The organism is Spirosoma humi, assembly GCF_054776575.1.
In genome coordinates this window covers 115,343-173,013 of record NZ_BAAHBR010000017.1, presented here as the reverse complement: position 1 = coordinate 173,013, position 57,671 = coordinate 115,343, and the positions used below count along the sequence as shown (strand labels likewise).

Annotated in this window: 40 protein-coding genes and 2 tRNA genes (2 of these 42 running past the window's edge); 20 read left to right on the top strand and 22 right to left on the bottom strand. The window is 51.1% G+C overall.

Annotated features, from left to right (window positions below; translation table 11 throughout):
• The 3 genes from ACYU8Y_RS22910 to ACYU8Y_RS22900 all read right to left on the bottom strand — a co-directional run.
• Positions 1-1,337 carry the 5' portion of a bifunctional UDP-3-O-[3-hydroxymyristoyl] N-acetylglucosamine deacetylase/3-hydroxyacyl-ACP dehydratase gene (locus ACYU8Y_RS22910; RefSeq protein WP_460940467.1) on the bottom strand. 58 nt of this gene lie to the left of the window's left edge, so 1,337 of the gene's 1,395 nt are visible here — the first part of the coding sequence; the start codon lies at positions 1,335-1,337; its stop codon lies off the left edge, out of view.
• A gap of 78 nt (positions 1,338-1,415) precedes the next feature.
• A complete protein-coding gene (gene lpxD, locus ACYU8Y_RS22905; RefSeq protein WP_460940466.1) occupies positions 1,416-2,444 on the bottom strand; it encodes a UDP-3-O-(3-hydroxymyristoyl)glucosamine N-acyltransferase in 1,029 nt (342 codons plus the stop codon).
• A 163-nt stretch (positions 2,445-2,607) separates the two neighbouring features.
• Positions 2,608-3,867: an HD domain-containing protein gene (locus ACYU8Y_RS22900; protein WP_460940465.1), complete on the bottom strand. Its 1,260-nt coding sequence runs from the start codon at positions 3,865-3,867 to the stop codon at positions 2,608-2,610.
• 125 nt (positions 3,868-3,992) lie between these two features.
• Between ACYU8Y_RS22900 and ACYU8Y_RS22895 the strand changes: the two genes are divergently transcribed.
• Positions 3,993-4,069: transfer RNA gene (locus tag ACYU8Y_RS22895), tRNA-Ile, on the top strand.
• Positions 4,070-4,471: 402 nt separating this feature from the next.
• Here ACYU8Y_RS22895 and ACYU8Y_RS22890 read toward each other — a convergent pair.
• The 3 genes from ACYU8Y_RS22890 to ACYU8Y_RS22880 all read right to left on the bottom strand — a co-directional run bounded on the left by ACYU8Y_RS22890 (position 4,472) and on the right by ACYU8Y_RS22880 (position 8,656).
• A complete protein-coding gene (locus ACYU8Y_RS22890) occupies positions 4,472-5,296 on the bottom strand; it encodes an IS982 family transposase (RefSeq protein WP_460940464.1) in 825 nt (274 codons plus the stop codon).
• A 149-nt stretch (positions 5,297-5,445) separates the two neighbouring features.
• On the bottom strand, positions 5,446-6,441 hold the full coding sequence (locus ACYU8Y_RS22885; RefSeq protein WP_460940462.1) for an acyltransferase family protein: 996 nt from the start codon (positions 6,439-6,441) through the stop codon (positions 5,446-5,448).
• Positions 6,442-7,354: 913 nt separating this feature from the next.
• Positions 7,355-8,656 (bottom strand): PKD domain-containing protein, encoded by a 1,302-nt coding sequence (locus ACYU8Y_RS22880; protein ID WP_460940461.1) that lies wholly within the window; start codon positions 8,654-8,656, stop codon positions 7,355-7,357.
• 307 nt (positions 8,657-8,963) lie between these two features.
• On the opposite strand from ACYU8Y_RS22880, the gene ACYU8Y_RS22875 reads away from it, so the two are divergent.
• Positions 8,964-9,104, top strand: coding sequence for a hypothetical protein (locus tag ACYU8Y_RS22875; RefSeq protein WP_460940460.1), 141 nt, complete (start codon positions 8,964-8,966; stop codon positions 9,102-9,104).
• A gap of 698 nt (positions 9,105-9,802) precedes the next feature.
• Here the strand turns inward: ACYU8Y_RS22875 and ACYU8Y_RS22870 are convergent.
• Positions 9,803-10,720, bottom strand: coding sequence for a helix-turn-helix domain-containing protein (locus tag ACYU8Y_RS22870; RefSeq protein ID WP_460940459.1), 918 nt, complete (start codon positions 10,718-10,720; stop codon positions 9,803-9,805).
• Between the two features lie 191 nt (positions 10,721-10,911).
• Here ACYU8Y_RS22870 and ACYU8Y_RS22865 point away from each other — a divergent pair, with 191 nt between their 5' ends.
• From ACYU8Y_RS22865 to ACYU8Y_RS22840, 6 genes are all read left to right on the top strand, one after another.
• Positions 10,912-12,351, top strand: a complete 1,440-nt coding sequence (locus tag ACYU8Y_RS22865; protein ID WP_460940458.1) for an arabinose isomerase — start codon at positions 10,912-10,914, stop codon at positions 12,349-12,351.
• A 95-nt stretch (positions 12,352-12,446) separates the two neighbouring features.
• Positions 12,447-15,626, top strand: a complete 3,180-nt coding sequence (locus tag ACYU8Y_RS22860; protein WP_460940457.1) for a SusC/RagA family TonB-linked outer membrane protein — start codon at positions 12,447-12,449, stop codon at positions 15,624-15,626.
• 21 nt (positions 15,627-15,647) lie between these two features.
• Positions 15,648-17,183, top strand: coding sequence for a RagB/SusD family nutrient uptake outer membrane protein (locus tag ACYU8Y_RS22855; protein ID WP_460940456.1), 1,536 nt, complete (start codon positions 15,648-15,650; stop codon positions 17,181-17,183).
• A gap of 76 nt (positions 17,184-17,259) precedes the next feature.
• Positions 17,260-20,421: a glycosyl hydrolase gene (locus ACYU8Y_RS22850; RefSeq protein ID WP_460940455.1), complete on the top strand. Its 3,162-nt coding sequence runs from the start codon at positions 17,260-17,262 to the stop codon at positions 20,419-20,421.
• A 374-nt stretch (positions 20,422-20,795) separates the two neighbouring features.
• Positions 20,796-23,081 (top strand): hypothetical protein, encoded by a 2,286-nt coding sequence (locus ACYU8Y_RS22845; protein WP_460940454.1) that lies wholly within the window; start codon positions 20,796-20,798, stop codon positions 23,079-23,081.
• 322 nt (positions 23,082-23,403) lie between these two features.
• Positions 23,404-24,495 (top strand): lactonase family protein, encoded by a 1,092-nt coding sequence (locus ACYU8Y_RS22840; protein WP_460940453.1) that lies wholly within the window; start codon positions 23,404-23,406, stop codon positions 24,493-24,495.
• Between the two features lie 47 nt (positions 24,496-24,542).
• On the opposite strand, the gene ACYU8Y_RS22835 is transcribed toward ACYU8Y_RS22840, so the two are convergent.
• Together ACYU8Y_RS22835 and ACYU8Y_RS22830 are read right to left on the bottom strand one after the other, a co-directional pair.
• A complete protein-coding gene (locus ACYU8Y_RS22835) occupies positions 24,543-25,814 on the bottom strand; it encodes an erythromycin esterase family protein (RefSeq protein ID WP_460940452.1) in 1,272 nt (423 codons plus the stop codon).
• A 54-nt stretch (positions 25,815-25,868) separates the two neighbouring features.
• Positions 25,869-26,270 (bottom strand): hypothetical protein, encoded by a 402-nt coding sequence (locus tag ACYU8Y_RS22830; RefSeq protein WP_460940451.1) that lies wholly within the window; start codon positions 26,268-26,270, stop codon positions 25,869-25,871.
• 323 nt (positions 26,271-26,593) lie between these two features.
• On the opposite strand from ACYU8Y_RS22830, the gene ACYU8Y_RS22825 reads away from it, so the two are divergent.
• Both ACYU8Y_RS22825 and ACYU8Y_RS22820 read left to right on the top strand, forming a co-directional pair.
• On the top strand, positions 26,594-27,418 hold the full coding sequence (locus ACYU8Y_RS22825; protein WP_460940450.1) for an oxidoreductase: 825 nt from the start codon (positions 26,594-26,596) through the stop codon (positions 27,416-27,418).
• 84 nt (positions 27,419-27,502) lie between these two features.
• On the top strand, positions 27,503-28,393 hold the full coding sequence (locus ACYU8Y_RS22820) for a helix-turn-helix domain-containing protein (protein WP_460940449.1): 891 nt from the start codon (positions 27,503-27,505) through the stop codon (positions 28,391-28,393).
• Positions 28,394-28,540: 147 nt separating this feature from the next.
• On the opposite strand, the gene ACYU8Y_RS22815 is transcribed toward ACYU8Y_RS22820, so the two are convergent.
• From ACYU8Y_RS22815 to ACYU8Y_RS22800, 4 genes are all read right to left on the bottom strand, one after another.
• Complete coding sequence (locus ACYU8Y_RS22815; protein WP_460940448.1) at positions 28,541-29,689, bottom strand: energy transducer TonB; 1,149 nt, start codon at positions 29,687-29,689, stop codon at positions 28,541-28,543.
• 374 nt (positions 29,690-30,063) lie between these two features.
• Positions 30,064-30,384: a DUF3817 domain-containing protein gene (locus ACYU8Y_RS22810; RefSeq protein WP_460940447.1), complete on the bottom strand. Its 321-nt coding sequence runs from the start codon at positions 30,382-30,384 to the stop codon at positions 30,064-30,066.
• Positions 30,385-30,389: 5 nt separating this feature from the next.
• Entirely contained in the window at positions 30,390-30,845 is a 456-nt protein-coding gene (locus ACYU8Y_RS22805) for a hypothetical protein (protein WP_460940446.1), read from the bottom strand.
• 57 nt (positions 30,846-30,902) lie between these two features.
• Positions 30,903-31,493, bottom strand: a complete 591-nt coding sequence (locus tag ACYU8Y_RS22800) for a TetR family transcriptional regulator (RefSeq protein ID WP_460940444.1) — start codon at positions 31,491-31,493, stop codon at positions 30,903-30,905.
• Between the two features lie 338 nt (positions 31,494-31,831).
• Between ACYU8Y_RS22800 and ACYU8Y_RS22795 the strand changes: the two genes are divergently transcribed.
• Complete coding sequence (locus ACYU8Y_RS22795) at positions 31,832-32,368, top strand: CAP domain-containing protein (RefSeq protein WP_460940442.1); 537 nt, start codon at positions 31,832-31,834, stop codon at positions 32,366-32,368.
• A 122-nt stretch (positions 32,369-32,490) separates the two neighbouring features.
• Here the strand turns inward: ACYU8Y_RS22795 and ACYU8Y_RS22790 are convergent, their stop codons facing one another.
• From ACYU8Y_RS22790 to ACYU8Y_RS22775, 4 genes are all read right to left on the bottom strand, one after another.
• Positions 32,491-33,798, bottom strand: a complete 1,308-nt coding sequence (locus ACYU8Y_RS22790; RefSeq protein WP_460940441.1) for a Gfo/Idh/MocA family protein — start codon at positions 33,796-33,798, stop codon at positions 32,491-32,493.
• 88 nt (positions 33,799-33,886) lie between these two features.
• Positions 33,887-34,663, bottom strand: a complete 777-nt coding sequence (locus ACYU8Y_RS22785) for a hypothetical protein (RefSeq protein ID WP_460940440.1) — start codon at positions 34,661-34,663, stop codon at positions 33,887-33,889.
• Positions 34,664-34,691: 28 nt separating this feature from the next.
• Positions 34,692-35,126, bottom strand: a complete 435-nt coding sequence (locus tag ACYU8Y_RS22780; protein ID WP_460940439.1) for an ABA4-like family protein — start codon at positions 35,124-35,126, stop codon at positions 34,692-34,694.
• 22 nt (positions 35,127-35,148) lie between these two features.
• Positions 35,149-36,357 (bottom strand): dipeptidase, encoded by a 1,209-nt coding sequence (locus tag ACYU8Y_RS22775; protein ID WP_460940438.1) that lies wholly within the window; start codon positions 36,355-36,357, stop codon positions 35,149-35,151.
• A 201-nt stretch (positions 36,358-36,558) separates the two neighbouring features.
• Here ACYU8Y_RS22775 and ubiE point away from each other — a divergent pair, with 201 nt between their 5' ends.
• From ubiE to ACYU8Y_RS22760, 3 genes are all read left to right on the top strand, one after another.
• Entirely contained in the window at positions 36,559-37,296 is a 738-nt protein-coding gene (gene ubiE / locus ACYU8Y_RS22770) for a bifunctional demethylmenaquinone methyltransferase/2-methoxy-6-polyprenyl-1,4-benzoquinol methylase UbiE (protein WP_460940437.1), read from the top strand.
• A gap of 32 nt (positions 37,297-37,328) precedes the next feature.
• Positions 37,329-38,051 (top strand): type IX secretion/gliding motility protein PorT/SprT, encoded by a 723-nt coding sequence (gene porT, locus ACYU8Y_RS22765; protein ID WP_460940436.1) that lies wholly within the window; start codon positions 37,329-37,331, stop codon positions 38,049-38,051.
• A gap of 134 nt (positions 38,052-38,185) precedes the next feature.
• Positions 38,186-38,260: transfer RNA gene (locus tag ACYU8Y_RS22760), tRNA-Val, on the top strand.
• 160 nt (positions 38,261-38,420) lie between these two features.
• On the opposite strand, the gene ACYU8Y_RS22755 is transcribed toward ACYU8Y_RS22760, so the two are convergent.
• Positions 38,421-40,190 carry an arylsulfatase gene (locus ACYU8Y_RS22755; protein ID WP_460940435.1) on the bottom strand — a complete coding sequence of 590 codons (1,770 nt, stop codon included), beginning with the start codon at positions 40,188-40,190 and terminating at the stop codon, positions 38,421-38,423.
• Positions 40,191-40,754: 564 nt separating this feature from the next.
• On the opposite strand from ACYU8Y_RS22755, the gene ACYU8Y_RS22750 reads away from it, so the two are divergent.
• Complete coding sequence (locus ACYU8Y_RS22750) at positions 40,755-41,450, top strand: hypothetical protein (protein WP_460940434.1); 696 nt, start codon at positions 40,755-40,757, stop codon at positions 41,448-41,450.
• A gap of 159 nt (positions 41,451-41,609) precedes the next feature.
• Here the strand turns inward: ACYU8Y_RS22750 and ACYU8Y_RS22745 are convergent, their stop codons facing one another.
• Entirely contained in the window at positions 41,610-42,905 is a 1,296-nt protein-coding gene (locus tag ACYU8Y_RS22745) for a hypothetical protein (protein WP_460940433.1), read from the bottom strand.
• A 266-nt stretch (positions 42,906-43,171) separates the two neighbouring features.
• On the opposite strand from ACYU8Y_RS22745, the gene ACYU8Y_RS22740 reads away from it, so the two are divergent.
• Both ACYU8Y_RS22740 and ACYU8Y_RS22735 read left to right on the top strand, forming a co-directional pair.
• Positions 43,172-43,474, top strand: coding sequence for a hypothetical protein (locus ACYU8Y_RS22740; protein WP_460940432.1), 303 nt, complete (start codon positions 43,172-43,174; stop codon positions 43,472-43,474).
• A 426-nt stretch (positions 43,475-43,900) separates the two neighbouring features.
• Positions 43,901-45,100: an alpha/beta fold hydrolase gene (locus tag ACYU8Y_RS22735; RefSeq protein ID WP_460940431.1), complete on the top strand. Its 1,200-nt coding sequence runs from the start codon at positions 43,901-43,903 to the stop codon at positions 45,098-45,100.
• A gap of 112 nt (positions 45,101-45,212) precedes the next feature.
• Here ACYU8Y_RS22735 and ACYU8Y_RS22730 read toward each other — a convergent pair whose 3' ends face one another.
• Together ACYU8Y_RS22730 and ACYU8Y_RS22725 are read right to left on the bottom strand one after the other, a co-directional pair.
• Positions 45,213-46,652 carry a RagB/SusD family nutrient uptake outer membrane protein gene (locus ACYU8Y_RS22730; RefSeq protein ID WP_460940430.1) on the bottom strand — a complete coding sequence of 480 codons (1,440 nt, stop codon included), beginning with the start codon at positions 46,650-46,652 and terminating at the stop codon, positions 45,213-45,215.
• Between the two features lie 21 nt (positions 46,653-46,673).
• Complete coding sequence (locus ACYU8Y_RS22725) at positions 46,674-49,718, bottom strand: SusC/RagA family TonB-linked outer membrane protein (protein ID WP_460940429.1); 3,045 nt, start codon at positions 49,716-49,718, stop codon at positions 46,674-46,676.
• 424 nt (positions 49,719-50,142) lie between these two features.
• Between ACYU8Y_RS22725 and ACYU8Y_RS22720 the strand changes: the two genes are divergently transcribed.
• Both ACYU8Y_RS22720 and ACYU8Y_RS22715 read left to right on the top strand, forming a co-directional pair.
• Positions 50,143-51,327 carry an alginate lyase family protein gene (locus ACYU8Y_RS22720; RefSeq protein WP_460940427.1) on the top strand — a complete coding sequence of 395 codons (1,185 nt, stop codon included), beginning with the start codon at positions 50,143-50,145 and terminating at the stop codon, positions 51,325-51,327.
• Positions 51,328-51,345: 18 nt separating this feature from the next.
• Complete coding sequence (locus tag ACYU8Y_RS22715) at positions 51,346-52,548, top strand: glycoside hydrolase family 88 protein (RefSeq protein ID WP_460940426.1); 1,203 nt, start codon at positions 51,346-51,348, stop codon at positions 52,546-52,548.
• Between the two features lie 70 nt (positions 52,549-52,618).
• Here ACYU8Y_RS22715 and ACYU8Y_RS22710 read toward each other — a convergent pair whose 3' ends face one another.
• Entirely contained in the window at positions 52,619-56,797 is a 4,179-nt protein-coding gene (locus ACYU8Y_RS22710) for a hybrid sensor histidine kinase/response regulator transcription factor (protein ID WP_460940425.1), read from the bottom strand.
• A gap of 231 nt (positions 56,798-57,028) precedes the next feature.
• On the opposite strand from ACYU8Y_RS22710, the gene ACYU8Y_RS22705 reads away from it, so the two are divergent.
• Positions 57,029-57,671, top strand: the 5' portion of a protein-coding gene (locus ACYU8Y_RS22705) for a DUF2278 family protein (protein WP_460940424.1). Its footprint extends 395 nt past the window's final position; the window shows 643 of its 1,038 coding nt (coding positions 1-643); its start codon is at positions 57,029-57,031; its stop codon lies off the right edge, out of view.

Below are 57,671 nucleotides of genomic sequence, written 5' to 3'. Positions count from 1 at the left end.
ACGTAGCCACGGCCCTGCATTTTCACAATACCACGCTTCATGGGCGATGTGAACTCACACCGAAAAATGACAGTATCGCCCGGTAAAACGTTGCGCCGGAAACGACAATTCTCAATACCCACCAAAAATGGCCAGTAATTTTCGGGATCGGGTACGGTACTCAATACCAGAATGCCACCCGTCTGCGCCATCGCTTCAAGCTGCATAACGCCCGGCATAACCGGATTTCCTGGAAAGTGGCCCGGAAAATAGGGTTCGTTCATCGTTACGTTCTTGATACCGACTACGCTGTTTTCGTCCAGAGCGATGATTTTGTCAATCATCTGAAATGGATAGCGGTGAGGCAACAACTGCGAGATGCGGTTAATATCCAGAACGGGCGGTTGCGTCGAATCGTATTTGGGTACCTGATTTGCCGCGTTTTTCTGAATCAGTTTCTTGATCTTTTTGGCAAAGGCCACGTTAGCCGCATGTCCCGGACGGGCAGCCAGGATCTGCGCCTTAATGGGTCGGCCAATCAAGGCCAGATCGCCCACCATGTCGAGCAGTTTGTGGCGCGCCATTTCGTTGGGGTAATGCAACTCCAGGTTATTCAGAATGCCTTCCTGCTTATTTACGCTCACTTTGGGTTTGTGCAACAGGTCGGCCAGGTAATCGAGTTCGCCATCTTTTACTTCGCGATCCACGATCACGATCGCATTGGTGAGATCACCCCCTTTAATGAGATTTTGTTTGTAGAGAGCCTCCAGTTCGTGTAAAAAGACAAACGTACGGCAGTTGGCAATCTGCTCCGGAAACTGGCTTATGTCATTCAGGTAAGCGTGCTGGCTGCTGATTACCCGCGAGTTATAGTCGACCATCACCGTCAGCCGATAATCGTCCAGGGGCAAAGCCGCCAGTTCGATATCTTTTTCGGCATTGCGGTAATGAACATACTCGCTCACCTCGAAATAGTTTCGGGTAGCATTCTGTTCTTCGATACCGGCATCGCGCAGAGCGTCGATAAACTGGATAGACGAACCATCCATGATGGGCGGTTCGGGGCCGTCCAGTTGAATCAGGATATTGTCCAGTTGCAAGCCAACCAGGGCAGCCAGCGTGTGCTCAACCGTATGAATTCGGGCGCCACTTTGCTCAATTGTAGTGCCCCGCGAGAGGTCCACAACGTTATCGACATCGGCATCCACGATGGGTTGCCCCGGCAAGTCGATGCGCTGGAATTTATAGCCGTGATTCGTCGGCGCGGGCAAAAATGTCATCGTTGCCGAGACGCCTGTATGCAGGCCCACTCCCGATACCGATACGGCTTTCTGAATCGTCTGTTGTTTGGTATTCATTCGTTGTCGGTTTACAGTTTAGGTTTGTGGGATTCACCGTTGTAAACACCGGTGAATCCCACAAACCTAAACCGCACACTAGTTTTCTTTTTTCTTTTCCAGATTCGACAGCCGCTGTTCCAGGGCTGGCAACTTCCGGAAAATGGCCAGTGAACGCATGCTCTCTTTAAGGCCAAAAGCAGGCGAACTATTAATCGATGTCCCTTCTTCAACTACATTTTTACCGACTCCCGACTGGGCACCAACTTTGGTACCATTGGCAATGGTCAGGTGACCGGAAAAACCAACTTGGCCGGCAATAACACAGTTCTTACCTAACTTAGTAGAGCCCGAAACGCCCGTTTGTGCCGCAATGACGGTGTTCTCGCCAATATCGACATTATGGCCGATCTGAATCAGATTATCGAGCTTAACACCTTTCCGGATAATGGTGGAGCCCATGGTGGCGCAGTCAATAGTTGTGCCAGAGCCAACGTTCACGAAGTCTTCCAGAATAACGTTGCCAAGTTGCGGAATGGTTTTATAGGTTCCATCCGGTTGTGGCGCAAAGCCAAACCCCTCGCTGCCAATAACCGCATTGGGATGAACAACACAATGCTGGCCGATAATACAGTTGTCCAGAATACGGGCACCCGGATGGATGATGGTATTATCGCCAATACGAACGTTGTTGCCAATATAGGCGTGCGGGTAGATTTTGACATTCTCGCCGATGGTGCAATTCAAACCAATGTACGAAAAGGCACCCCGATAAATTCGCTCGCCAATTTTCGTCCCATCACCAACATAGGAGGGCTGTTCGATACCATTGCGGGCGAAACTTAATTGTTTGTAGTACTCTTCCAGCAGTTGGGTAAAGGCCGAGTAGGAGTTTTCTACAAAAATAAGGGCAGGCAGAACCGGTTTTTTGGGCTGAAAAGACTGGTCGACGATGACCGCCGATGCCTGGGTTGTGTACAGAAACGGCTCATACTTGAGGTTCGACAGAAACGAAATATCGCCTGGCTTACCTTCTTCTATTTTGGCTAATCCGGTGATTGGCAATGAATCATTTCCGGCAATTTCGCCCCCCAGCAGTGTAGCAATCTGCTTGACTGTAAACTTCATATGTGTGTAACGACCGTCGCAAAACACTCGATTTTTGCGTTCGATTGGGCCGCTAAGGTAGGCAACAAATTGCATTTTTCGGATAGAACTAGCCGGAAATGTTCGGAAACTAGTGACTTATTCGGAGTCCTAAACGCGTTTAGACCGTAACCTTAATCACTTATTAATTGGCGGATTGCGGAACACCCCGCAGGTCTTTAGCCCAACAGACGTAATATCGGCGGACAATGTTGGTCAGCACCTGAATATTCGACAGGTCCGATGCATCGGCAATATCGATTACGTTACCACCCTTCAGCTTGATACTGATCCGATCCTCGGAAGGCAGGTAAGCGGCATTGGTGGCCTGTCCCTCTACCAGAAAGTAAGAACGCATATCAGCCGGTAGGCCATCCCGATGCAACTGCTTTTCGAGCTCAGTCAATAATTCCCCGGCAAAGGGTTCCGTCGATAGCATGATCTTGAACAGCTTGCGGTCGAGCAGCATCTGGCAAAGAGTCGCAAGCACGAAGTCGGTGTGTAGCGCCCACTCCTTTATGCAGGCCCACACATCAAAATCATCGAGCCGCGTAAACGCATCGAGGTAAACCCGGTTCGTTTGAAAATCAGTCGCCGTAACACTCTCCTGCATAAACAACCGAAAGGCCGCCGATGCAAAAACGGTTTCAGTTCCTGCCTGCTGCATCAGAAACCGGGCCCGGCGCAACACCTGAATGAGCATCGACTCCGCACAGATGGACGTTTTATGCAGATACACCTGCCAATACATCAGCCGGCGTGCGTTCAGAAAATTTTCGACGCTCAGAATCCCTTTCGCTTCGACCACCAACTGATCACCCACCAAATCGAGCATCTTGATAATTCGTTCGGCCCCAATGGCCCCTTCCGCCACGCCAGTATAATAGCCATCGCGGTTGAGATAGTCCATCCGGTCCATATCCAGCTGACTGGAAATAAGCTGATGAAAAAAGGTTCGCTCGTACGTCCCGTCGAACATGCGGATCGCCAGCGATAAGGCCCCATCGAACTGCCGGTTCAGTTCATGCATGAGAAGCAGCGAAATCTGCTCATGTGACACGCCCTCCAGCAGGCAACACTCCAATACGTGGGAAAACGGCCCGTGGCCAATATCATGCAGCAGAATAGCCACCTGGGCAGCTTCACACTCGTCACTGCTGATGGAATGCCCTTTGCTCTGCAGCGTACTCATGGCCTGCCCCATCAGGTGCATAGCGCCCAGCGCGTGGTGGAAGCGTGTGTGCAAAGCGCCGGGGTAAACATATTCCGATAAGCCTAATTGTTTGATACGCCGAAGTCGCTGAAAGTAAGGATGCTCAACCAAATCGAAAAGTAACTCGGTTGGAATGGTAATAAACCCGTACACGGGATCATTAAGAATTTTTTTCTTATTAGGCGCTGACATTCAGCAAAGATACCGGACAGGATTGCAGGATTAACAGGATTGTCGATTGAAAATCACGTTAATCCTGCAATCCTGTTGAAAAATTCGTAAATTTGCCCGTTGGCTTTGAGCAATTAGTCAACAACGGGCTTGTAACTCAGTTGGTTAGAGTGCCTGACTCATAATCAGTAAGTCCCTGGTTCGAGTCCAGGCTGGCCCACCAGATAATCAGCCGCTTAGCAGGAATGCTAGGCGGCTTTTTTTATTTAGTTGCAATACATTTTTTCGAATCACGAAAAAATAAAGAGAGATCAATTCCAAAACTCGTAGGGCGTATTATGGTCATCCGAGCTTATGCCTTCGATCAGCCTTGCTTCAGAGTGTTTCTTACATATCATTCTGTCAATGAATGCTACACGAGTCCAGTCAATATAGACCGCAATCAGCCTCACTACTACAGTCCTGCAACTAATACACATCCGCCACCTGCCTTGTGCTCATGGTTGAATTTACCGTTTTATGGTATACAGCCACAGTCGGGCAGATGGGTGTTTTCCATCCCCAATAGCCTCTAAGCTACAGGGCACTATCACTGTTAATAATTTTAATTCAAGTTGCGAGATAGTCATTCCTCCAAACATCCATTGATGGTGAAGGCCAGCAGAAACAAAAATAATTTTAGTAAAAAGCCTTCGGCAGTGACGGCATGAATCTTACGCGGAAATAGGTTGGTGATCTGACCAAAAACGTTCTCAATAGGCTTGCGAAAGTGCTTCTTTAGAAACACTTCCCAAGCTTGATCAGGCCGTAAGCTGTTCTTTTTTCGGTGAATCTTGAGGTAGATTTGGTCGCATTCGGCATAGAGATCCTCCTGCTCGTAGTCGGTGTAGCCACTATCGCCATAGAGTTCACTACCAGCGGGTAGATCGACCAGTACCGCCTTACAGGCAGTGCTGTCGTGAAAACTGCCAGCGGTGATAAAGTAATCCACTGGCTGCTTGTCAGCAGTAATAATGACCTGAACTTTGAAGCCATAGAAATACTCTTTTTTAGCCTCGTTGTAGCCGTGATAAGCTTTACCGTTCAAGAGTTTACTGACGGGGATACGGCAGTTTCGACAGACAGCAACCGGAAACGAATCGATCATGTAACGCGTACTGGTGTTGAGGTCTTTAAGGCTGGCACCCAGTGCCCGGAAGATGGCGATGAGCAGGGGCTGGAGCCGATGCAGTCGGCGATTGAAGCCCGACTTGTCGAGTAGTTTCATACCATAGTGCTTTTGCATGTAGCCACAGGCAGCGGCCTGATTGCCATAGAAGGCGATGGCGGCCATATTGGCAATAGTGGCCACTTCAGCATCATTGAGTTTACAATGTGGGTCATTTTTTGGTCCCATTACTTTGAAGAGCTCATCAAAGAAGCAGTAAATTGCAATGGTTTTGTCAGCCATCTTGTGAGTGATTTAGAGCGTGAGATACTCCAAAATTACCTAAGTGGCTAGCAAAGCCTGTATCTCGCAACTTGAATTATTTCTAGTGAAAACTTGGGGTTTATCAGCCCTGACCCGGTTATGGGTAGTCGTTGACGTTGGGAGTCGACTTACACCTTGAGGACTTTATAGAGCCTTAATAAAAGGCCATGGACATAAATGGCCAGCAAATAATTACCCCAAAAGACGATAACCACCAGCAGCCAAGTAAATTCCAGCCGGAATCGGGCCGTTATATAGGTAGCCATCTGCAAAAAGAGCATATGGAATAAGTACAGCGCAAACGAAATCTTACCCGTATAGGTGAAAAATCGGTTCAGGAAAGGGAAATGGGTAGTATACACCAATAGGGCCAAGCTCATATACCCTACTAGCGCTGGAATGTCGTTCAAGACCTTTCCCACTGAACCAAATGTGGAGGGAAAGACAGCATATAAAAATAGGGCAACGATTGATATAATTAGCAGCGTGACCGATGGCTGGTTCCAGAATCCGATCTGTTTCGTTTTGTAAACATCAGCCAGGTAGATACCCAAACAAAATTCCCATAAATACTGTAAAAAAAAACTGTTCCAGACCCGGACGCTTTCCTTGCCAATACTGATAATCAACGCACTCCAGACGAGACTAATCCCAACCGACAAGCCAATAAATAGCCGAGTCGGTAGGCGGTCTTTGGCCTCAAGAATGGGCAAAAAAACCAAGTATAAACTCAGGATGAGCGAAATAAACCAGAAGTGGTAGCCATAACTGCCCACAATGCGCTCATCAAACAGTTTATAGAGCAACAGATGGCCCAAGTAGGCGTACAGGGAAGAGTGGTAAAGTGGAAGGCCCAGACTGATTAAGGCAATCACCGTAACACTTAAACTAACGGGCAGATAGATCTTCAGGAACCGTTTTTTAATAAACGGCCAGAAGGCTAAGGGGTTGGATAGATGAGACAGGTAGAGGCCAAATCCGGAGACAAAAATAAATCCATGAATGCCCGTTCCTCCGAATTGAATCAGCTTTTTGCCTAGGGGTGGTAGAGCCACTAGTTGAAAACTGTGCAATAGAATGATCGACACGATGGACACTCCTTTCAGATAGTCCAGTACGTCCACTCTTCTGGCTGAGGATACTCGTAAATTCTTTCGTGATGGGCTTAAAACAGGTACAGTGAAGGTAGTCATAGGAGTTGATAACATATAGAACGGTAGGTATACTGCTTATGCAGCAGTAGGCAACAGCCTCCCTGGTCTATGTTGAAACAAATCAGTATATAGGCCTGAGTAGGTGGGCTATATGTTCTGGACTATACCGAAAAAGTCAAGTCACAAGTTTGTTAATAATTATTCCCAACACGATAAAGTCACAAAAATGTCATCATTGACTAGTAACGGTAACATACTACACAACCCAGAGGCTTACTTCCGAGGTTGCTTCAACAAACAACGGATGGTGGACCCTGCCAAGTTTGCTAGTCAAGAAGGGCAGGCTGGTTTCGGGAAAGCCAAGGCGGTTGAAGCCAACGGTGAGCTTCTAGTAAGCTACCAAATCTTGTTTTCTTACCACACGACAAACCTAAAGGCCGGAGCCATAGTGATAAACGGCCTGCCAATTGGGGTACTCGCCAGGTAAATTTCGCCACCGCGCGGGCAGCCCCGTGGCAACCGGTACGGATGGCATTCATTACATGACATACATCGAGCTTTCGCTTGCGTTTAAGGGGTAGAAAAGGCAATAATGTGGCCCACCGGTAGTCGCTTGGCCGCCGGAGCCGTCGCTATAAAGGTGACACTATTACCAGCCTTTTTCAATTCCCCAATACGTTCTGAAGCTTTATAGTCTGGCTACTAGTTAACCCGTTAAGGGGAGCGATATAGTTCGAGTGTCTACCTGTAGCATAAATTAACTTATATTTGGTTATTTATCCTTTTAGCTTATTTGGGAGCTATATACACCATTTCCAAACGTTTATCCCTACTTAACAATCCCCAAAATTTGCTGATCATCAGAACTTTTAATTGCAGCCCCTCATTTAGGAGAGTAAGGACAGTAAATTGGCTGGCCGACCGGCGAAGCAGCTAGCCGACCGGGCGGCCGACTCTGGTTATAATCCAGGCCCGTAATCAGCCGGGGGGCTAGTTCATAATTGTACTGCATAACCAGGGCATCAGAAAGGGTCTGCATCATACTGATGCCTGGCCTATAATAGGGAGTAGTAGCTGGCGACACATGGCTGAATTGGCTAACCAGCAGATCCTGTGGAAACTGATCGCGCCAGTATTCGGGAACCACATACTGATAGCCCCGATTGGGCTGCGTTTCCAACCTAACTAGTTGATTCACGTAGCCTTTGACCTGGAACTCACGATACTGATTCCAATAGCTACCACAGGTGCCAAGAACCTTCAAAGGCCCACTACCAACCATAAGTGGAAATGTCTGACAATCCCGGAGTGTATCGTGTGCTAGCCCAAACGAATGGCCTAATTCATGAGCAGCCAATTCAGCATTGGCATTCAAACACACCAGGTAGGGGCCTTCATAGGTTGCGTAACCCGCATAGGGGTATTTGGGGTAACCGGTTGGCAGGCTTGGATCTTTCATGAAAAAGACGATCCGGGTAGCTGCTTTAGCTTGTTTGAGTGCTATCAGCTTCTTTGTGAGTGGATCGGTCAGGTCCGCAAATAACTTATTCATTAAGCCTTCAGGGTCTCCACTATCCTTAAACCGAGCCATTTCATCGGCCGACAATGGGTAGATAATATGCTGAAAGACAAGTTTGTTCAATTCCTGCGGATGTTCTGGTTGTGTACGGTTTAGAAAATCGACAAAAACTCGGTTCTGATACGGATCATAATGATTGCCATTTGTTGTCGGAAACGCGCTGACAAACGATGGATCAGTGAGTACATAGAGCAATCGGATGGTATCCCTCTTGGTGGAAGGTAAGTCTGCAAACGTGCGTGCCAGTCGGGTGCCCACCAGCACCGATTGAATGCTGGAGACCTGGCGGGGATTTCTGTCGATAGTCAGTTTTACCTGATAGGTGGCGTTGCGGGTGAATTGATGACTAATTTGTGGTGACTGGGTACTTGTCTGCGCGGTACTATCGCCGAAATTCCAGTGATAGGTTGCTCCTTGCTGACTGGAATCAGCTCTAAAAACAACTAGTCCATCTTGCTGAGGAATTACTTGAAACGTAAAAAGCGCGGTATCTGGGGTTTCTGGGGGTAACTCTCTTGAGCAAAAGAGTAACCCAAAACTCATGACTATCAAGTAAAGGGGTAACCATTTTCCGACGGGTGCGGTGGTGCAGATTTCAGATTTCATCGACGAAGGATTTAACGGAGGGGGCATAAATAGACTCCAACATAAGTTAACTGCTTTAGCGCATTCCCTCAAAAGGCGATTAGGTAATATCCTGGGAATTAGTGGCTAGTGATAGTCTAGTAACTGAACGCCAGCTTATAACTAGCGGTTGTGCCCGGCTTTCGGTAAAGCTAGCCGTCCGAGTGATGGTCACACTGTTGTTCTTAAACTCACCTGAACCCATGAATTTAGGCGTGTAACTCACCCCATTGACTAGAAGCGATTCGATTTGAGTCGGAAGCTCAAAACGAGTATCAACTAAACGGACTTGGTAAGAACGTCCGGTATTGTCGTTGGGTCGCTTCTCCATGAAGGTAACGTTCCGTCAGGATTCTTAACAACGGTCAAACTACCCTTGATTGTGGTCGTTGTGGGCACGGGTGTCGAATCAAAATTAGTCTGGGGCTAAACCTGTAGCTGATAGTGCCCTTCGTAGTTTGAGACGAAGTCCGGAGTTAATTTTTGATAAGCTGTTGAGAGAATAGCTAGAAGTGGTAGGCTCCAAAGAGGACGTTTCATAAACAAGGCGGCAAAGGATTTGGAATAAATAGTACCAGCTAGAGTCAGGTATGCTCTACCCTAGTTCCTGCAAGAGTTCTCCTGTTGTCTTTTTATATGAAGACACAGAATCCACTTTTTGTGTTGCATTTTCTGGTGTAGAAAGCCAAAGCAGAAAACTTCAGGCTAACTATTTGTGGCCATTGTAAACGACGGCTATCAGTCTGGTATTCGTCGTTTGCATTTTACCTGGTTGGGCCTGATTCTCTTTTATGCCCGAATTGTAGATACTTCCTCGTCTCGGTTGGGAGGGTTAGTTGACATACTGGTCATTCATTTTTTGTCTACTTCAATGAGCCGCTTAGAAGCCAGCTAGGGATGCGTACTAAAAATAAAAATGCCTGTCGAGCCTTATTAATGACACCAACCCCAATTTGACCCTCTTGAATGCTAAGCGTCATTTCCTTATAGTCCTCAATATCAGCTTCTTTAAGAAGTTTAGTACTCAATCTGATCCAAGAGGACAAACCACTCAATCAAGTAGCTGAAATGGAAGCGGTTGCAGATAATTTCCAGGGGCTTATTCAGTGGGCAAGAATCAAAAAACTTTTATAAGAAAGCCTGCCGTAGCATACGACTATGTTGTTTTCTGAAGGTAGAAGGGTTTACGCCAAACTTCTTCTTGAACAGTTTCGAAAAATAGAACTCTGACTCAAAACCAGTTCGGCTGGCGATTTCGGAAAGCAACAGGTTGGTATCGGTCAATAGTTGGCGGGCTTTCTCCATTTTGAGGGCAAGATGGTAGCGGGCGGGTGGGGTACCCGTTATTTCATTAAATGCCTTTCTGAACCAAACATATCCAACGCCGTTGGCCTGGGCGAACGATTCCATGTTGAGGTTTTCGTCCCAGCGCTCATGCAGTTGAAAGCGCAGGCCGTTAATTTTCTTTTCCTTCTCGGACTGGCTGGGCGCTTTCATCAGGGCAGACGCGTAAATCAGGCCGAGGAGTTGAATGACCAGACAGGAAGACAGTTGCTTATAGCCGGTCCGTTCGGTGCGCAGGGTTTCGATGAGCTTCACAAAAACATTCAGTAACTCCGTATCGAAGCCCGTCCGGATCAGCGGGCGATCCGGGGCGAAACAGGCCTGCTGCATCAGATAATCGGGATAAAGCCCTTTGAACCCGACCCAGAATTCTTCCCAACCCGTGTCTTTAGAGGGACGAAATCGGTGCCATACGCCGGGAAATAGCAGAAAAGCGGTCCCGGCCTCGACCACAGACGGAGGTAGCTCCCGTGTTTCGAACGTACCGCTTCCCCGGGAAATATAAACCAGTTGAAATTCTTCCAGTATCCGCCCTTCTTCCCAATTGAAGAGGTAGAAATTGGGGTGCTCATGATCCGGGTACGGTTTATCAGCCGGGTGGAGGTTATGCCCCACGTTCAGTATGGACACGCCCCAATTTGGCTCCGAGTCGTCATCGGGCAGGGCTTGTTGGCCATTAAAATACCTCCTATAAGTATTCATATCAAAAAGTGTAAAAATTAGATCAATTTAGCCATTGGCTTGCCATAAAAGGAGCCTTTAATTTGTTGAAAACATCAATTTAAAATTGAATTAACAGAGTATTTCGCATTTAATAAAATGTAAGCTTAGATTTCTCCAAATTTTTATTGGCTGCATTTTTTGATATATGCACCCCTAGCCCACCGATGAAAATGACCCGTAACAGTAAATATCCATTAAGAATAGGCCTGTTCGGGATAGGACTTGCGGCTTATTGGGAACAGTTCGAAGGCCTGGAAGACCGGCTGCGGTCGTATGTCGATGTGGTTGACGAAAAGCTGGGCTCTTACGGGGCCGAAATTGTCAACCTGGGCCTGATTGACACTCCGGAAAAGGCCCTGGACGCGGGTCATGCGTTCCGGAAAGCGGACGTCGATATCATTTTTTTGTACGTAACGACCTATGCCTTGTCGGCAACGGTGCTGCCGGTTGTCCGACGCGCAAAGGTATTGGTCGTGGTGCTCAATTTATCGCCTGCACCAGCTATTGATTACGCCACCTTCAACAAGATGGGGGATCGCACAAAGATGACGGGCGAATGGCTGGCGTTCTGTTCGGCCTGCCCCGTGCCTGAGATCGCCAACGTGTTCCGGCGGGCCGGTATTCCTTTTTATCAGATAACCGGTATGCTGCACGATGACCCGCTTGTGTGGACAGAGGTCAGGGAGTGGATCGAAGCCGCGCACGTCGCGAATATCATGTATCACAACCGGCTGGGGGTCATGGGAAATTATTACGGAGGGATGCTGGATATCTACACCGATCTGACCCGGCAAGCCGCCACGTTCGGTGGGCACATCGAAGTCGTGGAGGTGGACGAGCTTTCAGCCTTCCGACAGGACGTAACGGGGCAGGAAATCGACGCGATGCTGAACGAATTTCAGGACGTGTTCGACATTCAGGCCGATTGCGACGCCGACGAACTGGAACGGGCCGCCCGAACAGCGGTGGCGCTACGGCGGCTGGTGCATCACCACGACCTGGGTTCGATGGCCTACTACCACAAAGGGTCCGGCAACGCCTGGAACGAGGACACCATGAGTTCGGTCATTCTCGGCAATTCGCTGCTGACGGCCAACGGGATTCCGGTAGCGGGCGAATACGAAGTGAAGAATGCGCAGGCCATGAAGATTCTGGACAGCTTCGGCGCGGGCGGCTCCTTCACCGAATACTACGCAATGGATTTTCGGGACGACGTGGTGCTGATGGGCCACGATGGTCCGGGGCACATTGCCATCGCGGAAGGCAAAACAAAAGTGAAACCCCTGCAAGTCTATCACGGAAAAGTGGGCAAAGGGCTTTCGGTCGAAATGAGCGTTCGGCATGGAGCCGTCACCCTGCTTTCGGTGGTCGAAACGGTACGCGGTGACCTGATGCTGCTGGTGGCCGAGGGCGAATCGGTTCCCGGACCGGTTCTGGAGATTGGCAATACAAACAGCCGATATCGGTTCAAGCCGGGTGCCCGGCGATTTGTCGAGACCTGGAACAGTCATGGCCCGGCACACCATTGCGCGGTTGGCGTGGGACACATCGCGTCCAAGATTCAGAAGCTGGGTCAACTGCTCGGAATACAAACTGTAGTGGTCTGTTAACTAGTGCTTTATGCCCTAAAACCCTACCCTTAACCGCTCTTTTTACCGAAAAAGCACCCGTTCTAAAGTAAGCTGAAACCAAAACAACCAGATCTATGACTTGTCCTATACGAAGCCCATTTGATTGGTTAAAAGTCGCAAAGCGAACCCACGTGCAACTCCTGATGGTGCTGGCCGTGAGCGGTATAGCGTACGCCAACGAAGGATCTCCTCAAAATGCACCGATGCGTTCTTCCAACACTATACGTCCGATGGCACCCGGCCAGGAGAAACCTCAACGAACGATTTCGGGAACGGTGACGGACGCCGAAACCGGCGAAGGGCTACCCGGCGTGACGATTGTGTTGAAGGGAACCGCAACCGGAACCACCACCGACGGCAACGGTACTTTTCGGTTTTCGGTCCCCGATAGCAATCCTACCGGCACGCTGGTGTTTTCGTTCATTGGGTATGTTTCGCAGGAAGTACCCATCAGCAACAAAACCACGCTGGCGGTTAAGCTGTCGAAAGACATGAAAGAGTTGCAGGAAGTGGTCGTCAGCTACGGCGTTCAGAAGCAGCGCGAAGTAACCGGCTCCATTGCGCAGTTAAATGCCGTTGAGTTGCAGGATATGCCGGTTGGGCAGTTTGCGCAAAAGCTTCAGGGGAAGTTTGCCGGGGTACAGATCAACCAGACCACGGGGCAGCCGGGTCAGGGGATGAACTTTCGGATTCGGGGGGCTGCCTCGCTCAACGCCGGTAACTCCCCGCTCATTGTCGTGGATGGTCAGCCAATTACGGGCAATATCAACAACATCAACCCCGACGAAATCGAGAATTTTACGGTCCTGAAAGATGCCTCGGCTACCTCGCTGTATGGTTCGCGCGCGGCCAACGGCGTTATTCTGATTACGACCAAACAGGCCAAAGCAGGCGAAACGCGTATTGATGTCAACGCTTACTACGGGGTTCAGAGCGTGCCTGAGCGGGGCCGCCCACCGATGATGAACGGACGCGAATTCGCCACATACATGAACGAGTTTTTTGCCGATAAAATCAAGTACGAGAACTGGAAAGACCCAAGCACAGGGCTGGCCGAAATTCCCGCAGAATACCGCAATCCAGCCCAATACGGTGACGAAACCAACTGGCTGAACGTGCTGCTACGGACGGCGCCGATTCAGAATTATAGCCTGGGTTTGTCGTCTGCCGGAGAGAAATATTCGTCCAGCGTTGTGGCCGGGTATTTCAATCAGCAGGGCGTGGTGGTCAATACGGGTTATCAGCGCTATTCGTTTCGGGCCAACAACGAATTTCGTCCCAACAAGCGGCTTCGGCTGGGCTTCAACGTAGCGCCTTCGCTGCAAATGAATCACAACGTCCAGACCAATACCGACGGCCAGCGGAATGTTCTCGAAGGGTCCATGCTGTTTTCGCCCCTGCAAAAGCCGATCAACCCGGACGGTTCACTGCCCACGTCGATCAAGGGATATAATATGTTTGGCAGCCCGAACTGGTACCGCCGACTCCTGGAAATGCAGGACGATTATAAAACCATTCGCCTGCTGGCCAACGCGTATGTGGAAGTCGATCTACTCAAAAATCTAAAGTTCAAAACGCGCGGTGACGTGGATATGGGCGGTGAAACCCGCAATTACTTTATGCCTTCCACCTCAGCGGGGGGCTTCAATTCACCCCCTCCGAACCGCGCAACGGGGATTTATTCGACCAGCAATTACTATTCGTGGCTCAACGAAAATACGCTGAATTACCACACTACGCTGAATAACAACCACAGCATCGACGCGCTGGTTGGCTATACGGCCCAACGCTACCGGACCGAAAGCAATTCGTCGACTGGAACGGATTTTCCCGACGATGCCATATCCTGGATTAGTGCTGCGGCTACAACAACCGGAACCAGCAGCACGCAGGCTTGGTCGCTGCTGTCGATGCTGGGGCGGGTCAACTACAATTTCAGGGAAAAATACATGCTTTCGGCGGCCATTCGGCAGGATGGATCGTCCCGCTTCGGTGAGGATCGGCGATGGGGCGTATTTCCTTCCGTATCCGTTGGCTGGGTGGTCAGCGACGAGCCGTTTTTTAAGAATATTTCCGCGATCAACTACCTGAAACTACGAAGCAGCTACGGCGTTACCGGAAACAACAACATCGGAAACTATACGTCCATTTCGCTGATCGGTCAGGCCAACTACATCTTTGGCAATACGCTCGCTTCCGGGAAAGCACCGGCCTCGCTGGGCAACGGGTTGCTGAGTTGGGAGAAAAACAAACAGTTCGACTTGGGCGTGGACCTAACGCTGCTCAACGGTCGGGTATCGCTCACCTACGATTATTACAACAAACTGACGGACGGGCTGCTTTACCAGATCAACATTCCGCAGGCATCGGGTTTCAGCGTTATATTTTCCAACATTGGAGCCATCAAGTTCTGGGGGCACGAGTTCACGCTTAGCTCCCGTAACCTGACGGGCGCGTTGAAATGGGATATGGACGCCAACATCTCGTTCAACCGAAACCTGGTTCAGAAACTGGGCACGACCGATACGCCCATCGGACCCGCCAACGAATATAACGACCCCTGGCGAACTGCTGTAGGCCAGCCACTCGGCCAGTTTTATGGCTATGTATACGATGGCGTATTCATGAATCAGGGTGAACTGGACGCCGGACCGAAACACACTACCTCGGCGATTGGTACCGTGCGGATGAAAGATCTGAACGGGGATGGTCTAATTGATGCGACCAATGACCGTACGTTTCTGGGCGACCCGAATCCGAAGTTCCTGATCGGGATGACCCACAATTTTACGTACAAAAACTTCGACCTCAATTTTGTCTTTTCGGGCGCCGTTGGCGGCAAAATCCGGGATGGCATGGCCGAGAGTGCCCTCAACCTGGATGGCGTCTTCAACGTCTATCGGGATGTCGCGAACCGTTGGCGCTCACCGGAAAACCCTGGCAATGGTGTTATCCCGCGTACATCAGTGGGTACAACGCTCTTTCGCACAGTCAACTCCTATCTCATTCACGACGGGAGCTTCCTGACCGCCAAGAATATCGCGCTGGGATATACGTTCAAACTGCCCCGCACGAATTACCTGAAGCGCCTGAGTTTGTACGCCAGCGTGCAGCAGGCCTTTATCCTGACGAACTACAAGGGCATGAACCCCGAAGTCAACTCCAACGCACTCGATGGCGCCCGGCTCGGCAACGACAACACGGCCTATCCGGTGCCCAGAACGGTTTCATTCGGCATTAGCGCTGGTTTCTAAGTCCCTAAATTGGAACAAGACATGAACAAGAAAGCACTATATCTATTAATCGGTTTGTCATTCGGTACGGTTTCCTGCTCGGATAATTTTCTCAGTCTGGCCCCGGAAACGCAGCTCAATGCCGTTAATTTTTACAAGACCGAAACGGATTTTCAGCAGGCCCTGACGGGCGTTTACCAGGCGTTGCGGAATCACGCGGGTACGAGTGGCTGGATTATGGGCGAGATGCGCTCCGACAATACGCACTACGATTATTACGCCAAAGATCGGGGCGTGACCAATCTCTATAGGGAAGCGGTCAGCAACTTTCTGGACGACGCGCAGAATACGCAGACGAGTCCAAAATATACGGGCGATTTTCTGGGCATTTCCCGCGCCAACAACATTCTGGACCGCATCGGTAGTGCTGCCATTCCCGAAACCGTCAAGAATCAGATTACGGGCGAAGCCAAACTCTTGCGGGCCTTTTTTTACTTCGACCTGGTTCAGTTCTACGGTGGGGTGCCGCTCCACCTGAGCGCCGTCACCAATGAAGAGGGGGCTTTCTTCCCGCGTTCTACTACCGATCAGGTCTATACGGCCCTTGTTGCCGATGCGCAGGATGCGATTCAGCGGCTGGCCGTTCCCACCTTTCCGCAAACGGGCCGGGCGACCCTCGGAACGGCGAAAATGCTGTTGGCGAAGGTCTACATGGTTCAGAAAAAATATCCCGAAGCCGAAACGTTGCTGAAAGATATTACAAAAATGGGCTACAGTCTCCAGTCGGATTACGCGGCAATTTTCGATACCAAAAACAAGAACAATGCCGAGTCGATTTTTGAGGTGCAGTACCAGCAGGGCAACCAGAGCCAGCAGAGTAGTTACATTTATAGCTTTATTCCCAGAATGGGGAACACAACCGTGATTACGGGTGTAAACTCCAATAATCTGACTTTGGGCGGCTGGAATATCCCGTCGCAGGACTTGATGGAAGCGTACGAAACGGGCGACAAACGCCTGGACGCTTCGGTCGGAATTGCCGAGGGGGTCCTGGATTCGGGGGGCGATTTTGTGCCGCAGGCCGTGAAAAGTGTGGTTGATTATCGCGTACCGACGGGAAAAACGGCCCGGCGCTTCGTAAAAAAATACCTCCACGCGCATTCGTTACCGCTCAATACCGACGACAACTGGCCGATCTACCGCTATGCCGATGCCTTGCTGTTGCTGGCCGAAAGCCTGAACGAACAGAACAAACCCGGTGAGGCACTGCCTTACCTGAACCAGGTCCGAAGCCGGGCCGGGCTGCCCGCATCGACCGCCAGCGCGCAGGCCACCTTACGGGATGCGATTGCCAAAGAACGCCGAGTCGAACTGGCTTTCGAAAATCAGCGCTGGCTGGATTTGCTCAGAACCGGAAAGGCGGTGTCGGTGATGACGGCTTTTGGCACCCGAATCAAACAGGAAGATTCAAGTGTACCGGCCAACGCCTACCAGATCACTGCCGAACGGCTGTTGTTCCCGATTCCGTTCACCGAAATACAGCGAAATACCTTGCTGGTGCAGAATCAGGGCTATTGAATCAACCCTATCTTTCCCGCTCAGACGCTCTTTCGGGCGTCTGAGCTTTTTAGCGGCCTCCTAAACCCGTTCATTCATGTCCGCCCGTTTTTCTCTGGTTTCTCTCCGTTTTTTTGTCCGGTATCTGCCTTGCTTCGGGCTGCTCTTCCTGGCGCTGACCAGTTCCCGGTCGGTTCAGACCAGCGATCAGGTTCCGCCCCCACGTAACTGGACGCAGCTTCGGGCGCAATTTGCGAAGCCTTCGGCGGCTTACGGTTCCGGTCCGCTGTTCGTCTGGAACGATCAGATGCGAAAAGGCCAGCTCGATACCTTGCTGAACGAGTTGCATGGGGCCGGTTTTGGGGGCGTATTTGTCCATCCGCGTCCGGGACTCGTTACCGAATACCTGTCTGACCAGTGGTTTGACCTGTACGCCCATACCCTCAAACGCTGTCAGGAACTGGGCATGGAAGTCTGGATTTATGACGAAAATTCGTACCCCAGTGGCTTCGCGGGTGGGCATGTGCCGGACCAGTTTCCCGAATCGTACAACGAAGGACAGGGGTTGTATTTTGTAAAAGCCAACCTACTCCCTGACTCCGTGGCCAAAGCCGCTGCGATTTTGAAACAGGCGCAGAACGGCTGGACCGACATCACCACGCAATGGCAGCAGGCACAGGGTAAGCAGGGATCGTACGCCATTTTCTGGAAAACAGTGTATGACAAATCGCCCTGGTACGGCGGCTTCTCGTACGTCGATCTACTGAAACCGGGCGTAACCGAGAAGTTTATCGACGTCACCATGACCCGGGGTTACGAGAAACGATTCAGGAACGAGTTGGGTAAACGCATTCGGGGGATCTTCACCGATGAACCGCATATCGGTGCCCCCCGCGGTAATCAGGTCCGCTGGACGCCCGATCTGTTCCAGCAGTTCAGACAGCGCTGGGGGTACGACTTACAACCCCACCTGCCTGCCCTTTGGGAAGAGGTCGGCGACTGGCGAAAAGTCCGGCACAATTACTACCAGACGCTGTTGCAGCTTTTTATCGACCGCTGGGCCAGGCCCTGGTACACGTATTGCGAAAAGCGTAATCTGGAGTGGACCGGCCACTACTGGGAACACGAATGGCCCAAACCCGACAACGGTGGCGACAACATGGCGATGTACGCCTGGCACCAGCGCCCCGCCATCGATATGCTGTTCAACCAGTTCGACGAGGAGAGCAACCACGCGCAGTTTGGCAACATCCGGGCGGTGAAAGAACTGGGCAGTGTGGCCAACCAGCTCGGCAAAACCCGCACGCTCAGTGAAACGTACGGCGGTGGCGGCTGGGAAGATCGCTTCCAGGATTTTAAACGCCTGGGCGACTGGGAGTATGTGCTGGGCGTCAATTACCTGAATCAACACCTCTCCTACGCGACCATCAAAGGGGCTCGCAAGTATGATTATCCACCCTCCTTTTCCTACCATTCGCCCTGGTGGCCGTACTATCGCCAACTCAACGACTATTACCGGCGCTTGTCGCTGGCGCTCTCGTCGGGCTACCAGTACAACAGGGTGCTGGTGCTGGAACCAACCACCACCGCCTGGCTCTATTACGCCCGGCAGGGAAAAAACGAGACCATGGAAGCAATCGGGCTGGAATTTCAGCGGTTCGTTACGGCGCTCGAAAAGCAGCAGGTTGAGTATGATTTAGGTTCGGAAACTATCATCAGCGATCACGGTTCGGTGGTTGGCAGGGGCTTCCGGGTCGGGCAGCGGACGTACGATGTCGTGGTGTTGCCCCCCCGGCTCGAAAACCTGGATCAGAAAACCGCCGATTTACTAAAGCAATATGCTGCTGCCGGTGGCAATGTACTGGACTACAGCCAGTGGAAACGCATTGACGGTCAGGCGGTCGGAGCGGAAAAACTGGCCCCGTCTGCTGCCAACTGGCGACGGTTTGATCGCTGGGCGACGACGACGCTTCGTCAGCAGTTCCCCAACCCCGACTGGCAGGTTGAACAACTGTCAGAACGCGGCAAATTTTACCACCAGCGCCGACTGCTGGAGGATGGGCAATTGTTGTTTTGTGTTAACTCGGACCTGACCGACTCAACGCGCTGCGCTTTGCGGGTAAACGGGAAATCGGTCTACGAAATGGATTTGTTTACCGGTTCTATTCGCCCGTTTCCGTTTCGGCAGCAGGCCGATGGGGTGCGCCTTATTGTGTCGCTGCCCTCCGTGGGTAGCAAACTTCTGTTTATCAGCAACAAGTCGAACAAAACGTCCCCCGTTCTGGCAAAGACGTTGCGCTTTCGGGAGGTTCCGACGCCGGTAACAGTCGTCAAACCAAGCGAGGCCAATGTGCTGACCATTGACTTCTGCGATGTGACCATGGGCGATACGACCCGGAAGGATTTGCAGGTTTACGCGGCCACAGACTGGGTGTTCAAGCGCCACGGCCTGAAAGACGGAAACCCCTGGAATACCTCTGTTCAGTACAAAAAAAATACACTGGCAAAAGACACGTTCGGACCACAAACCGGCTACCGGGCAACTTACCGATTTACCGTAGAAGGCCAGCAAAATTGGCAAAACTGGGAAGCGGTTATCGAGAGCAACGATGTGCAGAAAACCGTTCGCGTAAACGGGCAGGTGGTTCAGCCGAAAGCAGGAAGCTGGTGGCTGGATCGTTCGTTCCGGGTTTATCCGATTGGAACGGCGGTTCGGGCGGGGACAAACGAGGTGGAGATTACTGTGAGCCCCATGCGCATTTTCGCCGAAATCGAGCCGGTTTATATTCGGGGCGATTTTGGTCTGCAATCGGCGGTCAAAGGCTGGACCCTCGTTCCCGCCCAGCCTCTCACGCTCGGTAGCTGGAAAAACCAGGGTTATCCATTTTACAGCAACTCGGTTGATTATACCCAGACCTACACGCTGACCACCCCCCAAAAAACGACCTATCAGCTTCGTCTGGATGGCTGGGCCGGAACCACGGCGGAGGTCCGGGTCAACGGGTCGTCGGCGGGGCTGGTGGCCTTTCCGCCCTACGTGCTGACCTTGACCAACCTGCGTTCGGGGCAGAATACGATTACGGTTCGGGTGGTGGGCAGCAATAAAAACCTGCTGGGTCCGCACCACAAAAATCCGGCACCGGGTCTGGTTTCACCCTGGCTTTTCCGGGGCGTCGCGACCTATCCCCCCGGCAACGACTACCAGCAACTGGATTATGGCTTGTTCAAACCGTTCCGGTTGTTCGCTGCGGCTCCCTGACTAAAAGGATACATCGGACATGCACTCATTCAGGCCATATCCTCCACCGGCATCACGCAGAACGAGTTGGCCCACCGGTTGACGGTACACCCAGGGGTGATCAACCAACTAGGCCGGGAGAACCGACAGGCCAGCGATGAACTGGTTAACCAACTGGCCTCAGCGCTGGATTGCGAGGGCAAGATTACTGTTGAGTTTGTAAAAAAGCTACCTTACTAGCGGAGTGTTCGCAATGAACAGGCTACGCGGCTCCTTAATCACTGCCTCCGAATGTACTTGTCCTCACGAGGCCGTTCCGTTCCCTTACTTTACCGTCGATTTTTACGCAAAGAATGGAAGGAAGGCGGTTTCCGACTCAGTAATCTAGCGTATACATGACTACTACCAACACTACCGAACCCTGGCAACCCCTGACAACCCCCGGCCCCGCTTCGCAGTGGATTACCGGCCTCGATGAACAATTGACCAACGCCCAACCGAGGGCCGACCTTTCCTTACCCGTTGGTCGGGGCGGTTGGCAGACTGCTCTGACAGCCAATTCCTTCTGGTTGCTGGGCCTGTTCGGCGAGGGGTGCAACCTGGCCATCCGTACCTGTTTTGACCCGCAGGGCCTCCAGACCGTTACACCGGGCAAACAAACAGCAACCACTATAAGCTATCAGATTGACGGATCGCTGGGAACGTTTTCGGTCCGGGTGGAGTGGTTCGAGGGGGTACCGGCCCTATTCCGGTACACCACGTCGCTGGAGCCCCGGCAGCCCTTCAGCGTCCAGGCGTTTCCGCGCGATCTGTATCTGCTGGACGAGAAGTACCGGCCCGCTCCCGAGGGAATGGTATACGTGGCGCAGGATGGTCCTACCTCCGGGCTGGCCTACCTAACCGTTACCCAGCCTGCCACGGGCTCGCTTCTTTATTTCCAGAACCTGACGGCTCTCAACGACTACTGCCAGTCGACCGGTGCCGAGCCTGGTGGCTCGGTGGCCGTGCAGTGGCCCGAAGCCGGGTTTATGCTGCCGGTGGGTACAGAACCCTTACCAGCGGGCAAAGCGGTAGTTCTGTCGGATGCGTTTCTCTGGCTGAACGACACCCGGCTAGACAACGAATTTATGGCTGCCGATCAATTCATTGAGGCCATGGCCGGCATATACCGGCAGTTACCCAAACCCGCAACGACGTATTACGACTGGCCGAAAGCGGCCCAAAAGACGATTAAGGCCCTGACAGAATCGCCCGATTGCGGCCGAACCATAAAGCAGCATTTTTATGTAAACGCCTACGTCGACTCGACGGATAAGCCACCCGAAAGCATGGTGCAATTAGCCATTCTGGTTCCCCTCTGGGAATATCAGACGTGGCTGGGGCAACCTATATCGTTGGTAGAACATTTGAAGTCGAGCATGCCGCAATTTTACGTCCAAAATATGGGCACGATCGTTCGGTGGCTCCCTGGCGAACAGTTTAAAAAAGCGGAGAAAAGCGAGGAGGAAGATCCCAAAAAAATTGACTCTTGGTATCTGCTGCATAGTTTGATGAATCTGGGGCGACTGGCTGAGAAAGGGAATCTCGACGCGAAAGAAATGCTGTTTCAGTCGATTGATTTTGTTATCCAGGCCGCACACCATTTCGACTACAACTGGCCGGTTTTCTACGATAGCCGGTCGCTGGATGTGGTGAAGGCCGAAACGAGCGAAGGCAAAGGGGGCGAACTGGATGTGGCGGGGCTATACACCCATGTGATGCTCCAGACCTACGAACTGTCTAAGGACCAACGCTATCTCAACGAGGCCACAGCGTCGGCTCAGCGGCTGCGGGGTAAAGGGTTTGAGTTGCTTTATCAGTCCAACATTACTATGATGAGCGCTTTGTCGCTGGTTAAGTTATGGAGACTGACGGGCAACCGGCTCTATAGGAACCTTAGCCAGCTCAGCATCGCCAACGTGCTGACCCGCCTGTGGATGTGGGAATGCAACTTCGGGTTCGGGCCTGGATACAGCACATTTATGGGTCTAGGCCCACTGAAAGGAGCCGACTACTTAGCTCCTTACGAAGAAGCCGAAGTAATCGCCACGATGCTGGCGTACCTCAAAGAAATGGGGTCGGACACATCGGATGCGGTACGGCTGCTGCTTAGCGAATACATGAAGTACCTACTCCACCGGGGCCGGTTTTATTTCCCAACCGAGCTACCATCGGAGATGATCAGCCAGCAACCCCGCGAAGGCCGTATTCAGGCCGATCTGCCTATTCCGCTGGAAGACATACCGATGGGCAACAAACAGGCTGGTTCGGTGGGGCAGGAAGTATATGGAGGGGCGTTGGCGTATATCCTGACGACCTACGCCTACAAACGGTTCGGGGAAGTACCCGTGGTGGTGTTCAGCGAATACCCCATTGGTCAGTCCGAATACGAACTCATGGCCGACGGCAGTGGTAAAGCCTATTACCAACTAACCGGTCACACTGACATTGACTGTCAGGTGCGGTTGCTGGCCCGCGAACGTCACCTGCCGTCAGAACTGCACCTGTCGGACGACGACGATCTGTCAGGTGAACCCCTACGCCCCCTGGAACAGGACAACCAGCAACAGGTCTACCAGGTACGGGGCAATATGCGACTGCGGATCGACTGGCATCCGAAACCCAGAAAGAACAAATCCTAATTCCGTTTCACCAATAAAAAATCTGCAGTATGGGCATGGAATCAGTAACCTCACGATTGTTCGTAAACTCCATGACCCGCCGACGGCCATCGTCCGTTTGGGTGTTTACTACCGCATCGGCATCGAGTTCCTTCTATCCGAGAAGCTTGCCAAGCTCAAAACCGCGAGATGACCGTTAAACGGACTGAACGGTCAAGCGAAGTCAACATCTTCAGTCTGCACATACAGGGGCTCAGTGGCCCGGTAGCTGGTAATAAATCGGGCTGTCAAACCCTGCCTGCAAGCCTGAGGTTGGGTAGTACATCGTTCGTTTTTTACAGGTATGCAGCAATCTCAGCCACACAAACCCAGGCTTTATGTAGGCACTTACTCGGTTCGGGACAGCAAAGGCATTTACGTATTTACCTTCGACCCCGAAGAGGGTACCGTTGAACTCCAGCAGACTGTCGACGCGGGCAAGAGTCCTTCTTTTCTGGCAATTCACCCGTCAGGTCAGTACCTGTATGCGGTCAATGAAGACGACGAGCAGGGCGAAGAGCGGTCCGGAAGCATCAACGCTTACGCCATCGATCCGCTATCGGGCCAGTTGACCTTCCTGAATCAACAACTCACGCAGGGGCAGGCTCCCTGCCACGTCAGCCTTGACCGAAGCGGTAAACTGGCTTTCGTTTCCAACTACGGCAGCGGTAGTCTGGTAGTACTCCCCATTTTAGAGAACGGTTGGCTGGGTGACGTTTCCCAGTTGATCAAGCATACGGGCAAAGGTGTCAACCCTGAGCGGCAGGCTGTTCCACACGTTCACTCCGCCCTTGTGTCGGCCGATAATCGATTGCTTTATGTGTCGAACCTGGGGACGGACAAGGTGTATATTTACCAGATCGATGAACAGCAAGGTACGCTTACCACCCCTTCAGCAACGCCTTATCTACAGGTCTCTGCCGGTTCTGGTCCCCGTTTGCTAGCCGTTCATCCCCAGGATGAGTGGCTCTACAGCATTAAAGAAATGAGTTCGACCGTGACCAGGTTCCGGCGCAATCGCCAGACCAATAAGGTCGCGTTAGTCGAAGACGATGTGCCTTTTCTATCAGAAACCTATTCGGGTGAGCGCTCCGGCGGTGACATTCACCTGGACGCCCAGGGTCAGTGTCTTTACGTAACGAATCGGGGAAACAACACGCTGGCTACTTTTTCAATAGAAGCCGACGGTACGCTAACGCATCGTGATCTGCAATACACCGGCGGGAATGAACCCCGAAATTTTCTGATTGATGAACCCAGTCAGTATGTGCTGATTGGCCATCAGCAATCCGACATGATCACGATCTTTAAGCGCGATGCAGACAGTGGAAAACTGAGCGCTACAGGCAATCAGATAGCTATTCCCGCGCCCGTGTGTCTGTTGATGCATCGGTAAGCTCAGGGGAGACGTTGCCCTTTACCACGTCCTGACTCTGATAAGGCTTAGGGTTGCAAAGGGGTTGTCATATCTGAGTCACGCACGAGCAGTAGGTACTGAAAATAGCTGGTCATTGGCAGAGCAGGATTAAATTCCAGCTTTTGCGGCATAGCAGCCCCGTATGTAATGCGAATGGGCATCTGGCGGGCGAAAGAGCCCGGCCGATCCAGGGCAAAGAGAGTTACGGAGTGTGGATTCGTGATGGGTCGTATCGTAGCGATACCTTCCGATTTCATCAAATCGCTGTCATTGTTAAACTTGTCGACCCGCGTAAACGCTTTGCCTTTATCCTGCAAAAAGGGCGGCATAAACCTGGTGGGGGTCATGGTATAGCTATCCAGATAGCTGAACGTGATCGAGACGATTTTGTCGTGCAAATACAAATCGGACTCTTTTACCTGACAGGCAAACGGTTTGACCCCAACTTTCAAAGGACTTTGCAGCACATGGAAAAAGCCCCAGAAACCGTATAGTTTTTCCTGCTTAAGACTGGGTAGAATCGCTTTGAAGTTGGTGAAAATAGTTACCTCACGACTCCTGATGGCCTTCAAATAGACCACATTGGCCAACAGGTGGTGAAGCGCTTCGGCGTCCTTGCCCCAAAATGCAGTAGTAGCCGCGTCATTCGATGCCCAGTTGGCGAGCCACGTCAGGGCCGTACCGGCGGCCACACTGTCTGGCCGGTTAGCGGCTAACTGCGCGATCAGCGAATCGGCCAGCGGCTGCGCGAACGGGCTGCGTTCGTGTTTGCCGAGCAACGCCGACAGGTGTTCAGCCACCAGGGTCTTGTCCTGAATCCGGTCGATGCCAACAAACTGAATCTGACGATTTTGGGGTAAGGTCTGGTTTAAGTCGCGGATGGCTTCAATTTTATGCCGATACTCTTTGTTAGCCCATTGAGCCTGCTGCACCACCCAGAGCCGAAAAACTTTTGTCAGTGTGGCCTGATTTCCCGTTGCCAGGTACTGATTTAGGTAATAGGCCTGACTGGCATCAACTTCGGCAATGTAATACCGAACGCCAACACGCTTGTTGAGGTGAGTCAGGAAGCGTAGATCTACCTCCTGGGGCTTCGCGACGCCGTGCGATTCGCCCAGCAGAAAGAGTTGGTTCTGATAGAAGGCTTCATCGAACAGGTGAAATTCATCCGCTTTACCGGTTAAAATTTCTTCATGGGCCAGACGGGCATAGTTGACCGAATCCATTTGGGCAGTTGCCAGACTACGGATCGCGAACACGAGAGCCAGACAGAAAACGATACGGAGTGAAATGGACATGGTAAGATGGGGCAGGAAAAGACTGATTAAGCGTGCTTGATGGATAGGGGTCTCTTAGTGGATGGCCACCAGACGGGCAGGGCCACTTACGGGCTGCTGCGTGGACAGTGTCACCGAATGCGTCGTCACCTCGACACCATTGGTTATCCGTACCTGATAAGACCCGTCGGGCAAATCACTCAATGTCAGCCGTAGACGGGCCATCGTCTCTCTTTTGGCCACCCGCTGGGCAAACAACACTTTGCCCTCGGCATTTACCAACTGAATATCGACCACGCCCGTCGCTTCTTTATCCAGAGCGATCTGCAGTTTGCCTTCCGCCGTGGTGTACATACCCGTTTTGTAGCTGGCTACCGTGACAGGGCGTTCAGCAGGGTTGGTGTCGGCTAAGGCAGCCTGGAACGTAGCGATGGTTAGGGAAAAGGCAATAACGAGGGGATTGATGAGCGCTTTCATGATGTATGTGCTTTATGATTAATGATCTATTTTGATAGATCAAAGGTCGGCACACAGACCAGCAAGCCCTGTCACAAATGAGTCAATCGCTGGCACTTTTGGGAATCGCGATGGAATGATGCCTAACGAGGCTATGGCTGGGGGCCAATCTTCACTAAAACTGCCTTTGCCGGACGAATGCTGATTCAGGACAGCGCGAAATCAGGTAGCCGTAAATCTGTGCTATTCTTCCGCTCAAACGAGCTATTTCTTCGCCGGTATACCCTGCACCTTTGTGCTATCAAACTGATCTAAAAATCAGTCAAACCAAAAAAAACACAGTCATGTCAAAAGTAATTTTTATCACCGGTGCATCGAGAGGATTTGGTAAACTTTGGGCAGAAGCCTTTTTGAAACGGGGTGACAAAGTAGCCGCCACCGCCCGCAATCTAACCGCCCTGGACGATTTGGTTGCCGAATACGGAACCAACATTCTGCCCGTACAACTGGACGTAACCGATCGCGATGCCGTCAACAAAGCCGTCAACGAGGTAGCCGCCCAGTTGGGAAAAATCGATATCCTGATCAATAATGCGGGATATGGTTTGTTTGGTACTGTAGAAGAAACCACCGAAGAACAGGCAAGGGCACAAATGGAAACTAATTTCTTTGGACTGCTGTGGGTTACCCAGGCGGTATTGCCAGTAATGCGCGCCCAGAAAAGCGGCCATATCATTCAGGTGTCCAGCTTTTTGGGCCTCACCACCTTACCCATGCTTGGCCTTTACAACGCATCCAAATTTGCCGTAGAAGGGTTAAGCGAAACCATCGCCAGCGAAGTAGCGCATCTGGGAATCAATTTTACACTCATTGAGCCTAATGGATACGCTACGGAATGGGCTGGCAATTCGGCTATCCAGACCACCGCCGATATCGACGATTACGCACCGGTACGGGCCGCTTTTTCTGAAGCAGGTGAAAACCCGGAGGGCTGGGGCAAACCAGAAGCCACCGTTGCAGCCATCCTGAAGGTGGTCGATAGTCCGAAACCACCCTTACGATTATTGCTGGGGAAAGTTGCCTACCAGGGCATGCACCAGGTATACACGCAGCGCCTGAAAGACATCGACGACTGGAAGGCCGTGAGCCTGGCCGCCCACGGACATTAAGTAGCCTCGAATACGCTAAAAGAGAAGCGGTTAAAGTAGTAGATTTGAACGCAACTTCACTGGTTTCCCCTAAAATGCCTGGTCATGAAACATTACAAAGCACTCAGCGATCTGCACAAAGGCAACGGCTGGCCTCCACCCGAACACCCGCTTCTCAGCGTCATCGAATGCCAGAACAACTGTACGCTGGGCGACCGGGAATTTACCAGCGACTGCTATATGATCGGCTTCAAAAAAATAAAAGCGGGGGTTATTCTTTACGGCCGAACCCAGTACGACCACTCGAATGGTTCGATGATGTTTGTGAAGCCCCGGCAGATTATCGAGATGAAGAATCTGGAATTCGAAGAGAAAGGGTTCATGCTGCTCATACACGAAGACTACCTGAGCGGGCACGAGTTGCACCACGTTATGCCTCAATACGGTTACTTTGATTATGAAATCAACGAAGCTCTCCATCTTTCGCCAAAAGAAGAAGCGGTCATCTGGGAATTGTACGACAAGATAAAATTGGAATACGATAACAACCCCGACGAGTATAGCCGGGAAATTATCTTAAGCCATGTTGGGTCGGTGTTGATGTATTCGCAACGTTTTTACAAAAGGCAGTTCATCAACCGTACTGCCATGTCGGGGAAAACGGTGACCCGGTTTAACGATGCGTTAGGTGACTATTACGGCAAGGGGTATTTGCAAACCAAAGGATTGCCTTCGGTGAATCATATTGCTGAGGAATTGAATGTATCGTCTCGCTATCTGAGCGATCTGCTCAAACAGGAAACCGGAAAAACGGCCATGGACCTGATTCATATTTCGCTGATTTCAGAAGCGAAAAACCGATTAAGGGAAGGTCGCCGGGGGGTGGCTGAAATAGCGTATGAACTTGGCTTTGAAAATAGTTCTTACTTCACCCGCTTGTTCAAAAAGCAGACCGGCATGAAGCCGCTGGAATTCAAAAAATTGAGCCTGAACTAGTTTTTTTCTGTCATTCCGACGGTAGGAGGAATCTTAAACTTGCTTAATCGTAGAGTTTAAGATTCCTCCTACCGTCGGAATGACAGAAAAACCATCTAATTCGACTAGAAAAAAAAGTTTAAATAGCATTCTGGTAGATTAACCCTGTCACTGTTTATAGTAGCCCCAAACTTCCCGACTCTCAATTACGGGCTTCGACACGACGACGGGCACCACAATTTCCTGTAAAACCGTGCGCCCATCGAAACGCTCGGGAGCCAGCGTGTTTATCGGGACATGAGCCGGTTCCTCGTCTTTCGTATTGGTATACGTAAAGGCGACAGGTAAGATGTAGCTGCCAGCGAACGCAGGTTTTACACTGGCCAGATTTAGTAACACCTGCTTAACTGTTTTATCAAAGTCAAACCCAATATTGTCGGGACTCAATAGGCTAACGTTGGTTAGATGGCCGTCCTGATTGACATCGAAACCCGCATAGACCCGTCCGTAGACGCCCTGGTTCCAGGCCCTGTTTGGGTACTTAAGTTCATTATGAAGAAACGCCCTAAAAGCCGCATCCCGGCTCAGGGAGGGCTTGTCAACGTCCGCAATGGCTGTCAGCGAATCGTAATATGCCAGCACGTTGGCAACTTCATCACTCGTGAATTTTTTCTGAGGGAATCGGGCAATGATCTCTTCCGAATGCTCATATAAGATATCTGCCAGCGAGCTCTTTGATAAGGTTGTTAGTTGGGGTTGTGCATCTCCTTTACGAATGTAATAGCGTTCCTGGGTTTGATAATACCCATCGAACAGGCCACTTTTCTCATAGCCGTTCCGAACCGACTTGGCCACCAGTCGACGGGTCAGGCTTTTTAATAATTTGGTTTGATGACCATTGATCACGGTAGCATACGACTGGTAGTCAATACCGAGCACCTTGGTTGGCTGTTTGACAAACCGAATGCCATTCATGGTGAATGCATACGGCTTGACAGCCGTGGCCGCTACATCTTTATCAAACTGGCACATGATTTTATTGTCCACCAAATTATAGGCCAGTACGCACTTGATTTCCTTGCCGGCCTGATCGAGTTGAATTGTACCTTCCTGCCAGGCCGGAAAGGAAAAGTATTCACTACCCAGGTAACTGATCTGTTTGTGGGCCGACATTGCTAACCGATTCGGGACTTCGGCGCTGTACAGCTCACAGGTCGTTATGATTTGACCATAACTGTCTTTGGAGATAACACACTGTCCCGCAGCAGTCAGCGAACAAGTGAATAGAGTGCAGAAAAGTAGTAAAAATCGCGACATAGCATTGGCTAGAAATGGATGGATAATCAGCAAGTGAAAAACGTCTCCCCTCGCCAATATACCAATAAAGTTATATTTTTTCACAAATACTTATTAATTATCACGTACGTACCGTGGCTGTTGCTCAGACTGATGTATTCTTACCCATATGCAACGTTTTGGCTTGCCTTTGCTCATAAAAAAAGGGGTAAGAACAGCCGTGTCCTTACCCCGATCTTTGCCGTATATGCCGACTCTGATCTCTACTCAAATCGTGCTCATACGGCTACGTGCTGACGGCGATAGCTAAACAGAAATGGAGTATTTCTAGTACAGTCGTGATTAGTTGTACGAAGCGTATGGAAGGCTGGCGTCTGCCTTATATACATCTGTAGTCATTTGGTTTTGTCGGTCGGGACTGTACGCAAAATCGTACGATCAATGTAAAACGTACCAAATGGTATTAGACAAGCCAGCAGTACTTTCCAGGTCGTTGTGCTGAACCGCCAATGTTGTTCAATACCCACCTGTAGCGTATTCAGGACGAACAGCAGAAAAAGCACCCCGTGCACAGGCCCTATCATCTTGACTAAGGCGGGGTTACCAAAAGCGTATTTGAGCGGAACGGCAATACCGAGCAAAGCCAGCAGGGAAACGCCTTCTAGGAAGCCGATTATGCGGAGTCGACCCACACTGGAGTTTAGTAAATTTTTCATTGGTTTTAGAATCTAAAGTAAGGACGATTGGCAAAGGGTGAAAATGGCCACGGGATGGCTAAAAAGATGATGATCAACCCCGCCGAAAACCAGAAAAGCATGGTGCGAAACTTTAATCGATCCTCGGACTGGCGTTTCGCCATCGCTGACCCGACCGTAATCAGCACGACAGCGAGTAACATCAGGCTAATATGGACAAGGCCAAAGAAAGCCAACGGCCCACGAGCCTGAATCCCCTGCTGTCGAAACGCCTGGACCACAGGGCTAATCATGTACAGCGAGAACCCAAACACCAGTTGCAGGTGAACCAGGGTAGCTGTCCAATGCCGAACGGAGTTGTCCGTTGGCGTGAAGGCCAGTCGGGCGGTATAGCCCTGGTAAGCCCGGACGATGGCATAAAGCAGGCTGACCAGTACTGCCCAGCGAAACAGCGAATGCAGAATGAGTAGAATGGAATACATAGACTAGAAATAATAGGGGCAAAAACGTACTAATCGGTATGTTTTTAGACAAAAAAATTACACTAACTCATTGAGATACCGCTTTAACTCGTTCAAATAAACGGAGTAGCAACCGGCGCCGAATAGCTTACCCATATTTCGGATGCCGCTATAGCCAGCCAGAACAAAGTCGGCCACGGCATTCGGGTCTACGTCGCTGCGAATGTTGCCGATCATTTGCCCCCGCTGAAAGCTGCTTTGTACCGCCCCTAAACACTGATTCATCAGGGCATACAGCGCTTTTGACATCAAATCGTCACCGGTAGTGGCCAGTTCGCTCACCAGGTTGACAGCCGGACAGCCATACTGAACCTGAAAAAACGGAGCCTTCAGCAACAGGTGTTCCATCATGTCGTAGATGACCTGGGCAGGGTAAGTTGCATTGGCCAGCGGTTTAACGAAACTTTCCTCCATGGCGGGCTTGATTACTTCCTGAATCAGGGCCAATCCCATTTCCTCTTTCGTCTTAAAATGATAAAAGAAGGCCCCCTTCGTCACGTTGGTTGTGGCAATGATCGTATCGACACTAGTCAACTGAAAGCCGTTTTGGTAAATCAACTCGAACGCTTTCAGCAGGATGGTCTGGCGGGTGAGCGCAGCTTTTGACATAATAGCAGTGACTCCACGAAGTACTCATTAGACGCACAAACATACTATCTGGTATGTTTTTACGCAAACCAAAATCGATATATTCTAAAAAACGGGCAAGCAAGGGTTGACTACATTAAGTAACGAGACTAATAATCAGACATATACCAATCACATTCTAGTTCAATAGCACTTTGCTCGTATAGCTCCATCAACTAATTGGCCACGTCATAAGCTATATTCAGGCATCCTATCGTTTCTAATTAGGTGACAGCCGCGTAGTTGACCAGACGCGATTGATTTACGTGAAAGGAATGTCCTGGCGACTTCTATCTGAGTACTTAGTTTTACAATCAGCGATGAACGTAGCAGAAAATATTGCCTTAGCCAGCCTGGCTGGTTGGCTGCTGATCGGTTTAAGTCTACCGGTCTCCAGTCCTCAACGAACTACTGTCCTTGAGCCAGTGAGCTACTCGATGGACATTGTGCCTACTGCGGACTTACTTACCCAAAAGGAAGCCATCCTGGCCGCTACCAACCAGCAGCGAGCGCGTAAACGCTTACCAATTCTGAAGCAGGAGGCCAGGCTGATGCAAGCGGCTCAAGAGTACGCTGAACTCATGGCAGCCAAAGACCAGATGAGCCATACGCTGAACGGGTTAACACTGCCCGCAAAAGCCAAACGCGTTGGCTATTCCTTCCGGGTATTGAGTGAAAACGTTGCCCTCAACACCCGCCTGGATGGCCGATCGGTGGTTATCGACCAATGGATGGAGTCGAAAGGGCACCGGGAAAACATATTGACAAAAGACATAACAGATATTGGCATTGGCATTGCCGGTCCCAGCAAACAGAACCGGTATTACTATTGCCAACTATTCGGTGCCCAACTGTGAAAAACCGGCTGACTCACCATAAATCACCACAAATTGGCCTGGTTCGAAAGGCCGGAAAACCGGCGATCGAACCAGGCGACAGCTAAAAGGGCGGTATTGTCAGCAACAGAAGGTTTCTTGTATCAGACCGGATACTGCCATTCACCCCGATAAGCCCGGCTTAACAGCTTATTGGCTTCAGGATCGTTCGAAATACCTGTTCCGTCCCAGGCGACACTTCGGCCCAGCTTCATAGACAGCATACCCAGCAGAGCCATATTGGTGGAACGATGACCGATCTCGATGTCACAAACGGGTAATTTGTTGCTTTTGATACTGCTGAGAAAGTCGGCCCACAAAAGAGCAATATTCTGATCGTCGGGTTTATCCAGTTGTGCATCCTGGTGAATAACCGGCTTTTTGGGGTCTGAAGGGTAAAATGTCCAACCGTCGAGCCAACCCATGTGAAACGTGCCTTCCGTTCCGTAGAAATACACCCCGACCGCCTGCTGTGGATGCGTTTTCTCGGCCGCGTTGCCGGCAAAATTTCGTTGCTCCCATATAGCTGTAAAGTTCTCGAACTCATAGGTAGCGACCTGGTGATCGGGGGCGTCGGTACTGTCTTTTCGGATTGGCCGTCCACCCGTCGAGTAAATTTTGCGCGGGTGTTTTTCGTCTGTGCACCACAGTATCTGATCGAGCCAGTGAATGCCCCAGTCGCCGAGGGTCCCGTTGGCATAGTCCAGAAAATTACGCCAGCCTCTTGGGTGCATGGCCGGGTTGTAGGCTCGCAGGGGGGCTGGTCCACACCACATGTTCCAGTCCATTTCTTTGGGCGCTTCAGCATCGGGTGTAGGCTGTCCTGCACCACCAGGGTAATACACGAACGCCCGCGCCATACCAATCTGACCCGCTTTTCCCGACTGTAAAAACTCTCTGCCGGATACATTGTGGGGCGACACTCGCCGGTGCATCCCAACCTGACAGATACGACCTGTTTGCCGGGCCGTTTTCACCATCGCTTTCCCTTCGTTGATCGTATGGCTGATCGGCTTTTCCACGTATACATGGGCCCCGGCTTTCATGGCTTCGATGGCTACAAGTGGATGCCAGTGATCAGGGGTGGCAACAATGACAATTTCGGGCTTCTCGGTAGCGATCATCTCGCGGTAGTCCCGGTATAACTTCGGTTTATCGGCGGTCAGTTTGCTGAGTTCCTCGCTCGTCTTTTTCAACTGGCGGGTATCCACGTCGCAAAGCGCGACAATTTTCGACTCACCCGCCTGTACGGCGCAACGCAGAATATTACCACCCCACCAGCCAGCGCCAACAACAGCCGTTCGGTATTTCTGAGCGGCCTTACGGGTAATAAAGGCCCGTACGTCGACAGGATCGGTAATGAGCGCGGCTCCGGCAAGCGCAGACGTCTTCAAGAAATCAGTACGATTCATCAGGTAAGAAAGAGTAGACGGTTTAACGTTGAGACAACTCTTCGTGCGTCTCTACCCAATCAAAGCATCATCGACCCGATATTTACCATCATTGTCCTATAGTAGCCAGCAGTGGCTTACCCGCCAGGGCCTGCATCAGCAGGCCGGTGAGCAGGACAACGTAAATGACCGATGCCAGCATAACATGACGCGGGCGACGGGCGACGTAGTAGCCAAATAAGGGAATCAACTGCAGGGCATGCATCCCGAAAAAGTGGGCAATGCGCAGATCGCCGTAACGGGTACTCCAGTTGAGGACTGGCAAGCCTGGTCCGCCATCGGGGGCACCTACCGTATGAGCCAGTCGGCCCGCCATCATAAATCCCTGAAACGAAAAAAGAACAAACACCAGAATACCGAGCCGGATGGCCCACAGATAAGACGCCGATAAGCCAGCGGGCCGCTGCACCATGAAGAGATAGCCCATGTAGGCATTCCACAGCGTGATAACGGTAATGATGATTCCCATAATCGAAAACAACAGCCCATTGATGCGAGAGGATATGTTGAAGTGGGATAACTGCCCATGACTGGCCTGCCAGAGAACAATGACCAGTTCGAGGGACATACCAATTACAATTGCCCAGGCATATGTTTGGGCGGCCCGCTGTTGCCGAAGTAGCCCGACATACCAGCCCATTGTCCAGGTGAAAACCCAGATCGACACGAAAAATTTGGCGGGTTTTATGAAGGCATTGACGCCCATTACCTGCTGGGTTGTCGCTAGGGACAGACCGATACAGACAACACAACCGATCAGGCAAACTAAGCCGTACGCGTACAGAACAACGCTTCGGCGCTTAAGGGTCGACAGGAAATCACTCATTGACCTTGGTCATTAAGGTAAAGGCTAGTTAATCAGGCGATACGGTTCGGGTTCGGACCGTACGAATTATCCAGTACAACAGCAAGCCTACCGGCCCCAGCATAAAGCAGAAAAACAGCGGAAGCACAACCAACCAATGCGGAATGGCTTGCTTCTGCGAATCACGTACCACCACCGTACCCGCCACTAAGTCGAACGCGAGGTAATGCACCCAACCGGCCAGCATGACCCCGTCTCCCCCCTGGGCGAATAATTTTTTTACGCCTGCCAATGTACCAAAAGCGCCAAAATCAACTGGGCCACCCCTGAACAAATAAAGTACATAGATGATGGCCAGACAAACCGGAATCAGGTAAGAATTCATCAGCCATCGGGTCACAAACCAGCGTGGTGCCAGAATCATGAGCAACCACTGCGGCAGTACGATCGTACTCGCCAGACTAAAAACGGCTTCGGGAGACATAGGAGTCGGGCTGGTTTGTCGTTTATTTTTCTACCTTCGCCTGGCTCAAAACGCGGAGCAAATTACCGCCCCAGATCTTGGCAATATCGGCTTCGGAATAGTTTCGGCGTACCAGTTCGACCGTCAGATTTTCGATTTCACTCACATCTTCGAGGCCGTTTACGCCCCCGCCCCCATCGAAATCTGAGCCGATTCCCACATGGTCGATACCGACCAGCTTAACGATGTGGTCAATATGATCGACAATATCAGACAGGCTGGCTCGCTCCGACGCGTATACTTTGGAAACCGAGTCGCTCATGGCCGTCAGGCGGGCTTCCATTTCGGGCGTTACCACTTTCCCGACCCGCGCCATCCGAACTTTGGTCTTGGCAGCCCGGTTGGCATCCGATGGCTTCTTCAAATAATCACTCACGAAATTTACCTGTACCACTCCCCCTTTGGCGGCAATAGCCTTGATCATATCGTCGGTCATGTTACGGGGAAAATCGCAGAGGGCGCGGCAATTGGAGTGCGACGCGATAACGGGGGCCTTTGACAACGCCAAGGCATCATAAAAGGTACTGTCAGCCACGTGCGACACATCGATCAGGATACCCAGCCGATTCATTTCCGGAACGACCTGTTTGCCAAAGTCGCTCAAGCCGCCATAAATCGGGCCATCGGGATCGGTCGATGAATCGCCGATGAGGTTATTGGCGAAGTGCGTCAAAGTCATGTAACGGCAACCCAGATCATAATACGTCTTGAGCATCGACAGGTCGTTACCAACCGGGTAGCCATTTTCCATACCGATAAACACCGCTCGCTTACCCGCCTTTTTTATCCGGTAGGCATCGGCTGGCGTAGTAGCCAGTTCGGCCATATCCGGGTGTTTTTTCAGAGCCTGATGAATCAGATCAAACTGGTTCAGCGCATTCCGTTTAGCCTCGGCATGGCCTTCGTCGGTGCGTGGCCCCTGCGAGGTGTACACCGCAAAAAACATGGCGTCCATACTTCCCTTCTTCATACGGGGAAAATCAATCTGCGACCCGTCACGTTTGGTATCGTGCGAAGCGCCTACATCAAAACCCGGCTTCTGCATCATAATCGGTGCATCGGCGTGGGTATCGAGCGTTAAAACATGCTGGTGGATCTTGCGGGCTTTTTTGGTTAGCTTATCGTCATCGCCGGGCGAGTGAACCGTAAACGTACTCAACACAAGTGCGGTCGACAGGAAAAGAGGGAGCATAGAGAATCAGGTTGTTGCGAAAAAAGACATTCTCTCGAAACTACACATTGCCCGCTGGAATATCAAACTTTCGGCTGAAACGTGCTGTTATCCCACTACCTTTGCACTTCTAGTTTAGAATGATAGAGTGATTGAATGAGTGAATAGCTGACACCCAATTTATTCAATCATTCAATCACTCTATTATTCAATCATTCAACCATGTCCGTCGTACCGTACAAAGATAAAGACACCTCCAAGCGGGAACAGGTCGCTGAAATGTTCGACAGTATTTCGCCGAAATACGATTTGCTGAACCACGTTCTGAGTGGTGGAATAGACATTCTGTGGCGCAAACGAGCCATTCGTGAACTGAAGAAAGCATCCACTCAATCGCCCAGGCGTATTCTTGATATAGCGACTGGCACTGGTGATTTTGCGCTGGAAGCCCTGGCCCTGAAACCGGAGAAAGTCGTTGGCATGGACATTTCGGAAGGGATGCTGGCCGTTGGCCGAGACAAGATGAAAAAACGTGGTGTCGACCAGATCATCGAAATGCGGTCGGGTGATTCAGAAGGATTGCCCCTGCCAGACAATGATTTCGACGCTGTCATCGTTGCATTTGGTGTGCGCAATTTCGAGAACCTGCTTAAAGGGCTGACCGATATGCACCGTGTTACACGCCCCGGTGGTGTGTGCGTGGTCCTGGAGTTCTCGAACCCGCGCCAGTTCCCGTTTAAACAACTATACGGTTTTTACTCCCGTACCATCCTGCCCCTCATTGGGCGCGTAGTGAGCAAAGACTCGTCGGCCTATACCTACCTGCCCGAATCGGTGCAGGCTTTCCCCGACGGTCCCGACTTCCTGCGAATCTATGAGAAGGCCGGATTCAAAAACACCAAATGGATACCGCTTACCTTCGGCGTTGCGTCAATTTATATCGGCCACAAGCTGGCTTAACCAGTCCGGGCCAGACCCCCGCAGGCCAGCCTATGATAAACTTTACTGCCCGATTACCGGTTCGGCTTGCGCTGGTTGCGTTGCTCTGTAGTTTCGTCTCGATCAGGACACAGGCGCAAAGCAACTACAAATACGTTCGTAAACACCTCGAACGCTACGACGACAAAACGATCCATTATGGCTTCTTTTTTGCCATGCCCGTTACCCGTTTTAGCGTAACGTACAGCCCGGCGTTTCTAACAGCCGACTCGGCCTCCCGAATTTATTCGCCCAACAAACCGGCGTTTCGCGTTGGCTTTGTCGTCAACACGTATTTAAGCAAGCATTTCGATTTGCGGCTGACCCCTTCAGTGTCGTTGTTCAGCCGCGAAGTCCAGTACGATTATCCGGGAGGCACCTCCAGAACAGAAGTCCGCGAATCGACCTGGATTGACTTGCCGCTTCTGGTCAAGTACAAATCGGAACGACGCAACAACAGCCGGATGTATTTGCTGGCGGGGGGGGCGTTCAGCATCGAGAGTAACGTACGTAAGAAGGAGACGCAGGGCGTCAATAAGCTTAGCACAGGCACGATGGATTTCGCGGTTGAATACGGGATTGGTTTCGAGCAGTTTTTCGAGTATTTCAAGTTTGCACCCGAACTCCGATTCTCGCACGGCCTAGTCAACCTTTATCGACCTACCAACAATGTAGCCGGTATTGGTATCAATCGGCTCACCACACACTCGGTAACCTTGTACCTAAATTTCGAATAAAACGAATACCCTTGTCAATCAGGCAATTGAAAAAAAGTTTAACTTTTTTTACTCCCAGGCTTGCATAAAGGCAATTTAGGCCCTTATATTTGCACTCCCAAACGACGACAATCGAAGAGGGAAAACGAAGAAAAGGGAGTTTAGCTCAGCTGGTTCAGAGCATCTGCCTTACAAGCAGAGGGTCGGCGGTTCGAACCCGTCAACTCCCACCCTAGCGAAAAGGCACTTATCAGAAATGGTAAGTGCCTTTTCGTTTCTACTAACGCCTGTACCTTATGCCGATTGATTCGGATAAATTAGTTCATTGCGCATCGCCCATTAAACGTCGGTCTATTTCTAGCAAGAAACTAGTCAACTTCAGGTTGTAGACTACTCTGTGGCCATAAGCAGTAACGCTTTTACGTCGGCCACCTGCCCATTCGGGACCGCTCCGGCCTGCAGCAGAATCCGGTGATGGCCCCTGGATAGCTTGAGCTTTCCTAACCCCAGCCAGGCCCAAGTCTTTTCATATACTTCTTTACGTGGAATCCGGTCGGGGCTTGGTTTAAGGGGCGGGTCGAAACTGGTTTGTAGCGTTTGTTGCAGCGTCTTATTACCGGCCCTGATGGTCAGTAGCGTTCCGAGCGCTGCATCCGGAGCGGTGTATTGAAGGCTTAGTGCATACATCCCCGGACGCTCTACAGCCACATCCCACCAAATTGAATCGGCGGGTGACTGCCAATTCACAAGCCAGTCATTGGCCCAGCCGTTGCCCTGCTTATAGCGTACCGTACCCGAAAAATGAGCTTCCGGTGCCTGCAACAACACCCGTCGACCCGCCACTGGCACAGGCCGGGAAGGGCTTATCGTTTGGGAGACCTCCCGGAACCAGCGTTCGTAGGCGGCTTGCAGTGTTTGCACCCGCTGAGGCTGCTGAGAGGATAGATCGGTCGCTTGTGACGGATCGTGAAGCATATCGTACAGGCGGATCTGCTCCTTTTGTCGTACCAGCCGGTATTGAGCCGTACGAACTGCCCCTGGCTCGGCAGGAAGGCCGCCCGCGCTCATCCCGGCCACGTGTGTGAACAACATGCGATCGGGCAGCGTATCCGTCTGGCCAAGCAACAGACCCGTCAGATTACGGCCATCGATCGGGTTAGCAGGTCTAAAGCGCAACCCACACAAGCCGACCAGCGTCGGCAGCAAATCGATGTGGGCTGCATTGGGGCGAATCCGGGTTTGGGCACGTATCTTTCCCGGCCATCGCACGAATAGCGGCACACGTACGCCCCCTTCATCGACCGACCCTTTGATGCCCTTCATCTCGCCATTGAAGCGGTGGCCGTTGGGACCGTTGTCGGTCGCAAATACAACAATCGTGTTTTGGGCTAAACCCAGTTGATCCAGTCTTGCCAGTAAGCGCTGCACGTTATCATCTACGTTTTCAATCATGCCGTAGATGCTGGCTTGCTCATCGTCCAGACCTTTAGCCTTATACTTATCAAAATACCGGTCGGCCACCTGGTGGGGACTGTGGGGAGCATTGAACGGCACATAACAGAAAAAAGGCCGGGATTTATGCTGACTGATAAATGTCAGCGCGGCATCGGTCAGTACGTCGGTGATAAACCCTTTGGTGGCTACCATCCGGTCGTTATGCTGCAAGTCGGTATCGAAGTAATTATTCCAGTGGCCCGCACAAAAGCCCAGAAACTCATCGAATCCCTGACCGTTGGGGTCTTCGGTCGGGTGTTCACCGTTGTGCCATTTGCCAAAACAACCGGTGGCATAGCCATTCTGGCGGAACACCTCGGCCAGAGTGAGTTCAGCACTACGCATGCGCTCCCACCCCTGGGTAACCGAAACCGTACCCGTGCGGAGGTGGTAGCGGCCCGTGAGCAGGCTGGCGCGGGAGGGAGCACAAAGCGGGCTGACGAAAAAGTGCTCGAACTGCGCTCCGCTGCGGGCTAACCGGTCGAGGTTGGGCGTTTCCACAAAGCGATTACCATGTAGGCTCAGGTCACCCCAGCCTTGGTCGTCGGTCAGGATGAACAATACATTGGGTCTGGCATCGGCTGCCGGCGGGCGGGCAGCCGGGGTCCATGCGCTCCAGACGCCGATGACTAATGCAGCCATACCTATCCAAATAGGGGTTTTCATCGCTAAAAAATAATTGGTCGACCCAAACCGGTTCACGACGATTCGGAGGCTAGGGTTTGACCATTAATAAACGAAAATACCCTCTTTCCCTACTTGAAATTGTTTGTTTAGAACGCCCATTTCTTTTGTGGACAAGACAGACTGTATATGAGACGAAAGGGACTTTTTATTCTTATTAATTGTAGCGCTCTACTGACCAAACGTTTCGCAATTTACCGAGTCTGTTGGAGCAGGTTACGATTGAGATGATCAGCTTATGTATCAATCCGTTTTTCTTCGCCGATCAGCGCGGTTAAGCCTTTATTGGTTAGAGCTTCCCCTGGAAATGCCAGCATTAGGTGATCCTAAAACTGCCCTCCCTGGCAAAACGACCCGTTTAGTTGAGTAATTGAGCCTCTACTAATACTTTTGACACTTGATTACCAATTGACTGATCAGTGCGAAACCAGAATTTATTGACGCTAGCTCCTTTCCGGCTTTGGTTATCCACTATCGAGATCATTTATTGCGCTATTTTGTAGGTTGCCCCCTGTTTAGAGCACATACTAAAACTTGTACGTACCTATGGCGCTCCCCTTAGAACAATTTCTTCGCGCTGACGATTTAGACGAAACTGCCTTATTGGCTCAGCAACTGAGCGAACTTACTTCCACAGACCGGGCTGCTATTACAAGCCTGCTGGAGCAGTGGGAAGACCCGCAGGCAATCGCTAATTTACTGATGCATCCGCAGCTTATTCCCAGTACTCTGCGCCGGGACATCCTATTGAAAGGACTCCACCAGTTGCTGGACAGTTACAACGTGCTGGCTGCTCTGGTCGGCTTACAACGCGTTCAGGCAGAGCTTTCTGAGGATGATCGGCAACGAGTCGTTACCCGAATTGAAAAAATCATTCAGCATAGCCCCGACCCCCTGGCCATCCAAGCCTCCGTGGCTTTATTTAGGTTAAGTCGCCCCCAGGACAATATGACCCTTGTCGGCCTGTTAGCCAACCCCGATCCTACCATTCGGCATAACATTCTGGCCACGCTGGTCAACCAATGCCGATTAGATAGCCAACTGGTACTTGATCAAGCTTTTGCCAAGGGTAGCCTGTCCCCATCGCTAAAGGTATACGCCGATGAGCAGATTCAGAAGGCTGCTGCCTTTTTATGGGCAGCTAAATCCAATCCAGATGAATGGTACCTGAGCGACTTATCGGCCCCTTGGTTAGTGGCTATCCCCAGCCTGTCCGAATACATTCGCGATAGTGAGTTGTAACGCTGAACGGGTTGCCATTACTAGTCAGGCCAACTATCGACCAGGGCTTAAAAACTGGCTGATAGCCATAAACGTTCCTTTGTTTTGATAGTCGGCCCGCTTCGGGAGTTGCAACCTGACTTGTACGTTGTGGCTCCCGATGGGCAGGCTGGTCAATACTCAGAGGTAGCTATCGGAGAATTCTACATTGGTGTCCTTACCCAGCATTCGTTTAAATACCGCTACGGCACGCTTAAAATTGGCAGAATCGGGTTCATAGTGACCACTCTTCCTATTCACTTTGATTAACGTGCCGTCGTCTCTCGTATAAAGATGCCCAGCGCATAATACTGGCTTGCCAGCCAGAAAAGAAGTATGATGGCGGCCCTTATCTGGTCCACCGTAGAGCTGCCCATCACCGCTGAGCACATAAATATTATCCCCCCTCAAAGGTTCTCCATCATTGGTTAGAACGCGGTTATTCACGATGGTTAATTTGTAGGTCTCCCGCTGGGTATCTTTCTTTCGGTAATAGGGAACGACAATTTTGTCGACACTGACTTTCGCTGCTAAAAATTCATCAAATGGTTTATCGTATATCTGTTGTTTATTGTCCGCATTTATCAAGTGGTCTTTATCCCCGCGATTGGTTTCATACCACTCTGTCAATTTTCGGGTAACTTCAGCCGGGTCGACACCATAGCTGATCGCTTCCAGAAAGTAATTTATTGACTCAACTGTTTTTAATTTAGGATTTGCCCCCAGCAGTTTCTCCATCCGCTTCCGCATTTTTTGGCCCGCCCGCTCCCACATATAGCCTAAAGCATCAAGGGATACCTTTAATTCTTGTCCATTTTGAGCATATTTCTCTACTATTTTAGCCAAAAAAGCTTCTTTAGTGGGTAGGGTGCCCATGAAATCGTTTATATCGGTGTAATCGCTACGAAAGTCAGCGAGCCAGTACTGTTCATTGGCGATGTGCTCTATGTGGGCGTTGGTAGCGTCAATCCAGGTTTGGTAAAACGCCTGGGCCTCCTGTAAAGCTTCGCCTGTCAGGGGTGCTCCTTTAGGCGTTTTCAGCTTCGCTTCGCTGTCTTTTAGTAGCGCGTCTCTCAACCCCTCAAGAGCCTCCTGGGCCTGTTGTTGAGCCTTCTTCTGATTTTTATTTTTTAAAGCCGCGGTAAATTTTTTTAGCCAATCCTGTAGGCTATTAACGGGTCCGATCTTTCTACGCCCGGTTTTAAATTTTCCTGCTTTCCCCGCTTTGATGAGGCTATAATCTAATTTGACCGCGCCGAAGCCCGTCAGCTGGTGTCGTGCTGGCAGGCTGGCGCTCCCACCCCCACTACCCGTTGAAGAATCGACCGTTTTTTTGGCCTGATAAGCACGTGGTGAACTTTCCATTGACCTAGAAAATTTGGTTATCGTAGTTTTGAGAAGCGACCATAAGCCCGCTTGAGCCTTGCTGCATTGCACTAAGCTTTTACCCTATTATCATTAACGGCCAAGCACGTTAATTTTACTCTTCATGGGTAAGTTTACAAATAAAAAACCAGCCAAATTCGGCTACCAGATCCGCCCCACCCGTTGTTCCCCTGAATCACGTATAATAGTAAGCGAGATGGCTTTTTTCACTAATTCGTGCTGCGAACAATCAATGAGCCATTGGCTTGCTCTAACAATGCGTCAGGACCTATTGTTAGTCAAGAAGAGACATTGTAAACCCATTCCCCACTTCACCCATGGCAAACGAGCCGATTAAACAGAAGATACTGGCCGATTACACGACGCTGTTAGGTCTCAAACATGATAATGCCGACCTGGTCAAGGAAAAGCTCACGCGTATAGGGGAGCGCATTGGCCAGCTAGTGGGTTCTATAGCCGATGAAAAGGCAACAGATGCGGCCCGTCTGGTCGACTCTGCCCTGACTGAGGAATACGTGACCTTTACGGAAGCCCTGACTGAGGAAGACAAGGAGGCGGCCCTGGCTCAGTTAAAGCATAAAGTGGCTGAAGCTTGCCAGCTCCTGCAAATTCATACTTAGTCAACCGGTTTCCAACTGGCCTGACCTCTTAAGACGACTACCCGGCAACCGGCTTTTACGTAAGAAACCGGTTGCCGGCAACCGTTCACTAAGAGACCTTCTAAGCACTAAGGCTCGCTCTTCTTGACAATACTATACACCATACTGCCTACCTTCTTCGGCTCCTGCCTGGAACTGGTTGTCGATCGGGTGCCAGGTTATTTTTCTCTGAATGCTGTTGCTTCCCGATCCCCAGAGACTAACTGTGATTGTATATAAACCTAGCATAGACTTCGCGACGCTACCCTTGGCGGCCCAGTGGCTTTGACGCTTTTTTGATGATACCTTGACGCATCTGTTTATTCAGTTTAGATTGGTCCAGTTTACGGAAAGAGGTCAGCACTTTTACACGTTAACTAGTCTCTGGTTTAACCTTTACCCATTGTCATGTCGTCTTTAAAACGCTTCGCCCTTTCTGTCTGCTTTTTACTTGTCTTAACCGAAGGTCAGGCACAACCTGGGTTTCAGGCAAATTACGATGAAGCGAACGTTCCACCTTATACATTGCCGGATGTGTTAAAAACAACCAGGCATCAGGACGTTCGGGATAAGGCAACTTGGGAAAGAGTACGACGGCCAGAAATTATGAAGCTGTTTGAGGAAAATGTGTACGGACAAATGCCAAAGGCCTACGACCGGCTTACGTACTCGATAAAAAATGAAAACGCCAGCGCCATGGCCGGTAAAGCCACGTTGAAAGAGGTTGTCATTGAGGTTGTTCGTAACAACAAGCCCCTGAAAATAAATCTTGTTCTTTTCGTACCGAAGACGAGAGGCCCGGTTCCGGTTTTCCTGCTGATTAATAACCGGGGCAAAGACAATACGGATCCCACCCGAATCCACAAAAGCGACTTTTGGCCCGCTGAGATGGTAATCGACAGTGGGTACGCCATCGCGGCTTTTCACGTGAGCGATCTGGCTCCCGATGATACGGCCAGGTACGCCGATGGCGTACTTCAACTTTATCCGGAGCAATTGACGGCTAACAACGGTATGAAGGCCATTGGTGCCTGGGCCTGGGGGGCAAGCCGGGTTCTGGACTACTTTGAAAAAGATGCCACTATCGACGCCAGCAAAGTCGTCGTTGTGGGGCACTCCCGGGGAGGAAAAGCATCCCTGTGGGCTGCCGCCCAGGATCAGCGATTTGCTATGTGTGTAACCAATTGTTCGGGTAACACAGGAGCGGCCTTATCCCGCCGACGGTTTGGCGAAACGGTCAGTCGCATCAATACCACATTTCCGCACTGGTTTGCAGAAAACTACAAGAAATTTAACGATAAGGAAGCGTCATTGCCCATAGACCAACACATGCTACTGGCCTCCATTGCCCCGAGGCCACTGTATGCGACGAATGCCTCGAACGATCTTTGGGCCGACCCCAGGGGAACATTCCTAGCCCTGAAAAAAGCCGAGACCGTGTATGCATTATACGGCATTGACTCAAATCTCCCCGCCAATCCGCCTGCTATAAACCAACCCATCATCAACTCACCAATAGGCTATCATAATCGGGAAGGTGATCATAACTTAACGGCTTATGATTGGCGCAGTTTCATAAAATTCGCCAACATTCACGTCAAAAAGTAAGCAACGGACGAGTTGTCTGGGCTCACGATAGGCAGTATCACTGGCAAAAACCGCCAGGAAACAGCGCTATGGCTCGTCCTGACGGTTTTACACCGATTGATGATGCGTGTAATCAGTAGCCCGGATTCTGGGTTAGGTTCGGGTTCAGATCGCGTTCGCGCTGCGGAATGGGATACAGCTTGTGCGTTTCAGTAATGCTGGTTTTGCCTTTCGCTTTCAGCAGGGGTACTAGCCTATCAGTTCGTACCAGATCAAACCAGCGGTGCCCTTCGGCGTTGAACTCCCAGCGCCGTTCGTCCCAGATGGCCTGCCGGAAGGTGTCTTTGGTCAATGCCGTTGTAAAATCGACCGACGAGACTCCGGCTAAGGGAAATCCATAAGCCCGGCGCCGAATGGGATTGATGGCATCCAAAGCCGCAGCCGTGGGACCACTGATTTCGTTCTCGGCTTCGGCAAACATCATCAACACATCGGCATACCGAATGATTGGAAAATTGTTGTTGGCATCGCCGAATGCTCTGGCCGACGGATCAACATATTTGTTGAAGTGCTGAAACGTGTTAACGGTTTTTCCGGCACCATCCACGTACGAATTAATGAATAGTTCCCTGCGTTTATCACTGGCGTTGAAGCTGTTGTACAAATCCGTCGTCGGAATGAACGACCCGAATCCCCGGCCTGTGATGGGTGAGTTTTCCGGCGCGAAATACGTCACCATGCCGCTACCCTGGCCACTGCCGCCCCCCACAAACTGAATTTCAAAAACAGACTCTTTGCCGTTTTTATTCGAAATGGCAAACACATCGATGTACTTGTCGAACAGCCCATACCCGTATTTGGCGGCATTGTCGATTACTTCCTTGGATTTGGTGCGGGCGGTGGCGAAATCTTTACGGGTCAGATACACCCGTGCCAGCATCGACTTGGTTGCCCCAGCCGTTACCCGGCCCAGATCGGCTCCCGTAAATTTATCCGGCAGGGACGTCTCGGCATCCGTCAGGTCCTTGATAATCTGCGTATACACCTCGTCGACGCTCGCGCGGGTCACGTCTTTTCCAACACTCAGCGACTGGGTTTCTTTCAAAATCAGCGGCACCCCGCCATACCAGCGTACGAGGTAGAAATAATAATAGGCCCGCAGGAATTTTGCTTCACCGATCAGCCGCTTTTTCAGTGTTTCGTCCATCGTAATCCCCGCAATCCGGTCAATGGCGGTATTGGCGCGGTTGATACCCTGGTAAATTACCTGCCAGGTTTGCAATACCACACTATTCGTGGGAATCGTCTGGAAACTCCAGAGCTGAACCCGGTCGGCATTGTTCAGCAGCGGGTCCATATCATCCGACGGTAAATCGCCCATGATGATGAAATTCCGGCTTTGGTCACCCACCTGGTTGGTAATGTCGTAGACGGCGTTGACAGCCGCCGTTGCATCGTTTGCATTCGTATAAAAATTGACCGGAGCCAGCGACGAAGGTGGCGTTTCTTCCAGCGAACAGGCCCCCAGGCCAAGTGCCAGAGCGGCCATTAATAAGATTCGATTCGTTTTCATAAAGAGCTAAAAAATGGCAGGTTAGAGGGCAATGTTCAGTCCGGCCAGAATCATTTTATTACCCGGATAGCTACCATAGTCACTACCCTGACTCAGGGTGCTTTGTCCAAACCGGTTTACTTCAGGATCGAAACCGCTGTAGTTGGTAATCGTAATCCAGTTCTGGGCGCTGACGTATACTTTCACGTTGTACAGTTTGATTTTGCTCACCAGCGACGCCGGTAACGTATACGACAGATTGATGTTCTTCACCCGCAGATACGACCCATCTTCGATCTGACGGCTCGAAAGCACATAGGCATTTCCGACGGCGTTGGCGCGGGGAATCTCGTTGCTCGGGTTTGTCGGTGTCCAGCGATTCAGGGTTTCAGCCGATTGGTTACTTACCCCCGTCAGCGATTCCTGCTCGAACCGGTTGATGTTGAAAATGCTGTTGCCGGACGTTCCCTGCATGAAAACGCTCAGCTCAACGCCTTTGTACGAGAACGTGTTGGTGATACCGCCGTATAGCTTCGGCTGAGCGTATCCCAGAATGACGCGGTCGCTGGCGTTGATTGCTCCATCGCCGTTTTGGTCCACATACCGACGGTCGCCCGGTTTAGCCGTTTTCTGCGCCGAGCCATCTACTTCGCCCTGGTTCTGAAAAATACCACTCGACTGATAGCCGTAGAACAAACCAATCTGCTCGCCAACCCGAACCAGACCCGAGTTCGGCAACTGAAGGTGTCCGCTGGCATCACCCGATGCAAACTCAGTCTGATCACCCAGGTTCAACACCTTGTTCCGGTTGGCAGCAATGTTGAAGGCCGTTGTCCATTTGAACGCACCGTTCAGGTTGGTCGAGTTGATCCCCAGTTCAAAACCCTGGTTGCGGATACTGCCCAGGTTTTGCAGGGCCGACGCATAGCCCGAAACGAAGGGCAGTGGCACGGACAGCAGCAGATCTGTCGTTTTCTTGTTGTAATAATCCGCCGTCAGGGTGATTCGGTTATTGAGTACCCCCACATCGACACCGATATCTGTCTGAGCCGTGGTTTCCCAACGCAAATCCGGGTTTGCCACCCGCGACGGCCCAATGCCAATCACCACGGTATTATTGAAATTGGCATTCTGGGTTCCCAGCGTTGCCAGCGATTGATATTGCGGAATTTCCTGATTACCACTCAACCCGTAGCTAACCCGCAATTTCAGGTCGTTGATAACGGTGTTGCCTTTCAGGAAAGGCTCTTCTGTCAACCGCCAGGCCACCGAAGCCGATGGAAACACCGCCCATTTGTTGCTGGCCCCGAAGCGCGATGACCCATCGGCCCGCACGGTAGCAGTCAGCAGATATTTACCGGCATAATCGTAATTAGCCCGACCAATGTACGAGTTGAGCTGCCAGTTGCTGGCCGACGAAGCCGGCACCAGGGCCGTGGAAGCCGAGCCCAGATTTTCGTAGGTTAGAATGTCGTTGGCGAATCCCTGCGAACGCGCTTCGACGCTTTCGTACCGGTTGCCCTGCATGGTATAACCGGCCAGGAATGTCAGGTTATGAACCGTCGCGAAGGTCTTGTTATAGGTTAGTGTGTTTTCGTTCAGCCAGGTCGATGACTGGGTGTTGATGATCGACGCCTGGCCGTTCAACTGCGCCCCTACGGCGGTATTCCTTGACACATAAAAACTCCGTTTCGAGTAATTTACATCCGCCCCAAAACTCGTTCGGAACGTCAGGCCGGGCAGAATTTTGTAATCGGCAAATACACTCCCGATCACCCGCGTGCCAACGGTCAGGTTATACGTTCCCAGCGCCTGACCCACCGGGCTGCCAATCTGAATCCGGCCGGGCGTGTTGAATACGACCAGTGTACCGTCCGGGTTGTAGACCGGCTGCGTGGGCGAAAAATTCAGGGCGCTGTATACTACGGTGCCGCTCGTTCCCCCATCCGCATCCGTCGGAACGGCGTTGTTGCGGCTTCGGATCACGTTCAGGCTGGTTCCGATGTTGAATTTATCGTTGATTTTATGATCGAAATTGAACCGAAACGAAGCCCGGTCGTATTTCGAATTGATGATAATGCCCTGCTGGTTCAGGTAGTTGGCCGAAACAGCGTAACGCGTTTTATCCGAACCACCCGAAGCCGTCAATTGGTAGTTTTGAATGGGCGCTTTCCGAAATATCTCATCCTGCCAATTGGTTCCCTCACCAAAACCGGCGATCTGCGCATCCGTAAAAACCACCGCCCGCCCCGCGTTTACGTTCGCTTCGTTCACCAGCGTTGCGTACTGCGTCGCATTCAGCAGCGGAAGTTTTTTTCGCACCTGCTGAATCCCGTAATACGTTTCAAATTCAATACGATTCTGCCCCGACTTCCCGCGTTTGGTCGTGATCAGCACCACTCCATTGGCCCCCCGCGATCCGTAAATGGCCGTAGCCGACGCATCTTTCAGGATTTCCATCGACTCAATATCGTTCGGGTTCAGGTTGGCGCCACTTTCGTTATAAACCGGAAACCCGTCGATCACGTACAGCGGCTCGTTCCCGGCGTTGATGGAATTACCACCCCGTATGCGGATCGTTACGCCACCACCCGGCGCATTGGATGCCTGGGTTACCTGCACCCCAGCGGCCCGGCCCTGCAGCGCTTGACCAACGCCCGTTACCGGAACGGATTTGATTTCCTTCGCCGTTACCGACGACAGCGAGCCGGTCACGTCGCTTTTCCGTTGCGTACCGTATCCCACTACCACTACTTCGTCCAACGCTTTTCGGTCTTCGGCCAGCGTAACCGTTAGCTGGCTGCGCCTTCCGATGGCTACTTCCAGCGAAACGAAGCCCAGCGACGAAATAACCAACGTGCCGTCAGGCGGAGCGTTCAAACTAAAATTACCCTGCGCATTGGTGGAGGTTCCGGCTGTTGTACCCTTCACCACAACGTTTGCTCCGGGAATAACTTCCCCGGTAGCGCCAATTACTTTCCCGGAAACCAGGGTGGTTTGCTGAGCCATCAGCAGCGAAGGGAATTGCAGGCATATCAGCATGGCGAACCAGACCCACCGGCGAATATGAACACCATCTTTTTTCATAGGACTTGGGCTGATAGGATACGTAAGGTCATCGACTCTCATCGGATTTGTTGACTAAAAGATTTTCGGTTTGCTCCTTTTATGAAGCAATATTAATTAGCAGGAGCCTAGAAAATATGGGAATAATCTAAATCGAACGGTTTATCCACCTCTTTGAACGGTTTTTTACGCCTTAGAACGATTTGTCCACTTTTTAGACCATTAGACACTATCAAGAAAAAATTGTACGTAACTAAACTTGCACTTCCAACATTCTTAAGGAATAGTCCATGTGAGAAAAAATAGACTTGTGGTAACCTTTGCCGAAATTGGATCAGTGATGCTACTCGTCCTATTGCTCCTGTATCTGCTATCGATCGTCCTGTAAGCTGCCCATTCCTGCAAACCGGCATGGTCGGCCAACCCTCCTTCCCCACTCCACCCGATGCAAAAGTGGCTGCTCCTCGTTCTCGTTTTTATTGGTCCGTTTCCGGCCGGGATGGCCTTTGCCCAGTCGTTTGTTTCCAGCCCATCGAAAACCGCTGTCATCACGATCCTGAAACCGCCTAGTCTGGCCAGTGCCCGGTGGGCTATGCAGCAGCAACCTGTTACCGTTACGGCCCAAACCTCAGCCCGGAGCGCAGGCGGCAAACACGATTTCTTTTCGGAAGGCGATTACTGGTGGCCGGATTCGGCAAACCCTCAGGGGCCTTATATTCAGCGGGATGGATTAACAAATCCTGACAATTTCGTGGCACATCGGCAAGCCCTCATCCGCTTCAGCCGCATTGTAGGAGCACTGGCCTCGGCCTATGTACTAACCCAGGATGAACGGTATGTTCGCCAGGCGTTTCGGCATCTCAACGCCTGGTTTGTTGACCCGGCTACCCGAATGAACCCCTCGCTGTTATACGCACAGGCCATTAAAGGGCGATTCACGGGGCGAGGTATCGGCATTATCGATACCATTCACCTAATGGAAGTAGCGCAGGGATTACGGGCTATGGAGAAAGCCAAAAGCGTGGACAAACAATCCGTTATAGCCATTCGGCGCTGGTTTGCCGATTACTTAAGCTGGCTCACGACACACCCGTATGGCAAGGATGAGATGAACGCCAAAAATAACCACGGCACCTGTTGGGTAATGCAGGTAGCCGCTTTTGCCCGACTCACAAACAACGACTCGTTATTGACCGTCTGTCGGAATCGCTACAAGACCGTTTTACTGCCTGATCAGATGGCAGCGGATGGCAGCTTTCCGCAGGAGCTTCGTCGGACTAAACCCTACGGGTATTCACTGTTCAATCTGGATGCCATGACGACCATCTGCCAGATTTTATCGACGCCTGCCGACAACCTCTGGACGTATCAGACTGCCGACGGACGTACCATCCGCCAGGGCATTACGTACTTGTTTCCCTTTGTGCAATCTAAAGCAAAGTGGCCACTGAAACCGGACGTGATGTACTGGAACGACTGGCCCGTGGCGCACCCGTTTCTGGTATTTGGTGCCGTTACGTTCAGGCAAACCGAATGGCTCGACACCTGGACGAAACTGGATCATAGTCCGCAGGTAGACGAAGTGCTCCGTAACCTGCCCATTCGCCATCCAATTATCTGGCTAGACTAACCCCCATCAAACAGACGTATGAAAAAAGGTAGGTTCATTTTCGCATCCCTTGTTGTAGCCTGTTACCTGGCAGCCTTTGTCACAGATTCTCTGATCAAGACAGCCTTCAATCAGGCGGAACAACAGACACAGCTTATGCTCAAAGAAATCGCTGCTGCGAAAGAGTCAGCAGGCGCTACCACGATGTTGGTGTCGCCCCGAACGCTCGACAAAACAGGGGCGCTACAACTGGTGCCCGCCCGCGACTGGACGAGCGGTTTCTTCCCCGGCGAATTGTGGTATCTATACGAGTACACGGGGCAGCGGGCATGGGCCGACCAGGCTCGGCATTACACGGCCAACCTGGAGTGGGAAAAACTAAATTCAGGAACGCACGACATGGGGTTCAAGCTGTATTGCAGCTATGGAAATGGCTATCGGTTAACAGGCGACAAGGCGTATCGGGATGTTATTATTCAGGGCGCGCGCAGTTTAATCAAGCGATTTAAACCAGCAGCGGGCATCATTCGCTCGTGGGACCACCACAAAGACGTCTGGCAATGTCCGGTTATCATCGACAACATGATGAATCTGGAACTTCTGTTTGCCGCCACCCGCCTGACGGGTGATTCTACCTTCTATAAAATCGCCGTTACACACGCAAAAACGACGTTACAAAACCATTTTCGGCCGGATCATAGCTCCTATCACGTTGTGGATTACGACACGCTGACGGGGAAGGTGCTTAAGAAAAATACGCACCAGGGCTACAGCGATGAGTCGGCCTGGGCGCGGGGACAGGCCTGGGGGTTATACGGGTACACCATGTGTTATCGGGAAACGAAAGATCCCGAATTTCTGAAACAGGCCGAATCGATTGCCCGCTACATGCTCAGCCATCCACACATGCCTGCCGATCTGGTACCCTACTACGATTTCGATGCACCCGGCATTCCAAGCGAACCACGTGACGTATCGGCCGCTGCGGTTATGGCCTCGGCGCTGTATGAGCTTAGTACCTACAGCTCGACATCACCATATCGCGCTAAAGCGGACCAGGTGATAAACAGCCTGGCCAAGCGGTATGCATCGCCGATTGGCCAAAATCACGGGTTTCTGTTGCTTCACAGCACCGGCTCAAAAACAAGTGAGATAGATGTGCCCTTAATTTATGCGGACTATTATTTTCTGGAAGCGTTGCTGCGCTCCAAAAAACTTAATGAGAAAAAGCCATTGTTTTAATCTTAACCTCACCGACCCGTCGGACCGCCCCGCCCCCTCTTCTAAAACAGGAGAGGGGAGCAGATACATATTACACCACTTCCTGCAACTGATCAGCCGTTTGTTGGCTGTATTCGGTAGGCGTTAGCCCAAACTGGGCGCGGAAAGCCCGGCTGAAATACTTCGGGTCGCTGAAGCCGACAGCGAAAGCAATTTCGGATACGTTTGCTTTGCGCTGTTTCAGCAAGAGTTCTGCTTTTTTCAGGCGGGTTGTCCGTATCAGTTCAATGACCGACAAACCCGTCAACATTTTCACTTTGCGAAACAAAACCGGACGACTCATCCCCATCTCGCTAACCAGGCTGGTCACGTTAAATTCAGGATCAGTGAGGTGCGAATCCAGAATGGTCATCAACTGATTCAGGAATTTTTCGTCCGGGTGGTCCAGTTCCTGTGCCTGCGGCTGCAACGTAATGAGCTGATGGTATTTGGTTTTCAACTGTTCCCTCAGCAATAACAGGTTGCGAACCCTGGCCTGAAGTAAAAGTGGTTGAAACGGCTTTGTCACATAATCATCAGCGCCGGTTTGCAGGCCCGTCAACTGACTGTCTACCGCGTTTTTAGCGGTCAGCAGAATAACGGGAATATGATTGGTCCGCTGGTCGGACTTGAGGTGATGCGTGAGCGAAAAGCCGTCCATGACTGGCATCGACACGTCAGCGATGATCAGGTCGGGCAATACGTGGGCTGCTTTCTCCCAGGCAATTGCCCCATCAGCGGCTTCAATTACCTGAAAGGTTTCAGAAAACAAATCCCGGATATACCTTCTGATATCGTCGTTATCATCAACAACCATGAGCAGTGGCCTGTCTGAATCGGGCAAATCGTCCAGGTCCGTCTGCCGATCGGTTAAGTCATCAACCAGAGCTGGCAGATGCGACAGCAGCGTGTTTTGTTCAGGCAGCGATGCCTCAACTTTCTGACAAGCGAAATCGGGATTGGCTAGCGGAAGTAAGATCATGAAGCGCGTAAACCCCTCCTGTCCGGGTCGACTCTCCCGACTCTCGACACTTATCTTTCCTTTGTGCTGCTCAACAATTTGCTTGCTGAGTGCCAGCCCCAGGCCAAATCCGGAATCACGCGTTTTGGTTTGGCCCACCTGATAGAACTGGTTGAAGATGCGGTCTAAATCACCTGCCGGAATCCCACTGCCGGTATCTTCAATCGTAATTCGCGCCTGGCCATCGGCGGTGCCTGAACCAGTCCCGCACCCCTGCAGACGAACCGAAATGGTGCCACCTGCTGGTGTAAACTTAACCGCGTTTAGAAGCAGGTTATAGATTACTTTTTCGAATTCCCCAGCGTCGAACCAGGTCGGTAAAGCAGATACGTCCGATTCATTGGTCAGCGTTATCTGACGAGACTGGGCGTGTTCCCGAAACGAGTCGGTAATGTTACTTAAATACGCGACCAAGTCGGTTCGTCTCCACTGCAACTGAATGTTTCCGGTTTCGTGCTTTCTAAAATCAAGAAGCTGATTCAGTAATCGCAATAGCCGATCGGTGCTTCCCCGCATAATGGACAATTGCTTGCGAATGAATGGATCGCCAGCGTACTGACCGGCAAGGACGTCAATAGGGCCCATCACCAGCGTTAAGGGCGTTCGGATCTCATGGGCGATCTCGGTGAAAAAATTCAGCTTCAGTTGATGAATCTCCTGCTGCCGGGCTTTCTCGATATGTTCAACTCCCAGTTCGTGCGCCAGTCTCAGCCGATTTCGATTAAATCGGGACCAAAGCTGCAAAAGCCCCAGAAAGGTCAATGCATAGAAGACATAGGCCCAGGTCGTTTTCCAGAAAGGCGGCAATACGTTGATGTTTAACTCCAGCGGTTTCGAATTCCAGACATGATCATTGTTGGCCCCCTTGACCTGAAGCACATAATCACCGGCAGGAAGATTCATATACATAGCCCGAGGATCGCTTACGTAGTTCCAGGCTTTGTCGAAACCCAGCAACTTGTAAGCGAACCGATTCTTATCGGCGTTGATGTAATTAAACCCGGTAAAATCCAACGAAAACACATTTTGGCGATGGGAAAACGTAAGCCCTTTTTTGTAGTCTATACCTGACTCGCTGGCGTTGTCGGAAGATAGGCTCGTGACGGGTTCATTGAACAAGCGAAGTTGAGTGAACGCCAGCGGGTGCACAACGGTGTTGCTGCGTATGCGGTCTGGATGAAACAAGACAATGCCATCATACCCCCCGAAATAGAGGTTACCCTGCCCATCCTGGTAAGTTGAATTGGTGGTAAATTCTTTACAAACCAGCCCATCAAATTTATTGTAACTGGCCACCAGCGCCCGATTGGGATCTAATTGCGACAGGCCTTTGTCCGTGCTGATCCACAGATGCCCCCGGCTGTCTTCCTGAAGGCCGACAATCGTATTGCTGATCAACCCCTGCGCCATTGTAAAGTGGCGAAACACCTGTTTACCAGGCAATAGTACGTTTAATCCCCCGTCGCGGGTGCCAATCCAGAGCCGGTGCTGACGATCTTCGAGGAAACAGCTAACATAACTGGCACTGATCGACGTCGAGTCGTTGTCGTCATGAACGTAGCGAACAAATTTTTCCTGACCGGGCTCTTTTTTGAACAACCCGTTTGTTGTGCCAACCCACATCCTTGCTTTAGCATCGATCAGCAAAGAGATCAAGTTGTTCGGACCGGGCGATAGCGACTCAAGTGGCACTTGGTTGAATGATTGTGTTTTGGGGTCGAATCGGCAAAGGCCACCCAGGTTGGTGACGACCCAGAGCGTACCCTGCGCATCGCGTTTAAGGTCATAAATGCGATCACTGGGTAATGAATGCGGATTGTGCGGTTCATGTCGATACCGGGTGATCGTTTGCCGGCGAAAATCCAGATGGTTAAGTCCTTTTATCGTCCCAATCCAGAGTCCATTCGACCCATCATTCAACAGACATTTTACCTTATCATTCGTCAGCGATTGGTTATTTTTCGAATCGTGGGTGTAATGCCGGGCAATAGTTTTGTCGGCGTTAATCAGAAAAAGGCCCCGGTCTTCGGTGCCAAGCCAGAGCTGATCTGGTGTGCTGGCAGCCAGGATAGGCCCCGCAATTTTAAACGGTGTTCTCCCCTGTCGATCCAGCGGGCGAAACGAGCCGAACTGTCTCGCCAACGGACTGTACAAATCAACTCCGCCATAATAGGTGCCCACCCAGAATGAGCCATCGCGGTCCCGGAACACAGACCGAACGGAATTATCGCCCAATGAATTCGGATCCGTGGGCTGGTTGGTCAGGGCCTGAAACCGGCTGCCATCCTGAGCAACAATATACAGTCCCGACATGGTGCCTACCCAGAAATCGCCTTTTCCACCAGGCTTCACGGTTCGAATGGTCTGCGTACTCAGATCCAGGCCGGCAACAGGATTCCACGTCGTGACGCGCCCTAGCCGTTTATCGAATAAAGCCATCCCATTTCCTTCCGTGCCAATCCACAGACGTCCCAGCCGATCTTCGGCAATCGTGTTGATTCCGTTGGTTGCGTTGTGGTATAGGGAATCAGTGGGTCTTAGGTAATAATGCGTCAATTGATACTTCCCCGACGGTGTCGGGTGGAGTTTGGTTAATCCACCGGCTGTACCCACCCACAAATCCCCTTCCTGATCTTCAACCAATGTTCGGATATGCTGATCGTTGAGGTCCTGGTGTTGTTGCGTTAAGTCTGTCAGCTTCTCCATTCGGCCGGGATTCTTTGCTTGCAGCCGGTAAAGCCCTCCCTGCGTACCGACCCAAATACGGTGCTGGTGGTCTTCAAGCAGCGAATTGATCGTGGAGTCGGGAAGTCCATTGGCCGCAACGCCCCCCGTCGAAATTCGCTGAAAATTATCAAGCTCAGGTCGGTACAGGGCCAGCCCTTTTGCGGTGCCGATCCACAAACGCCCTTGCTTGTCTAGCAACAGGCTATTGATTGTATTGGCTGCGAGACTATGTTGATTTCCACGTTGATTTTGGTACACGACCACCTTCCGCGAGTCGTAGCGATTCAGTCCATCGCGGGTTCCGAACCACATAAAACCGCGGGTATCCTGTGTGATGGCATACACGCTGCTCTGAGATAACCCGTCGTCAACCGTAAGATGGCTGAATGTTTTTTCCGCTATCTGGCAGTGGCCGGGCAAGGCGAAAAAGAGAACGACTATCGCCCCAAGCCATAAAATAGACGTGCGTTTTGTATAGCTCATTTTAGCCTTTTTACACGGCGTCGAATCCGCAGTATCCTGCTTTTCGATTCATTACAGCTCGCGTACTAAAATGCACAGCCAATACTGTTTTTACTCTATGAGCCTGGTATAATCAAACGAGTTGGCCACTTCGGACCGTTTGATAAGATGAGTTACCATTTACTTTATCACTACGGTAGCCTTCTTTAAAAAGCGCATTATTTGCGACATAAACACCTTAACTACAGCACAATGCCGCTCAAGAATCTCCATCTGTTTGTAGGCCGCTATGACCGTGGCCTAATGGCCCCGGATGCTAATCACTTTGAAATCAAGCTGAATACAGGTACTGATTTCTATCGAATTGCGGTCAATGTCCGTTCTCAGGACGGCTCCATGCTGATGACTTATGTCGACGATAACTTCCAGCATGAACTCTGCGCGCGACTATTGGAATCGTTTCCTGAAAACGGTATTTATTCGATTAATGACGCTGCCAAACGAAAGCAGTTTGGATTAGACTTTTTAAGGCGAAATATGATCGGTGATTTCGCGAAAATGGTTATCCTGCCCAATAATTTGCCGGGACTGGATAATGATTTGGAAGAAAAGCTGTCGTTTGCCCTGGATAAATCCAAGGCAGATCCCAATGCCCGCATCTTTGCCTTTGGCGAGCAGTGGCCTGGTACCAGCAAACCGGACAAATACTTCCCGGAAATAAAAGATCAGGGCTTGCATGATATTCACATGAATCAGGGCAACCCCCAAGGCTCCTTCGAGAAGGACAATGGTGTGTTCCAGGACGGTGGGTTATTAATTTATTATCCCAGCCTTGGTCGATGGACGGCTATTTTGCTCGCCTTTCAAACTCAGTTCAATACCCTCAACCCCGCGA

Bases quoted from the DNA above. Each gene is read 5' to 3' on its own strand.
- ACYU8Y_RS22725 (WP_460940429.1), bottom strand. From the start codon at position 49,718: ATGAAAAAAGATGGTGTTCATATTCGCCGGTGGGTCTGGTTCGCCATG.
- ACYU8Y_RS22730 (WP_460940430.1), bottom strand. From the start codon at position 46,652: ATGAAAACGAATCGAATCTTATTAATGGCCGCTCTGGCACTTGGCCTG.
- ACYU8Y_RS22830 (WP_460940451.1), bottom strand. From the start codon at position 26,270: ATGAAAGCGCTCATCAATCCCCTCGTTATTGCCTTTTCCCTAACCATC.
- ACYU8Y_RS22755 (WP_460940435.1), bottom strand. From the start codon at position 40,190: ATGAAAACCCCTATTTGGATAGGTATGGCTGCATTAGTCATCGGCGTC.
- ACYU8Y_RS22790 (WP_460940441.1), bottom strand. From the start codon at position 33,798: ATGAATCGTACTGATTTCTTGAAGACGTCTGCGCTTGCCGGAGCCGCG.
- ACYU8Y_RS22850 (WP_460940455.1), top strand. From the start codon at position 17,260: ATGTCCGCCCGTTTTTCTCTGGTTTCTCTCCGTTTTTTTGTCCGGTAT.
- ACYU8Y_RS22880 (WP_460940461.1), bottom strand. From the start codon at position 8,656: ATGAAATCTGAAATCTGCACCACCGCACCCGTCGGAAAATGGTTACCC.
- ACYU8Y_RS22835 (WP_460940452.1), bottom strand. From the start codon at position 25,814: ATGTCCATTTCACTCCGTATCGTTTTCTGTCTGGCTCTCGTGTTCGCG.
- ACYU8Y_RS22900 (WP_460940465.1), bottom strand. From the start codon at position 3,867: ATGTCAGCGCCTAATAAGAAAAAAATTCTTAATGATCCCGTGTACGGG.
- ACYU8Y_RS22780 (WP_460940439.1), bottom strand. From the start codon at position 35,126: ATGTCTCCCGAAGCCGTTTTTAGTCTGGCGAGTACGATCGTACTGCCG.
- ACYU8Y_RS22715 (WP_460940426.1), top strand. From the start codon at position 51,346: ATGAAAAAAGGTAGGTTCATTTTCGCATCCCTTGTTGTAGCCTGTTAC.
- ubiE (WP_460940437.1), top strand. From the start codon at position 36,559: ATGTCCGTCGTACCGTACAAAGATAAAGACACCTCCAAGCGGGAACAG.
- ACYU8Y_RS22795 (WP_460940442.1), top strand. From the start codon at position 31,832: ATGAACGTAGCAGAAAATATTGCCTTAGCCAGCCTGGCTGGTTGGCTG.
- ACYU8Y_RS22890 (WP_460940464.1), bottom strand. From the start codon at position 5,296: ATGGCTGACAAAACCATTGCAATTTACTGCTTCTTTGATGAGCTCTTC.
- ACYU8Y_RS22865 (WP_460940458.1), top strand. From the start codon at position 10,912: ATGACCCGTAACAGTAAATATCCATTAAGAATAGGCCTGTTCGGGATA.
- lpxD (WP_460940466.1), bottom strand. From the start codon at position 2,444: ATGAAGTTTACAGTCAAGCAGATTGCTACACTGCTGGGGGGCGAAATT.
- ACYU8Y_RS22750 (WP_460940434.1), top strand. From the start codon at position 40,755: ATGGCGCTCCCCTTAGAACAATTTCTTCGCGCTGACGATTTAGACGAA.
- ACYU8Y_RS22815 (WP_460940448.1), bottom strand. From the start codon at position 29,689: ATGTCGCGATTTTTACTACTTTTCTGCACTCTATTCACTTGTTCGCTG.
- ACYU8Y_RS22825 (WP_460940450.1), top strand. From the start codon at position 26,594: ATGTCAAAAGTAATTTTTATCACCGGTGCATCGAGAGGATTTGGTAAA.
- ACYU8Y_RS22735 (WP_460940431.1), top strand. From the start codon at position 43,901: ATGTCGTCTTTAAAACGCTTCGCCCTTTCTGTCTGCTTTTTACTTGTC.
- ACYU8Y_RS22810 (WP_460940447.1), bottom strand. From the start codon at position 30,384: ATGAAAAATTTACTAAACTCCAGTGTGGGTCGACTCCGCATAATCGGC.
- ACYU8Y_RS22870 (WP_460940459.1), bottom strand. From the start codon at position 10,720: ATGAATACTTATAGGAGGTATTTTAATGGCCAACAAGCCCTGCCCGAT.
- ACYU8Y_RS22855 (WP_460940456.1), top strand. From the start codon at position 15,648: ATGAACAAGAAAGCACTATATCTATTAATCGGTTTGTCATTCGGTACG.
- porT (WP_460940436.1), top strand. From the start codon at position 37,329: ATGATAAACTTTACTGCCCGATTACCGGTTCGGCTTGCGCTGGTTGCG.
- ACYU8Y_RS22845 (WP_460940454.1), top strand. From the start codon at position 20,796: ATGACTACTACCAACACTACCGAACCCTGGCAACCCCTGACAACCCCC.
- ACYU8Y_RS22820 (WP_460940449.1), top strand. From the start codon at position 27,503: ATGAAACATTACAAAGCACTCAGCGATCTGCACAAAGGCAACGGCTGG.
- ACYU8Y_RS22800 (WP_460940444.1), bottom strand. From the start codon at position 31,493: ATGTCAAAAGCTGCGCTCACCCGCCAGACCATCCTGCTGAAAGCGTTC.
- ACYU8Y_RS22710 (WP_460940425.1), bottom strand. From the start codon at position 56,797: ATGAGCTATACAAAACGCACGTCTATTTTATGGCTTGGGGCGATAGTC.
- ACYU8Y_RS22840 (WP_460940453.1), top strand. From the start codon at position 23,404: ATGCAGCAATCTCAGCCACACAAACCCAGGCTTTATGTAGGCACTTAC.
- ACYU8Y_RS22740 (WP_460940432.1), top strand. From the start codon at position 43,172: ATGGCAAACGAGCCGATTAAACAGAAGATACTGGCCGATTACACGACG.
- ACYU8Y_RS22720 (WP_460940427.1), top strand. From the start codon at position 50,143: ATGCAAAAGTGGCTGCTCCTCGTTCTCGTTTTTATTGGTCCGTTTCCG.
- ACYU8Y_RS22775 (WP_460940438.1), bottom strand. From the start codon at position 36,357: ATGCTCCCTCTTTTCCTGTCGACCGCACTTGTGTTGAGTACGTTTACG.
- ACYU8Y_RS22860 (WP_460940457.1), top strand. From the start codon at position 12,447: ATGACTTGTCCTATACGAAGCCCATTTGATTGGTTAAAAGTCGCAAAG.
- ACYU8Y_RS22785 (WP_460940440.1), bottom strand. From the start codon at position 34,663: ATGAGTGATTTCCTGTCGACCCTTAAGCGCCGAAGCGTTGTTCTGTAC.
- ACYU8Y_RS22805 (WP_460940446.1), bottom strand. From the start codon at position 30,845: ATGTATTCCATTCTACTCATTCTGCATTCGCTGTTTCGCTGGGCAGTA.